Origin of the sequence: Gallibacter sp. Marseille-QA0791 (assembly GCF_965119705.1) — a bacterium.
Classification (GTDB): Bacteria; Bacillota; Clostridia; order Peptostreptococcales; family Anaerovoracaceae; genus Lentihominibacter; species Lentihominibacter excrementipullorum.
On sequence record NZ_CBCPMH010000001.1, the window covers coordinates 748,617 to 806,287 of the forward strand.

General features: G+C 48.9%; 46 protein-coding genes (2 of these 46 cut by a window edge). 6 read left to right on the plus strand and 40 right to left on the minus strand.

The genetic code is table 11. The features are described from left to right. From ACQY69_RS03440 to ACQY69_RS03555, 24 genes are all read right to left on the minus strand, one after another. Window positions 1-262: the 5' portion of a hypothetical protein gene (locus ACQY69_RS03440; protein ID WP_428258631.1), read on the minus strand. Its footprint begins 47 nt before the window's first position; only the first 262 of its 309 coding nucleotides appear in the window; its start codon is at window positions 260-262; the stop codon falls past the left edge of the window. A 27-nt stretch (window positions 263-289) separates the two neighbouring features. Next, window positions 290-808: a hypothetical protein gene (locus tag ACQY69_RS03445; RefSeq protein ID WP_428258633.1), complete on the minus strand. Its 519-nt coding sequence runs from the start codon at window positions 806-808 to the stop codon at window positions 290-292. A 517-nt stretch (window positions 809-1,325) separates the two neighbouring features. Beyond that, window positions 1,326-1,901, minus strand: a complete 576-nt coding sequence (locus ACQY69_RS03450) for a hypothetical protein (RefSeq protein ID WP_428258635.1) — start codon at window positions 1,899-1,901, stop codon at window positions 1,326-1,328. 41 nt (window positions 1,902-1,942) lie between these two features. Further along, the gene (locus ACQY69_RS03455) at window positions 1,943-2,794 is read right to left on the minus strand and encodes a polymorphic toxin-type HINT domain-containing protein (protein WP_428258637.1); all 852 of its coding nucleotides are present in this window, start codon (window positions 2,792-2,794) and stop codon (window positions 1,943-1,945) included. A gap of 224 nt (window positions 2,795-3,018) precedes the next feature. Continuing rightward, complete coding sequence (locus ACQY69_RS03460) at window positions 3,019-3,441, minus strand: hypothetical protein (protein ID WP_428258638.1); 423 nt, start codon at window positions 3,439-3,441, stop codon at window positions 3,019-3,021. Between the two features lie 7 nt (window positions 3,442-3,448). Next, complete coding sequence (locus tag ACQY69_RS03465; protein WP_428258640.1) at window positions 3,449-3,952, minus strand: hypothetical protein; 504 nt, start codon at window positions 3,950-3,952, stop codon at window positions 3,449-3,451. Between the two features lie 148 nt (window positions 3,953-4,100). Next, entirely contained in the window at window positions 4,101-4,718 is a 618-nt protein-coding gene (locus ACQY69_RS03470) for an RHS repeat-associated core domain-containing protein (RefSeq protein WP_428258642.1), read from the minus strand. Between the two features lie 355 nt (window positions 4,719-5,073). Then, a complete protein-coding gene (locus ACQY69_RS03475) occupies window positions 5,074-5,409 on the minus strand; it encodes a DUF2185 domain-containing protein (protein ID WP_428258643.1) in 336 nt (111 codons plus the stop codon). Window positions 5,410-5,449: 40 nt separating this feature from the next. After that, window positions 5,450-5,977: a hypothetical protein gene (locus tag ACQY69_RS03480; protein ID WP_428258645.1), complete on the minus strand. Its 528-nt coding sequence runs from the start codon at window positions 5,975-5,977 to the stop codon at window positions 5,450-5,452. An 11-nt stretch (window positions 5,978-5,988) separates the two neighbouring features. Then, the gene (locus tag ACQY69_RS03485; protein ID WP_428258647.1) at window positions 5,989-6,903 is read right to left on the minus strand and encodes a polymorphic toxin-type HINT domain-containing protein; all 915 of its coding nucleotides are present in this window, start codon (window positions 6,901-6,903) and stop codon (window positions 5,989-5,991) included. A gap of 544 nt (window positions 6,904-7,447) precedes the next feature. Further along, on the minus strand, window positions 7,448-7,705 hold the full coding sequence (locus ACQY69_RS03490) for a hypothetical protein (RefSeq protein WP_428258649.1): 258 nt from the start codon (window positions 7,703-7,705) through the stop codon (window positions 7,448-7,450). A gap of 2 nt (window positions 7,706-7,707) precedes the next feature. Continuing rightward, window positions 7,708-8,607 carry a polymorphic toxin-type HINT domain-containing protein gene (locus ACQY69_RS03495; RefSeq protein WP_428258650.1) on the minus strand — a complete coding sequence of 300 codons (900 nt, stop codon included), beginning with the start codon at window positions 8,605-8,607 and terminating at the stop codon, window positions 7,708-7,710. A gap of 148 nt (window positions 8,608-8,755) precedes the next feature. Then, a complete protein-coding gene (locus ACQY69_RS03500) occupies window positions 8,756-9,373 on the minus strand; it encodes an RHS repeat-associated core domain-containing protein (RefSeq protein WP_428258652.1) in 618 nt (205 codons plus the stop codon). Window positions 9,374-9,698: 325 nt separating this feature from the next. After that, a complete protein-coding gene (locus ACQY69_RS03505) occupies window positions 9,699-10,745 on the minus strand; it encodes an Imm51 family immunity protein (protein WP_428258654.1) in 1,047 nt (348 codons plus the stop codon). Window positions 10,746-10,986: 241 nt separating this feature from the next. Next, window positions 10,987-11,913 (minus strand): polymorphic toxin-type HINT domain-containing protein, encoded by a 927-nt coding sequence (locus ACQY69_RS03510; protein ID WP_428258655.1) that lies wholly within the window; start codon window positions 11,911-11,913, stop codon window positions 10,987-10,989. Between the two features lie 85 nt (window positions 11,914-11,998). Further along, complete coding sequence (locus tag ACQY69_RS03515) at window positions 11,999-12,679, minus strand: RHS repeat-associated core domain-containing protein (protein ID WP_428258657.1); 681 nt, start codon at window positions 12,677-12,679, stop codon at window positions 11,999-12,001. 482 nt (window positions 12,680-13,161) lie between these two features. After that, window positions 13,162-13,626 (minus strand): DUF2247 family protein, encoded by a 465-nt coding sequence (locus ACQY69_RS03520; protein ID WP_428258659.1) that lies wholly within the window; start codon window positions 13,624-13,626, stop codon window positions 13,162-13,164. Between the two features lie 351 nt (window positions 13,627-13,977). Then, window positions 13,978-14,349, minus strand: a complete 372-nt coding sequence (locus tag ACQY69_RS03525; RefSeq protein ID WP_428258661.1) for a hypothetical protein — start codon at window positions 14,347-14,349, stop codon at window positions 13,978-13,980. A gap of 210 nt (window positions 14,350-14,559) precedes the next feature. After that, entirely contained in the window at window positions 14,560-14,922 is a 363-nt protein-coding gene (locus tag ACQY69_RS03530) for a hypothetical protein (protein ID WP_428258663.1), read from the minus strand. A gap of 5 nt (window positions 14,923-14,927) precedes the next feature. Beyond that, window positions 14,928-15,830 (minus strand): polymorphic toxin-type HINT domain-containing protein, encoded by a 903-nt coding sequence (locus ACQY69_RS03535; RefSeq protein ID WP_428258665.1) that lies wholly within the window; start codon window positions 15,828-15,830, stop codon window positions 14,928-14,930. 148 nt (window positions 15,831-15,978) lie between these two features. Beyond that, on the minus strand, window positions 15,979-16,596 hold the full coding sequence (locus ACQY69_RS03540) for an RHS repeat-associated core domain-containing protein (RefSeq protein WP_428258667.1): 618 nt from the start codon (window positions 16,594-16,596) through the stop codon (window positions 15,979-15,981). A 330-nt stretch (window positions 16,597-16,926) separates the two neighbouring features. After that, window positions 16,927-17,505: an Imm51 family immunity protein gene (locus ACQY69_RS03545; RefSeq protein WP_428258668.1), complete on the minus strand. Its 579-nt coding sequence runs from the start codon at window positions 17,503-17,505 to the stop codon at window positions 16,927-16,929. A gap of 435 nt (window positions 17,506-17,940) precedes the next feature. After that, window positions 17,941-18,861: a polymorphic toxin-type HINT domain-containing protein gene (locus ACQY69_RS03550; RefSeq protein ID WP_428258669.1), complete on the minus strand. Its 921-nt coding sequence runs from the start codon at window positions 18,859-18,861 to the stop codon at window positions 17,941-17,943. Between the two features lie 245 nt (window positions 18,862-19,106). After that, complete coding sequence (locus tag ACQY69_RS03555) at window positions 19,107-27,638, minus strand: RHS repeat-associated core domain-containing protein (RefSeq protein WP_428258671.1); 8,532 nt, start codon at window positions 27,636-27,638, stop codon at window positions 19,107-19,109. Window positions 27,639-27,769: 131 nt separating this feature from the next. Here ACQY69_RS03555 and ACQY69_RS03560 point away from each other — a divergent pair, with 131 nt between their 5' ends. Then, window positions 27,770-28,198 carry a hypothetical protein gene (locus ACQY69_RS03560; RefSeq protein WP_428258673.1) on the plus strand — a complete coding sequence of 143 codons (429 nt, stop codon included), beginning with the start codon at window positions 27,770-27,772 and terminating at the stop codon, window positions 28,196-28,198. A 200-nt stretch (window positions 28,199-28,398) separates the two neighbouring features. Here ACQY69_RS03560 and ACQY69_RS03565 read toward each other — a convergent pair whose 3' ends face one another. From ACQY69_RS03565 to ACQY69_RS03590, 6 genes are all read right to left on the minus strand, one after another. Continuing rightward, window positions 28,399-29,148: a hypothetical protein gene (locus ACQY69_RS03565; RefSeq protein WP_428258674.1), complete on the minus strand. Its 750-nt coding sequence runs from the start codon at window positions 29,146-29,148 to the stop codon at window positions 28,399-28,401. Further along, complete coding sequence (locus ACQY69_RS03570) at window positions 29,141-29,722, minus strand: RNA polymerase sigma factor (RefSeq protein ID WP_428258675.1); 582 nt, start codon at window positions 29,720-29,722, stop codon at window positions 29,141-29,143. Before ACQY69_RS03570 ends, ACQY69_RS03565 begins: the two co-directional genes overlap by 8 nt. Window positions 29,723-29,747: 25 nt before the next feature. Then, entirely contained in the window at window positions 29,748-31,154 is a 1,407-nt protein-coding gene (gene mgtE / locus ACQY69_RS03575) for a magnesium transporter (protein ID WP_428258677.1), read from the minus strand. A 70-nt stretch (window positions 31,155-31,224) separates the two neighbouring features. Then, window positions 31,225-32,289 (minus strand): flavodoxin family protein, encoded by a 1,065-nt coding sequence (locus tag ACQY69_RS03580; RefSeq protein ID WP_428258679.1) that lies wholly within the window; start codon window positions 32,287-32,289, stop codon window positions 31,225-31,227. A 47-nt stretch (window positions 32,290-32,336) separates the two neighbouring features. Further along, entirely contained in the window at window positions 32,337-33,338 is a 1,002-nt protein-coding gene (locus ACQY69_RS03585) for a lactate dehydrogenase (RefSeq protein WP_428258680.1), read from the minus strand. Beyond that, on the minus strand, window positions 33,335-38,206 hold the full coding sequence (locus ACQY69_RS03590; RefSeq protein ID WP_428258681.1) for a nicotinate-nicotinamide nucleotide adenylyltransferase: 4,872 nt from the start codon (window positions 38,204-38,206) through the stop codon (window positions 33,335-33,337). Before ACQY69_RS03590 ends, ACQY69_RS03585 begins: the two co-directional genes overlap by 4 nt. Window positions 38,207-38,422: 216 nt before the next feature. Here ACQY69_RS03590 and gdhA point away from each other — a divergent pair, with 216 nt between their 5' ends. Continuing rightward, entirely contained in the window at window positions 38,423-39,769 is a 1,347-nt protein-coding gene (gene gdhA, locus ACQY69_RS03595; protein ID WP_428258682.1) for an NADP-specific glutamate dehydrogenase, read from the plus strand. 151 nt (window positions 39,770-39,920) lie between these two features. Here the strand turns inward: gdhA and ACQY69_RS03600 are convergent, their stop codons facing one another. After that, window positions 39,921-40,238, minus strand: a complete 318-nt coding sequence (locus tag ACQY69_RS03600; RefSeq protein ID WP_428258683.1) for an LPXTG cell wall anchor domain-containing protein — start codon at window positions 40,236-40,238, stop codon at window positions 39,921-39,923. Window positions 40,239-40,612: 374 nt separating this feature from the next. Here ACQY69_RS03600 and ACQY69_RS03605 point away from each other — a divergent pair, with 374 nt between their 5' ends. Continuing rightward, window positions 40,613-41,524, plus strand: coding sequence for an Rpn family recombination-promoting nuclease/putative transposase (locus tag ACQY69_RS03605; protein ID WP_428258685.1), 912 nt, complete (start codon window positions 40,613-40,615; stop codon window positions 41,522-41,524). A gap of 286 nt (window positions 41,525-41,810) precedes the next feature. Here the strand turns inward: ACQY69_RS03605 and mtnN are convergent, their stop codons facing one another. The 4 genes from mtnN to ACQY69_RS03625 all read right to left on the minus strand — a co-directional run bounded on the left by mtnN (window position 41,811) and on the right by ACQY69_RS03625 (window position 47,059). Next, the gene (mtnN, locus tag ACQY69_RS03610) at window positions 41,811-42,425 is read right to left on the minus strand and encodes a 5'-methylthioadenosine/S-adenosylhomocysteine nucleosidase (RefSeq protein ID WP_428258686.1); all 615 of its coding nucleotides are present in this window, start codon (window positions 42,423-42,425) and stop codon (window positions 41,811-41,813) included. A 126-nt stretch (window positions 42,426-42,551) separates the two neighbouring features. Then, window positions 42,552-43,292: an acyl-[acyl-carrier-protein] thioesterase gene (locus ACQY69_RS03615; protein WP_428258688.1), complete on the minus strand. Its 741-nt coding sequence runs from the start codon at window positions 43,290-43,292 to the stop codon at window positions 42,552-42,554. A gap of 53 nt (window positions 43,293-43,345) precedes the next feature. After that, window positions 43,346-46,345, minus strand: coding sequence for an FtsX-like permease family protein (locus tag ACQY69_RS03620; RefSeq protein ID WP_428258689.1), 3,000 nt, complete (start codon window positions 46,343-46,345; stop codon window positions 43,346-43,348). A 12-nt stretch (window positions 46,346-46,357) separates the two neighbouring features. Then, a complete protein-coding gene (locus ACQY69_RS03625) occupies window positions 46,358-47,059 on the minus strand; it encodes an ABC transporter ATP-binding protein (protein WP_428258691.1) in 702 nt (233 codons plus the stop codon). 275 nt (window positions 47,060-47,334) lie between these two features. Here ACQY69_RS03625 and ACQY69_RS03630 point away from each other — a divergent pair, with 275 nt between their 5' ends. The 3 genes from ACQY69_RS03630 to ACQY69_RS03640 all read left to right on the plus strand — a co-directional run bounded on the left by ACQY69_RS03630 (window position 47,335) and on the right by ACQY69_RS03640 (window position 51,113). Then, window positions 47,335-48,642 (plus strand): GntP family permease, encoded by a 1,308-nt coding sequence (locus ACQY69_RS03630; protein ID WP_428258693.1) that lies wholly within the window; start codon window positions 47,335-47,337, stop codon window positions 48,640-48,642. A 61-nt stretch (window positions 48,643-48,703) separates the two neighbouring features. After that, window positions 48,704-49,480: an enoyl-CoA hydratase/isomerase family protein gene (locus ACQY69_RS03635; protein ID WP_428258695.1), complete on the plus strand. Its 777-nt coding sequence runs from the start codon at window positions 48,704-48,706 to the stop codon at window positions 49,478-49,480. Between the two features lie 46 nt (window positions 49,481-49,526). Next, window positions 49,527-51,113, plus strand: a complete 1,587-nt coding sequence (locus tag ACQY69_RS03640; protein WP_428258697.1) for an acyl CoA:acetate/3-ketoacid CoA transferase — start codon at window positions 49,527-49,529, stop codon at window positions 51,111-51,113. A gap of 551 nt (window positions 51,114-51,664) precedes the next feature. Here the strand turns inward: ACQY69_RS03640 and ACQY69_RS03645 are convergent. The 5 genes from ACQY69_RS03645 to hrcA form a co-directional block, all read right to left on the minus strand. Beyond that, entirely contained in the window at window positions 51,665-53,038 is a 1,374-nt protein-coding gene (locus ACQY69_RS03645; protein WP_428258699.1) for an MATE family efflux transporter, read from the minus strand. Between the two features lie 143 nt (window positions 53,039-53,181). After that, a complete protein-coding gene (dnaJ, locus tag ACQY69_RS03650; RefSeq protein WP_428258701.1) occupies window positions 53,182-54,339 on the minus strand; it encodes a molecular chaperone DnaJ in 1,158 nt (385 codons plus the stop codon). Further along, window positions 54,339-56,219 carry a molecular chaperone DnaK gene (dnaK, locus tag ACQY69_RS03655; RefSeq protein WP_428258702.1) on the minus strand — a complete coding sequence of 627 codons (1,881 nt, stop codon included), beginning with the start codon at window positions 56,217-56,219 and terminating at the stop codon, window positions 54,339-54,341. Before dnaK ends, dnaJ begins: the two co-directional genes overlap by 1 nt. A 33-nt stretch (window positions 56,220-56,252) precedes the next feature. Then, on the minus strand, window positions 56,253-56,834 hold the full coding sequence (gene grpE / locus ACQY69_RS03660) for a nucleotide exchange factor GrpE (protein WP_428258703.1): 582 nt from the start codon (window positions 56,832-56,834) through the stop codon (window positions 56,253-56,255). Then, on the minus strand, window positions 56,821-57,671 hold the 3' portion of the coding sequence (hrcA, locus tag ACQY69_RS03665) for a heat-inducible transcriptional repressor HrcA (protein WP_428258704.1). The gene runs 199 nt beyond the window's last position; only the last 851 of its 1,050 coding nucleotides appear in the window; its start codon lies beyond the right edge, outside the window; its stop codon occupies window positions 56,821-56,823. Before hrcA ends, grpE begins: the two co-directional genes overlap by 14 nt.

A 57,671-nucleotide genomic window follows, 5' to 3' on the forward strand; every position in this document is an offset into this window, starting at 1 on the left:
AGATAGTTTTACTATCGTAATAATCCCTCATTGAAATAACTACCAACAGTTCACCACAATCGTAATACATATCATAAAACCCTATCACCCTTTCGTTGTTCTCCATTTGAGGTAATTCTATTTTTTTAATCACCTGCTTTTCTTTGTTTAGCACGATTATCTTTCTCCGAGTCATGTAATATTCATTTGAATTTACTTCAGACTCTAAATGTCTTCCGTTTTTCAAGCATTTGTATATTGATTCTTTATTTGTCAAAGCCATTTTTCACTCCGAATTTATACATTTTTTTCAATTTATCTTGTCCGGCTCCCCTGAAGGAAGTAAATACCTTGCACTTGGCCTAGGTAAAATTTCAACTTGCGTTCCACCGCCTAAATATTCCCTCCCGCCATATTGCTGTGGCCCGGCAATTCCTATTTGTACTCTTGTTCCCTTTTTTACTAAATATTTTTGTACATGACTAATCTCCTTTTTAAATTCTGGTGTAATAGCCAGAACATTCCTTGCATAATCTACATTAGGTATGCTTTTTATTGTCCCCCATGCACCAGGCAGTGTTTGTTTTGGAGCCATTGCCATATTAATATAGAAATCATCAGTAACTTCTATTGATAAAATCTTTGAACCATCTTTCCAAGGATTTTTATTTCCAGGAGCTCCTAATAGAGCTGTTTTATTTTGTGTCGTCTTCGGTTTGCTTACTTCCGCCGAGCTCGTTACCTTCTTCTCCTGCTTCTTCACAGTCTGGGTCGTCATCTTGACGACTTTAGGCTTAGTGGTTACCTTGACGGTCTTCTTGCTGCTCACCGTCGGCTTAGGCTTCGTCGCAACTTTTTTCGCTGTCTTTGCCTTCTTGACTGCGCTTACGGCTTTCTTAGTGTACTTGCTGGCTTTGTACGCTTTGTATCCTGTTTTTGCAACGTTCGCTGCCGCTCACTCCTCCGCAGCTTCGCTGCTACGCTGTCCGTTTTGCCTTGCGAATCGCCTTCGGCTCTTCGGGCAAAAAGGCTGCCTTCACCACCTTGAACGGGTTCACTACTTTCAGCAGCAGGTTTTTATGTAAATCCTCGCGTTTCCATCAGCCCGGGGTTTATGGAACGTCTGGCGAATATTCTCTTCTTTCTCCTTCTTCTCCTTTAATTTCCCAGTCTCCCGATGAAAACACAGGCAGTGGGAATCCCGATCGGCATTGGCCGGGATTCCCGGATGACCTATGCTTTCTTCTTCTCAATCTTTTTAGAGTTTGCAGTTATTAATCTCTACGTTATCTCATTTTTTCATGCATTTTCTTATCCATAAGTATTACAATCTTGCATGTCTCTTTCTATTCAATGTCTTCAAGCCAAATATAATACGAATCGTATAAGTATGCTTCATCTCTTTCTCTTCTTGACCTATACACGCCTGTAAGAATAATTCTTATTGGCTCTAAATCCACGCCCGCTTTAAAGCCTAATATTGTCGGCCTGTTAACTGATATCAGTCTTTTGGGTTTTGTCTTATATCCCCAATATAGCTTTCCCTCGTTATTTCTTACAAAGGCTTCCCCGAAATATACCGCTATGTCCAAGACATATTTCAACGTTTCTATTGACGGCCTGTCTTCAGAAATATGCTCCTGCATCCATTCCGGGAATTTTGCCCTTTCTTTCTTTAACTCTTCCTCACTTCGCTTTTCAAATCTTATTTTCTCCAAAAACCATGTCCATAATGGAACGAGGGATTCCGGCGTATAGTCAAACTCCATTTCTTCCCCTTCGCTTTTTATGTATTCACTTAGTATGTGAACACGCTTTTCACGCTCTCCCATAAACCACTCGAAATATTCCTTGGCCTCCTTTGCAGTAAAATTAGCAAAATCATAACTTCCTATCGGGGATACCATATATTCGTATTCCATAGTAACCTCTCCTTTCTTCATTACATTTTACAACACGCTTTTTATTTATATATCGTATAATCTATACCATGTTCCGCAAGAAAATTTCTCAACGGCTGAGACGGACCTATTTTACCCGTTACGCTGCTTTCAAAGAAATACCAATGCGCGCCATCTATACTCCTCTTTTTTATTAGATATTCATCCTTTAAAACTTGAATCTTTATTCTTCGTGTAAGCGATGTGTATCCAACCTTTGATTCATGTGCTATGCCTTTTGCATATTGGTCTACAAATCTCCCTCCCATCGATGTCGGAAAATATTTTTGTGACTCTCCTCCTACTAATTCGGCCAATTTCGCTTCTCCCTCTTTTCCGGAGGCATATGCGATTTTTGTGGAAGATGGAGCTGGCAGTAATTTAGTGTCGCTGCTATTTTGCTTACTTGTCGAATTCTTCGCCGTCATGGCGCACGTGTTGTGCACCAGCACCTTCTGTTCGGATACATAGTACGTGTGGAAGTCTTCTACCTCGAAATTGTACACCTTCACAGGCTCCGAAAGCTTTATGCTCTCAGTAGCTTCCACTGCTGCTACAGACCCGTCTGCTGTCCGGACTTCGTCGCCCTCTTTAAGGCTCGACGCTTCTGTCCAGCCCCTGCCTTCTACGTAAAATGGGTGTTCTTCTGTAGTCTCTATCTTCTCTCCGTTGATTGAAAGCCTTATTATGCCGTCAGTCTCCCTGACGAATATCTTGTTGACTTTCTTTAAGGCTTTCTCATGTATCTCCGGATTTGCCGACCACACGTAGTCCCCGGCTTTTATATTCTCTATGTCTATAAAGCCTTTATCCGTATGTATCTTCGTCCCCGCAACAAAGCATTGAGGTGTTACCTTCTTCGCCTGCTTCTTCACGGTCTGAGTTGTCTTCTTGACGACTTTAGGCTTAGTATATTCTTATGTAAATCCTCGCGTTTCCATCAGCCCGGGGCTTATGGAACGTCTGACGAATATTCTCGTTTTTCTTCTTCCTTTAACTTCCCGGTCTCCCGATAAAAACACAGGCAGTAGGAATCCCGACCGGCATTGGCCAGGATTCCCGGATGACCTATGCTTTAACTTTTTAATTATGTTAACTCCTATTTTAAAAACTCACCCGATTTTTCTATATACAACTGCATCAAATAATCTCTCAAATTATCAAGACCATACTCTGACCTATAGTTCCTTTTTTCGAATGACTTACCAAAAAGTTCGTGTGATTCAGAAATGATTTTATTGACTTCTATATTTTCATTCGTCATATCATATCCATCAACATCTACGTCCAGTTCAATCTCATTATATTTACGGAAATATCGTTTTCTTATTTCATCCTCTAATGATCTTAACAACTCTTTATCTTCATGCTCTTTTAAATACTGAAGCCAATCCAATGCTTCGCGTTTGTTTTGCTGTAAAAAGTATGACTCTTTCCTCACTCTCATTTTGTCAATAATAACTATAAGTAATTCCAATATCTTTATCAAAATTTCTTTATCTTTCTTCTTTATTTTATCCACAATCTTTCTACCTCCATGTCATTGCCTCTATCTTAATCCATTCTTTAGGTACTTCACGGAAATTAATATATGCTTGATGTGCGCCTCCATATAATCCCATTCCTTGTGAACTTACGCTACCCTCAAATGCCGTTATTGAAGAACCTTCGGGAATTGTTATCGTGTATAGTTTTGACGCATCATTCCCAAATTCCTGCTTAATTGCATAATTTACTCTCCACTGATATTCAGTTGCGGGCGGAGGAGATAAACTCCAATAATTGCCGCCTTTTCCACCGACTCTATAAAGAGTAGTGCCTCCTCTATATGTAACCTGTTCCGCCTTTCCCTTTGAAAAAGAATTAAAAACTTCTCTTCTAGTTTCATTATCTAAAACAGGAGCCTTTACATGCACTGATTCCACAGGCTTCGCCGAACTCGTTACCTTCTTCTCCTGCTTCTTCACGGTCTGAGTTGTCTTCTTGACGACTTTAGGCTTAGTGGTTACCTTGACGGTCTTCTTGCTGCTCACCGTTGCCTTCGGCTTCGTCGCAACTTTTTTCGCTGTCTTTGCCTTCTTAACTGCGCTTACAGCTTTTTTAGTGTACTTGCTGGCTTTATACGCTTTATATCCTGTTTTCGCAACGTTCGCTACCGCTCACTCCTCCGCAGCTTCGCTGCTACGCTGTCCGTTTTGCCTTGCGAATCGCCTTCGGCTCTTCGGGCAAAAAGGCGGCTTTTACTACTTTAAATGGGTTTATTACGCCGAGCGCCGCTCCTCCCAGTATGGCTGCTCCTTTCTTCCAGCCTTTGAGATTTTTCTTTTTCGCATATTTGTAGCCGTCGTAGGCTCCCATGGCTGCGCCTACTACTCCCCAGATGGCGTGTCCGCTCGGATCCGTATATTTTATCGGATTCCCTGCTCCGTAGGTGTACAGGTTCAGCGTCTCCGTCCTCGACCTGCTTCCTCTGTAGGTGTCCTGGGTCAGGAAGCTTCCGTCTGCCGGGTCGTAGTATCTGGCTCGCAGGTTGTAGAGGCCTGTCGTCTCGTCGTATACGCCTGCCGTATAGCATATCTCGTTGTAGAACGGTTTCTCAGGATCCTTCTGGTGGACTGTCGTCTCGCCGTAGTCGTCGTAGCTGTAGGTGACCTGGGATGAGCCGTCTGCTCCCACGATGTTGACTGTGCTCTCCCTGATATCCTTGGTATATGAGTAGAAGTCCGTGCTGCCTTCTGCTCCCGGCCTGGCCGTCAGCAGTATGTTGTCTTCCGCCCCTATCAGGTTGAAGCTGGTCACGTCATCTGCTTCATCTTTTGTATACAGTACCGCCGTTCCGTCGTAGAAGTAATTGGTCTCCTCGGTGCCTTCTTTGAGTTTTTATATATAAGGGACTTTTTTTCATTTTTAAGCAGTAATTTTTTATGTAAATCCTTGCGTTTCCATCAGCCCGGGGCTTATGGAACGTCTGGCGAATATTCTCTTCTTTCTCCTTCTTCTCCTTTAACTTCCCGGTCTCCCGACGAAAACACAGGCAGCGGGAATCCCGACCGGCATTGGCCGGGATTCCCGCATGACCTATGCTTTCTTCTTCTCAATCTTTTTAGAGTTTGCGGTTATTAATCTCTATAGGCGTGCTCTTCAAAATGCCTTTTCAATCCAGTCTTTCCCCTGTATTTGTATCAACAAAATATCTCTCCTTGCCGTCATATACCAATTCCAAATCCGTCCCCACAGGCAGCTCGTAAATCTTCAAAACTGCGGGTTCTATCTCCACCAGCGTATTGAAATCAACCACTATGCTATTTTGCGGGTCGTCCATATATTCCTGCGTATCCGTGTCTCCTATCGCCCTCCACCCATTATCGTTTTTGTTGGAAGGGCTCTCCCTGTATATCCATTTAAGAGAAGATTGCCCTTCGTATATTGATTTTGTTATTACAGTACCGCCTGCATTTTCCATTGCATTCTTCTTTCTCGATTTAAACATATCAAATCACTCCTTGAACGAAAACTCATTAACTTCCTCATCACGTTATCTGACAGCTCTCCTTCAATACCTCCCATTCATTTTCAGAAAATCCTTCGAATAAAAATCCGTTCACTTCCTTTCTCTCATCCAGCAAAAGCGACAAACTCCCCATGACAACTTTTTCATGCACTGTACCGCCTAATAAAACCAGCAGCTTTCTCCCGAAATATTTGAATTTCATTTCTTTTTCTTTCGTCTCGGTAAAAGTGTCTGAATCAGAAAAGCTTTCCAGGCTGATTTCAGGATTCCCCACAAATACACCCGGACTCTGTTGCCAGCTGAAATCATGACCCAGCCGCTCTACATCCCCATTTATCGACACTATCACTGCCCTCGTTATTTTCATTGTTTTGGAATTCACAGCTATTTCTATAAAGGACGAATCCTTCCCCAGGTATCTGTAATACAGCAATTCCGTCATCCCATATCTGTCCTCATTGCCTGGAAATTCAACAGTTACAGGCACATAATAATCTACTGTCATATCACAGCGAACATTTTCTTCTATCACTCGCTCAATTCTCATCGGCAGCCCCCTCACGGTTTATATAGTGCGTGTTTTATTACCGGTAGCGATCCAGTTCTTCCCGGAGCACTAATTATTATTTCCCAATTATCCAATTTTACCATTTTATCATACTCATATCCTTCTTTAATAATTTTATCAACGGCCCCATGTAAACTATTTAACAATTGTTGTTCAATCATTTTTTTCCCGTGCGATAATCGCCTGTCAGCATATTCTAATAAATGTTTAGTGGCATTAGGATGTACCCACACTTTGGCTCCTCCAACTGACATTTCAAATGATTTCGGAATACTTGAGTTTGGCAAATAGGATTGTGTTGCCCTAATGTTATCCCAAACCGTTCCTGACAAATCCGAATCTACGTTTCGATTTGTCCCCTTGCTTTCAACTGTCGAATTCTTCGCTGTCATGGCGCACGTGTTGTGCACCAGCACCTTCTGTTCGGATACATAATACGTGTGGAAGTCTTCGACCTCGAAGTTGTACACCTTCACAGGCTCCGAAAGCTTTATGCTCTCAGTAGCTTCCACTGCTGCTACAGACCCGTCTGCTGTCCGGACTTCGTCGCCCTCTTTAAGGCTCGACGCTTCTGTCCAGCCCCTGCCTTCTACGTAAAATGGGTGTTCTTCTGTAGTCTCTATCTTCTCTCCGTTGATTGAAAGCCTTATTATGCTGTCAGTCTCCCTGACGAATATCTTATTGACTTTTTTTAAGGCTTTCTCATGTATCTCCGGATTTGCCGACCACACGTAGTCCCCGGCTTTTATATTCTCTATGTCTATAAAGCCTTTATCCGTATGTATCTTTGTCCCCGCAACAAAGCATTGAGGTGTTATCTTCTTCGCCTGCTTCTTCACGGTCTGGGTCGTCATCTTGACGACTCTTGGCTTAGTGGTTACCTTGACGGTCTTCTTGCTGCTCACCGTCGCTTTCGGCTTCGTCGCAACTTTTTTCGCTGTCTTTGCCTTCTTGACTGCGCTTACGGCTTTCTTAGTGTATTTGCTGGCTTTGTAGGCTTTGTATCCTGTCTTGGCAACGTTCGCTGCCGCTCACTCCTCCGTAGCTTCGCTGCTACGCTGTCCGTTTTGCCTTGCGAATCGCCTTCGGCTCTTCGGGCAAAAAGGCGGCTTTCACCACCTTGAACGGGTTCATTACTTTCGGCAGCAGATTTTTATGTAAAGCCTCGCGTTTCCATCAGCCCGGGGCTTATGAAACGTCTGGCGAATATTCTCGTTTTTCTCCTTCTTCTTCCTTTGACTTCCCGGTCTCCCGACAAAACACAGGCATTGGGAATCCCGACCGGCATTGGCCGGGATTCCCGGATGACCTATGCTTTCTTCTTCTCAATCTTTTTAGAGTTTTTGTATTGTCAAGAGCAGTATGCTTACTATTTATAGGGGGATCCCTATGCCTTTTTATTCAAATTTTCATGAATAATCTTATGTAATTATTTTTTCTGACGTATTTTTACTTTCCATAATCAATTTTGTAAACAAATTCCATTTCACTTTTCAAAACATTGAGAAAATATATGCACGCATCATTTTCATTATTAAATCGCTTATATCCATTTGTATTTCCTCTTTCATCAAAGTAAAAATATTCCCAGTAATTATGTACTTCATTTAATATGCACGTATCTGATTTTAATCCCCCATTTATAGAATACCAACTCTTAGGGACTCCCATTTCATTTAACTTTTCGATTAAATCTTTCACATTCATTATTATTCCTCCAATTCTTTTATAATTCCGTGCTTCAACAACCATTCCGCTGAAAAAGGTGCCCTGTATTGAATCCCTCCACCTGGCTTTCCAAATGCTGGAGCTATCCGGGATGATTCAACTTCAAAAGGTTTTAACACTTCAAATTTTGTATATAAAGAAGTATCTACATTGTATGGCAGCGCACGCATATCTAAATTAGTTCCTTCAGGTGCAAAAAAATTGCCTTTAAAAGATCCATATCTATCTATTCTCTCGCCTTTCAATAAATACATTTTGTTTTTTGTTGTCAAAACCGCACCATCATTAGGCGGATAATATGAAGTGATTTCTGCCTTACTTTTATTAATAAGAGCATTTTGCTTACTTACCGAATTCTTCGCCGTCATGGCGCACGTATTGTGCACCAGCACCTTCTGTTCGGATACATAATACGTGTGGAAGTCTTCGACCTCGAAGTTGTACACCTTCACAGGCTCCGAAAGCTTTATGCTCTCAGTAGCTTCCACTGCTGCTACAGACCCGTCTGCTGTCCGGACTTCGTCGCCCTCTTTAAGGCTCGACGCTTCTGTCCAGCCCCTGCCTTCTACGTAAAATGGGTGTTCTTCTGTAGTCTCTATCTTCTCTCCGTTGATTGAAAGCCTTATTATGCTGTCAGTCTCCCTGACGAATATCTTGTTGACTTTCTTTAAGGCTTTCTCATGTATCTCCGGATTTGCCGACCACACGTAGTCCCCGGCTTTTATATTCTCTATATCTAAAAAGCCTTTATCCGTATGTATCTTCGTCCCCGCAACAAAGCATTGAGGTGTTACCTTCTTTGCCTGCTTCTTCACAGTCTGGGTCGTCTTCTTGACGACTTTAGGCTTAGTGGTTACCTTGACGGTCTTCTTGCTGCTCACCGTAGGCTTAGGCTTCGTCGCAACTTTTTTCGCTGTCTTTGCCTTCTTAACTGCGCTTACAGCTTTTTTAGTGTACTTGCTGGCTTTATATGCTTTATATCCTGTTTTCGCAACGTTCGCTACCGCTCACTCCTCCGCAGCTTCGCTGCTACGCTGTCCGTTTTGCCTTGCGAATCGCCTTCGGCTCTTCGGGCAAAAAGGCGGCTTTTACTACTTTAAATGGGTTTATTACGCCGAGCGCCGCTCCTCCCAGTATGGCTGCTCCTTTCTTCCAGCCTTTGAGATTTTTCTTTTTCGCATATTTGTAGCCGTCGTAGGCTCCCATGGCTGCGCCTACTACTCCCCAGATGGCGTGTCCGCTCGGATCCGTATACTTTATCGGATTCCCTGCTCCGTAGGTGTACAGGTTCAGCGTCTCCGTCCTCGACCTGCTTCCTCTGTAGGTGTCCTGGGTAAGGAAGCTTCCGTCTGCCGGGTCGTAGTATCTGGCCCGCAGGTTGTAGAGGCCTGTCGTCTCGTCGTATACGCCTGCCGTATAGCATATCTCGTTGTAGAACGGTTTCTCAGGGTCCTTCTGGTGGACTGTCGTCTCGCCGTAGTCGTCGTAGCTGTAGGTCGCCTGGGATGAGCCGTCTGCTCCCACGATGTTGACTGTGCTCTCCCTGATATCCTTGGTATATGCGTAGAAGTCCGTGCTGCCTTCTGCTCCCGGTCTGGCCGTCAGCAGTATGTTGTCTTCCGCCCCTATCAGGTTGAAGCTGGTCACGTCGTCTGCTTCATCTTTTGTATACAGTACCGCCGTTCCGTCGTAGAAGTAATTGGTCTCCTCGGCGCCTTCTTTGAGTTTTTATATAAAGTGATATTTTTTCATTTTTAAGCAGTAATTTTTTATGTAAAGCCTCGCGTTTCCATCAGCCCAGGGCTTATGGAACGTCTGGCGAATATTCTCTTCTACTTCTCCTTTTATTTCCCAGTCTCCCGACGAAAACACAGGCAGTGGGAATCCCGATCGGCATTGGCCGGGACTCCCGGATTACCTATGCTTTCTTCTTCTCGCAATCTCCTTAAACTTTGAGATTTTTTATCATCTCTTATATACTTAAAAAGTCAGCCTCAGATATATATTTCTTTATTTCACCGCTGCGCAGCATTTCAGTCAGCTTTTCCGAAAGTTCCTTCATCAGCGCTTCGTCAGAGCAATACATACAGAACATTTCCGCCTCGGAATCGAAATTTATCAGCTTTTCTTCCTTCGGATACCGCTCCTTCAGGAACGCTCTCACGACTGCCTCCCAGTCGTATCCGTTCCCTTCAGCCTCTCCCTGCATATCCGCAAACAGCTCCTGATACCTTTCAACTTCCCCCAACGTGACGAAACATCGTTCCCGATTTTCCTTTTCGAATACGAACATTTCATTTACTTTGCCGGAGTTTTGGGCTTGTCCTTCAATCAGGCAATCTGAGTCTACAATTTTTTTTAGCTGTTTCGAAAACGCTTTTTTCAAATCATCCCTAAGAGACAATTCGTTGATTATTAATTCATAGTTTATTTCATAAGAAATCCCCGTCATCGTTGTAAGACAAAAATCATCTGCATGTTTGGGAACATCGGCTATTTTTTCACTATATTCATCAACGAAACACCTGCTGGCAATACTATAAAATCCATAATCAACACTTATCTTTTCCGCTATATTTAGTCCTATATTATACAGCATACCATTTGACCAATATGTTTTTGTAATTATTTGCGGTCTCAGCAGAAGGTCACCATTTTCAACATTTTTAAACTCAACTTGCCTATTCATGCCAACGGTATACTTTTTTAAAATACCGATAACATACAAATCCTCTCCCAACGTTCTGTTATCAATTCCTGCATTCAATACTACTCCGTAAAAATAAATGTCTTCGAATGGATTTAATGCAAAGATATCTCCCCTCGATATCTTGGGCCTTCCCTTTTTTATAACATTCAATTGATATGTGCCAGGGTTTGCATTCGAGAGCTTGTCTAACAGGCTTTTCGTCTTATCATTTTGTCTATTATATACTTCCCTTCTTTCTTCTAATATGGGACTGCTAATCATATGTTCCATGCCTTTCATACCTATTCCTTTCGCTTCAACTTTAAACAACAGAATTTTTTCCAAGAACATGATTTTTCATAAAAAACAAATATATCATTGAATTAAACTGTCACTGAGAAAATAATCTGTTTATCATTTCATTAATCAATACCAAATAGAGGTATTTGTTATATTAGGGTATATCATTTTCAGCAACACCTCCACTCATACTTCGTACAGCCAATAAATCGAATATACGCCTCAAAACAATATCCTCCCTTTTTTCTTTTAACTACCCTCAATTGCATTCTCATTGTGTTTCTATATACTGCTTCGCCCATGACATTGCCTGAAAATAAAACCTATTCTTTGGACTTATACTATTTATTTTATTCAATTCATTGGGTCCATTCTCTATATAATATTGCTCCAATGCTCTCGCCTGATTTCGCGTAAGACCACTATGAATTTCCAACAATCTGGTAAATGCTTTTCCTGTTCTTTGGTGTTGTGCCAATCTAACGGCTGACTTTTGCTTTGTAATTCCTGTATATTTTGCCTTTTCTCCAATCATTCCAAAATATACAATATTATTTGCCTCACCTCTGTTAAGCCATTCTTCGAATTCTAAATCTATAGACGCGTCTATGTTTGAAGAAGTTGCACCACTTCCACCTTTTAATTTTCCAGCACTAGCTATACTTGTCGAATTCTTCGCTGTCATGGCGCACGTGTTGTGCACCAGCACCTTCTGTTCGGATACATAATACGTGTGGAAGTCTTCGACCTCGAAGTTGTACACCTTCACAGGCTCCGAAAGCTTTATGCTCTCAGTAGCTTCCACTGCTGCTACAGACCCGTCTGCTGTCCGGACTTCGTCGCCCTCTTTAAGGCTCGACGCTTCTGTCCAGCCCCTGCCTTCTACGTAAAATGGGTGTTCTTCTGTAGTCTCTATCTTCTCTCCGTTGATTGAAAGCCTTATTATGCTGTCAGTCTCCCTGACGAATATCTTGTTGACTTTCTTTAAGGCTTTCTCATGTATCTCCGGATTTGCCGACCACACGTAGTCCCCGGCTTTTATATTCTCTATATCTATAAAGCCTTTATCCGTATGTATCTTTGTCCCCGCAACAAAGCATTGAGGTGTTATCTTCTTTGCCTGCTTCTTCACGGTCTGGGTCGTCATCTTGACGACTCTTGGCTTAGTGGTTACCTTGACGGTCTTCTTGCTGCTCACCGTAGGCTTAGGCTTCGTCGCAACTTTTTTCGCTGTCTTTGCTTTCTTAACCGTGCTTACGGCTTTCTTAGTGTATTTGCTGGCTTTATAGGCTTTGTATCCTGTTTTCGCAACGTTCGCTGCCGCTCTCTCCTCCGCAGCTTCGCTGCTTCGCTGTCCGTTTTGCCTTGCGAATCGCCTTCGGCTCTTCGGGCAAAAAGGCGGCTTTCACCACCTTGAACGGGTTCACTACTCCCAGCACGGCTCCTCCCAGTATGGCTGCTCCTTTCTTCCAGCCTTTCAGGTTTTTCTTTTTCGCGTATTTGTAGCCGTCGTAGGCTCCCATTGCTGCGCCTATTACTCCCCAGATGGCGTGTCCGCTCGGATCCGTATACTTTATCGGATTCCCTGCTCCGTAGGTGTACAGGTTCAGCGTCTCCGTCCTCGACCTGCTTCCTCTGTAGGTGTCCTGGGTAAGGAAGCTTCCGTCTGCCGGGTCGTAGTATCTGGCCCGCAGGTTGTAGAGGCCTGTCGTCTCGTCGTATACGCCTGCCGTATAGCATATCTCGTTGTAAAACGGTTTCTCAGGGTCCTTCTGGTGGACTGTCGTCTCGCCGTAGTCGTCGTAGCTGTAGGTCGCCTGGGATGAGCCGTCTGCTCCCACGATGTTGACTGTGCTCTCCCTGATATCCTTGGTATATGAGTAGAAGTCCGTGCTGCCTTCTGCTCCCGGTCTGGCCGTCAGCAGTATGTTGTCTTCCGCCCCTATCAGGTTGAAGCTGGTCACGTCGTCTGCTTCATCTTTTGTATACAGTACCGCCGTTCCGTCGTAGAAGTAATTGGTCTCCTCGGCGCCTTCTTTGAGTTTTTATATAAAGTGATATTTTTTCATTTTTAAGCAGTAATTTTTTATGTAAAGCCTCGCGTTTCCATAATCCCGGGGCCTATGGAACGTCTGGCGAATGTCCTCTTCTTTCTCCTTCTTCTCCTTTAATTTCCCAGTCTCCCGATGAAAACACAGGCAGCGGGAATCCCGACCGGCATTGGCCGGGATTCCCGCATGACCTATGCTTTCTTCTTCTCAATCTTTTTAGAGTTTGCAGTTATTAATATCTACGTTATTTCATTTCTTCATGAATTTACTTGTCCATAAATATTACAAGCCTTAATACATCTTTGTTCGCAGATTTATTTGAACGTATTCTTTGTCCAACACTAAACTTTATATTTGAAGAAACTTCCGGGCTATTTATCATGCCATTCATTGTATTAACCACACCATTTTTTCTTATTAGCTTCGATATATTTAATCAGCAATTCTTTCCTTTCCTCTGCAGCCTCATTCTTGGGCATATATGATATGAACTGGCTTATTTCTTCCGGATAATTAAACTCCACATATATATCTTCGATTAAAGAGAAGATATCTTTTCTATTTTGATTAAAAAGCACTAATATAATCGCGAAAATCCACTTGCTGCAAATCGTCTCCGGATCGGATTTTTCTTCCCTTTTGAGCAGTTCGGGGAGAATGCTGTCCAAATCCTCGTTTATGATTAATTCCAGAATCAGATCAAGGTCCTTCGTCCCTTCTTCCTCCATCCATCCCGCATACAGCAGCACATCCTCTTTCTTTATTATTGATAATTCACAACCCTTCTGCAATTCACACCATTTCCATTCTCTAATCACATCATATATTTGGCGAAAAGTGATATCATAAAGTTCTAACATTAATATCCTCCTTTAGGGACCTTTATGTAAATCCTCGCGTTTCCATCAGCCCGGGGCTTATGGAACGTCTGGCGAATATTCTCGTTTTTCTTCTACACACAATCATATTGCTGTATTTAAGTGTTTTTTACGAAATTGGATTTCATTTCAACTTTTTGAGCCATGTATAATATAAATCATACATCCATTTTTCATTTTTTATTTTCTTGCTTTTTCCTACCCCAACTAGGATTAATTGAATTGGCTCTAAAGCCATATTAGCTTCAAAACCAAATACCGCCGGCCTGTTAACTGATATCCATCTTTTGCACCTTGTCTTATATCCCCAATATAGCTTTCCCTCGTTATTTCTTACAAAGACTTCCCCCAAATATACCGTACCGCTATGTCCAAGACATATTTCAACGTCTCTATTGACGGCCTGTCTTCAGAAATATGCTTATGCATCCATTCCGGGGAGTTTGCCCTTTCTTCCTTTATCTCTTCCTCACTTCGTTTTTCAAATCTTATTTTCTCCAAAAACCATGTCCATAATGGAACGAGGGATTCCGGCGTATAGTCAAACTCTATTTCTTCCCCTTCGCTCTTTATGTATTCACTTAGTATATGAACCCGCTTTTCGCGCTCTCCCATAAACCACTCGAAGTATTCCTTTGCCTCCTTTGCAGTAAAATTGTCGAAATCATAACTTCCTATCGGCGATATCATATATTCGTATTCCATAGTAACCTCTCCTTTGCTAACTGCATTGTTCTACAAGAAAATTTTCCAATGACCGGGGACAAAATATATTCCCCTAAAAACACAGGCAGTGGGAATCCCGACCGGCATTGGCCAGAATTCCCGGATGACCTATGCTTTCTTCTTCTCAATCTTTTTAGAGTTTGCAGTTATCAATCTCTATAGGCGCACTCCTCAAAATGCCTTTTCAATCTAGCCTTTTTCACACTTTTCTTGTTCTTCAACATACGCTAAAAACGAGTCCTGCAAATCACACACCATGTCCTCACCATTGATTTTTATCTCAGGTTCAAAAAAACCTCCTCCTGCTAAACTGCTCGAGCCGTCCAGTATACCCAGTACATGTGATACAGTATCTATCATTGTCAGTTCAAGAATACCGAAAAAAATCTCTTTTTCATCTTCATTCATTTTTTTATAGAATTCGTCACGAGATTTCCAAAATGATTCATTACAATCAAACGATACTTCCGTTTCATATTCTTTCTTATAATGCTCTATTCCCCATTTTACTACTGTTTCATATACTTTCTTTCCAAAAATATCGAACATCATATTATTCACCTCATTTCTTCATACATTTTTTTATTCATAGTTATCAGTTCTCTCAATGCCGAATTAGGTATATCAGGATACACTCGTCTCAATTCGCGTATATCTCTAGCTAATAATTGTCTTACACTTGTTATTCCCTTTGTGTTTTTTGAAATAGTTCCCTTTTCTCCCAGTCGAATCGTGTGGCCTTCTTTAAACACGCTTATGGTAGGAGCTGTTTTGTAATCATAATTATCAACTAACTTTTTCATCACCGCACCCTGCCCAACATGGTGTGCATCCATTCCTTCAATATTCAACATCTTTTCAACAGCCTTAACATCCTTATATGCCCCGACAATATATTTTGTATCTCCGCTTTTCCCTACATGCACAGATACATTCTTCGCTGTCATGGCGCACGTATTGTGTACCAGCACCTTCTGTTCGGATACATAGTACGTGTGGAAGTCTTCTACCTCGAAGTTGTACATCTTCACAGGCTCCGAAAGCTTTATGCTCTCAGAAGCTTCTACTGCTGCCGCAGACCCGTCTGCTGTCCGTACTTCGTCGCCCTCTTTAAGGCTCGCCGCTTCTGTCCAGCCCCTGCCTTCTACGTAAAATGGGTGTTCTTCTGTAGTCTCTATCTTCTCTCCGTTGATTGAAAGCCTTATTATGCTGTCAGTCTCCCTGACGAATATCTTGTTGACTTTCTTTAAGGCCTTCTCATGTATCTCCGGATTTGCCGACCACACGTAGTCCCCGGCTTTTATATTCTCTATGTCTATAAAGCCTTTGTCAGTATGTATCTTCGTCCCCGCAACAAAGCATCGAGGTGTTACCGTCTTCGCCTGCTTCTTCACAGTCTGGTTCGTCATCTTGACGACTCTTGGCTTAGTGGTTACCTTGACGGTCTTCTTGCTGCTCACCGTCGGCTTCGGCTTCGTCGCAACTTTTTTCGCTGTCTTTGCCTTCTTGACTGCGCTTACGGCTTTCTTAGTGTACTTGCTTGCTTTGTACGCTTTATATCCTGTTTTCGCAACGTTCGCTACCGCTCACTCCTCCGCAGCTTCGCTGCTACGCTGTCCGTTTTGCCTCGCGAATCGCCTTCGGCTCTTCGGGCAAAAAGGCGGCTTTTACTACTTTAAATGGATTTATTACGCCGAGCGCCGCTCCTCCCAGTATGGCTGCTCCTTTCTTCCAGCCTTTGAGGTTTTTCTTTTTCGCGTATTTGTAGCCGTCGTAGGCTCCCATGGCTGCGCCTATTACTCCCCAGATGGCGTGTCCGCTCGGATCCGTATATTTTATCGGATTCCCTGCTCCGTAGGTGTACAGGTTCAGCGTCTCCGTCCTCGACCTGCTTCCTCTGTAGGTGTCCTGGGTAAGGAAGCTTCCGTCTGCCGGGTCGTAGTATCTGGCCCGCAGGTTGTAGAGGCCTGTCGTCTCGTCGTATACGCCTGCCGTATAGCATATCTCGTTGTAGAACGGTTTCTCAGGGTCCTTCTGGTGGACTGTCGTCTCGCCGTAGTCGTCGTAGCTGTAGGTCGCCTGGGATGAGCCGTCTGCTCCCACGATGTTGACTGTGCTCTCCCTGATATCCTTGGTATATGCGTAGAAGTCCGTGCTGCCTTCTGCTCCCGGTCTGGCCGTCAGCAGTATGTTGTCTTCCGCCCCTATCAGGTTGAAGCTGGTCACGTCATCTGCTTCATCTTTTGTATACAGTACCGCCGTTCCGTCGTAGAAGTAATTGGTCTCCTCGGCGCCTTCTTTGAGTTTTTATATAAAGTGATATTTTTTCATTTTTAAGCAGTAATTTTTTATGTAAATCCTTGCGTTTCCATCAGCCCGGGGCTTATGGAACGTCTGGCGGATATTCTCTTCTTTCTCCTTCTTCTCCTTTGACTTCCCGGTCTCCCGACGAAAACACAGGCAGTGGGAATCCCGGCCGGCATTGGCCGGGACTCCCGGATTACCTATGCTTTCTTCTTCTCAATCTCCTTAAACTTTGAGATTTTTTACCATCTCTTATATACTTAAAAAGTCAGCCTCAGATATATATTTCTTTATTTCACCGCTGCGCAGCATTTCAGTCAGCTTTTCCGAAAGTTCCTTCATCAGCGCTTCATCAGAGCAATACATACAGAACATTTCCGCCTCGGAATCGAAATTTATCCGCTTTTCTTCCTTCGGATACAGCTCCTTCAGGAACGCTCTCACGACTGCCTCCCAGTCGTATCCGTTCCCTTCGACCTCGCCCTGCATGCCCGCAAACAGCTCCTGGTACCTTTCAATTTCCCCCAACGTGACGAAACACTGTTTCCGATTTTCCTTTTCGAATACAAAAGCGCCATCTTTGCTTTTCTCTGGGAAGCTGTCCTTTCCCGAATCTAAAGCCGCTTTTATGTACTCGTTGAACTCCTTTCTTTCCTCCGGAGTCAAAAAAGAGTTGTCCATAGTAAGCGCATACCGCATTTCAGAGGCGATTCCTGTTATAGTTTCAATAGCAAGCGTTGATACTACCCTTGGTTCTTCGGCCTTTTTCTCTCCGTATTCGTTTATATAGCTTTTTGACTGCGATGAATAAAAGCCGTAATCTAAATCCATGTCCTCCGCTATGTTGATTCCTATGTTATAGAAGAATCCTCCTGTCCAATATTCCCTTGTGACAATGCGCGGATTTAACAAAATCTGTTCTTCAACAAAATCATAGTTTTTACCAGTATCATTTACAGATTTAGTACGGTGTTTAAAAATGCACACTATTACGAGATTATCGCCATATACAGGAATATCTACCGACCCATTAAGTACAACACCGTAAAAACACATGTCTCCGAAAAGATTAGCTAAAAACAAATCTCCGGTTTTGATTTTGGGCCGTGTTTTCTTTATGATTTTTAAGCGGTTTTCCCATTGGTCAATTTCCCTGAGTTTGTCTAAAGCGTTTTTGACTTTTTCGCTTTGTTTGTTGTATTTTTCCAGTGCCTTCAATCTTACAGGATTGTTGTCAACCCATGTCATATCGAATCACTCTCCTTTTTATTGATTCTCAATATAATTTTTCACCCAAGTTACAGCCTGATTATAAAATCTGTTACGTGGACTTATACTATTTATATGGTTAAATTCATTAGGGCCGTTTTCTATATAATATTGCTCTATCGCTCTTGCCTGATTTCGCGTAAGGTTACTATATTGTTGTTCCAGCTGTTGAAACAATTTACCGCTGCGCCTATGTTGATATAGCCTCTTTTTCAAACTTTGTTTAGTTATTCCTGTATATACTGCTTTCGAGTCTATCATTCCAAAATATACAATATTATTTGCCTCACCTCTGTTAAGCCATTCTTCGAATTCTAAATCTATAGACGCGTCTGTGTTTGAAGAAGTTGCACCACTTCCACCTTTTAATTTTCCAGCACTAGCTATACTTGTCGAATTCTTCGCCGTCATGGCGCACGTGTTGTGCACCAGCACCTTCTGTTCGGATACATAGTACGTGTGGAAGTCTTCTACCTCGAAATTGTACACCTTCACAGGCTCCGAAAGCTTTATGCTCTCAGTAGCTTCCACTGCTGCTACAGACCCGTCTGCTGTCCGGACTTCGTCGCCCTCTTTAAGGCTCGACGCTTCTGTCCAGCCCCTGCCTTCTACGTAAAATGGGTGTTCTTCTGTAGTCTCTATCTTCTCTCCGTTGATTGAAAGCCTTATTATGCCGTCAGTCTCCCTGACGAATATCTTGTTGACTTTCTTTAAGGCTTTCTCATGTATCTCCGGATTTGCCGACCACACGTAGTCCCCGGCTTTTATATTCTCTATGTCTATAAAGCCTTTATCCGTATGTATCTTCGTCCCCGCAACAAAGCATTGAGGTGTTACCTTCTTCGCCTGCTTCTTCACGGTCTGAGTTGTCTTCTTGACGACTTTAGGCTTGCTGGTGGTCTTAACTGTCTTCTTCATTACCACCGTCTTCTTCGGCTTCGTCGCGACTTTTTTTACCGTCTTCGCTTTCTTAACCGTGCTTACGGCTTTCTTAGTGTACTTGCTGGCTTTATACGCTTTGTATCCTGTTTTTGCAACGTTCGCTGCCGCTCACTCCTCCGCAGCTTCGCTGCTACGCTGTCCGTTTTGCCTTGCGAATCGCCTTCGGCTCTTCGGGCAAAAAGGCAACGTTCGCTACCGCTCACTCCTCCGCAGCTTCGCTGCTACGCTGTCCGTTTTGCCTTGCGAATCGCCTTCGGCTCTTCGGGCAAAAAGGCGGCTTTCACCACCTTGAACGGATTCACTACTCCCAGGACGGCTCCTCCTACTATGGCCGCTCCTTTCTTCCAACCTTTGAGATTTTTCTTTTTCGCGTATTTGTAGCCGTCGTAGGCTCCCATTGCTGCGCCTACTACTCCCCAGATGGCGTGTCCGCTCGGATCCGTATATTTTATCGGATTCCCTGCTCCGTAGGTGTACAGGTTCAGCGTCTCCGTCCTCGACCTGCTTCCTCTGTAGGTGTCCTGGGTAAGGAAGCTTCCGTCTGCCGGGTCGTAGTATCTGGCCCGCAGGTTGTAGAGGCCTGTCGTCTCGTCGTATACGCCTGCCGTATAGCATATCTCGTTGTAGAACGGTTTCTCAGGGTCCTTCTGGTGGACTTTCGTCTCGCCGTAGTCGTCGTAGCTGTAGGTGACCTGGGATGAGCCGTCTGCTCCCACGATGTTGACTGTGCTCTCCCTGATATCCTTGGTATATGAGTAGAAGTCCGTGCTGCCTTCTGCTCCCGGCCTGGCCGTCAGCAGTATGTTGTCTTCCGCCCCTATTAGGTTGAAGCTGGTCACGTCATCTGCTTCATCTTTTGTATACAGTACAGCCGTTCCGTCGTAGAAGTAATTGGTCTCCTCGGCGCCTTCTTTTTTCTGAATTCTCTGTCCAAAACCATTGTACTGGTTTTCCTGGGTATAATCAACCGCTGTCCCTGTCTTGCCTGTCGCTTTCTTCAGCCTGTTGTCGGCGTCGTATTCGTATATCGTCTCCTTTCCGCCGGTATCGGTCTCCTTTATCTGGTTCCCGTTGCTGTCGTAGGTATACGTGCGGTTGGTATACGTGCCTTCGTACATGTCCTCGCCTACGACGGATACCAACTGGTTGAACTCGTTGTAGGTGTAGGCGCTTTCGGCCTTCTGGTCGGGCCTCTGCCGCTCTGTCTCCTCGCTTATCTTATTGCCTGCCGCATCGTATTGATAATAATGGGTCTCTCCCTGAGAGAATTCGTTTTCGCCGGTCCTCTTCAATACCGAATCCTGTATCAGACGGTCGTTGACATCGTAGGAATACTGTCTGCGCTCTCCGTAGTATGAGCTGTTGGCGACGCCGTAGTTGTCTATCGTATCTTCGCCCGTTATATTGCTGTTCCTGTCGTACGTGTAATAGTGTCCTTCCTTGATATCGCTGCTGCTTCCCGTCATGTTGTCGGTATACTCTATGGCCGTCGTTCTGCCCAGCTTGTCATACGTATACGTCCGCTTCAGCCACTTGCCGGTCCCTGTCAGTCCCGAGTCAAAGTCGGTATAGTCGGTCATGGACTCCACTTTGCCATCGTCGGTGTAGGCGTATTCTCTGATGGTGCGGTCACCGCCGCTCTCCCGGGCCGCCTTGACCTCCGTCAGCCAGCCGTAGACGTTGTAAGTGAATCTCAGTCCCGTCACACCCAGCGCGCTGTCAGGATAGTCTATGGCTGTCAGTCTGTCCTTGCCGTCGTACTGATACGATATCTTATTGGCTTCGATGACTGCTTCCGTCGGAACCGAACTGGTGTCACACTCCGATACCCAGGTGAGTCTGTTGAATCCGTCGTAGCCGTATCCCGTATACCTGTATATCACGTCCTGTCCGTCTACAGTCTTCTTGTCCGTCATCGACGTCAGGTTGTCGGCGTCGTCGTACGTGAACTCCGTCCTCATGGTCTTCACTGCCGCCGTCTCTGCCGGTTCGTAGTAGTCTATGGCCGTCAGCCTGTCTCTCACATCATACGTGTACGCTCTGTAGTTGCCCTTCTTGTCGGTGGCCTTTACCAGGTTGTCCCTGACATCGTATTCATACGATGTGCTGATGGATGTGCCGTCTGTCTCGCTTACTCCCAGGTCCTCCACCTTTATGGTCCTGTCTGTATTGTCCTTGGTCACGACGCTCTTGGCTGTGGTGGTCGTCACCGTATCCCCCTGCTTTATCTGCCTCGGCTCCGTCACCACATCTTTGGTGGTATTACCGCCGCCCTCAACATCGTACTGATATTCGTATTTGACGTTGTCAGGTGCAGTCACCGACAGCAGGTCTCCATTGGTGCCGTACGTGTATTTCGTCGTATTCCCCAGCGGATCCGTGGATTCGGTGATGTTGCCGTCGGAATCGTACTTGCTTTCAGTGACGATGCTGCCCTGTGTCTCGTTGCCGTCTTCGTCTGTTGAATCAGGCCGCACGTAATATCCTGTCGTCTCCGTCCCTGTAACGTAATCAGGATCTGTCACCGTAGCCGTCAGATTCCCCTTGTCGTCATAGATATACAGCTCCAGAAGTCCGTCTGTGGCTGACAATGTCTTTCCCATCAGCCACTTGGTGACCATATCCCCCTGGCTGTTGTAAGTCATGTCGGTGTAGAGGCCGTTTTCATAAACCCTCACCACATTGCCCTTGTGATCCTTGTATGTCTCAGACAGTATGGTGCCGTCACCGTACGTTTCCTTCACCACGTAGGCATTATTGACGCTGACGGTATCGCTTCCTTTGCCCCGGTAGATATCCACGTCCTCATACCGGTAAGTGGTGGTGATGGTCTCTTCCAGGTCTTCGCCTTTCTTCACCTTTGTCGATGTCACCTGACCCATGTTGTCGTATGTATACCATTTCTCGATACCGTCCTCCAGCTTCTCATACGTCACCATGCCGTTCTTGTCGTAAGACCTGGAAGTGCTGCTCTTTAGCTGGTCGCTGTCTGTGTATTTGTAGGTGGTTCCCGTAACTCTGCCGAAACCGTCATAAGTATGTACTGTCTGATATCCCCTGCTGTCCGTCTCCTTTATGAGCCGCCCCATGACGTCATACGTGCGGCTCGTGGTGATGGTCTCATTGGTCCCGTCAGGCTTCGGTATGGTCTGGGTGCATGTCTCAGTCTTCTCTCTCTTGCCGTCCGCAGTGCTGTACTGGTATGCAAACTGGGATGTGCTCCTGAGGGTTTCTGCCGTTACGGTATAGTCGCCTGATACCGTCAGCGTCTTCTCCGTCATGGAGCTCAGTTCTCCCTTGAAGGCTCCGTCCGCGTAATACGTGTTGTTCACCTTCGTCCCGGCCACATAGTCTATGGTCTCGGTAACGTTCCCTGCCGCGTCATACGAATACTTCTGATATGCTGTAACCTTGCCGTCCCCGTTGGTCTCCTTCACGGTCTTCACCAGGTCGTCCAGGTTGGCGCCGTCCTCCTCCGTGTAATAAGTGTATTCGCTTATGGTCCCGTCGTCCTCGGTCTCCTTCACAGGGTTGTCGCCGGAATACTGCGCCTTGTTCTCCTTTACTCCCGACTTTTCCACCACGTATCCGCTGCTGTTTATCTCCAGATACTGAGCTGTCGACGTGGATGACGTCAGTTGGTTGTCTTTATATTCGTAAGTGGTGACATCAAGGCCCTGATCGCTGCTTCCCTCCAGCCTGCTGATATCGTCGACGCCTCTTATGCTCTTCTCGCACTTACCGTACACTCTGTCGAAGAAATCCTTTTCGCCCATGACTGCCTGGCCTGCCGAATACTTCTTCGTAATGGTATACGTATTGTCGTCGGCGTAGTCAAAGGTGAATTTCTCCCCGTTAGGATACTGAGCTTCCTCCACCCTGTCATTCTCAAAGTCGTACTCTATGGTGTACTGGCTCTTGTTCTGAGGCTCCTTTATGACAGTCAGGTTCCTCGGCTGAGAACTGAGGAGTGGCTTGTCGTACTGGTATTCGTACTCTATGGTCTCATCGCCCGACACCTCCGTCACCTTCGTCAGCAGTCTCTCCGACGAGAGCAGCGGCTTCGTATACTCGTACTGTACCTTGCTGCCGTCCGGCATCTCTATCTCCTTCACCGTCAGCGGGTCGCTGCCATTCTTGCCGTCGTAGTAGGTGAAATTCACGGCGATGTCGTTATTGGTGCGCATTGCGGTGAGAAGGCCCTTTTTCGCATCATGTTCGAAGATGACAAACTTGCCGTTGCCTTCCTCCATCAGCATCAGCTGGCCTCCGCTGTTGAAGTAGTATTTCATCCCATCCTTGGTGTACAGCAGGAACTGATACTTTATGGTCACGGTGCTGTCATCGCCGTCCGATGATACCGTCACCGTCTTGGTCTTTTCCGTCTGCTCCGCAGTCAGGTTCACGTAACGCCCGAAAGAAGATATGAAGTATTCGTCTTCCGAACCTCTGGTGAAATGGTATATGGTGCCGTTGCCGTCCTTTAATATCACATGGGTGAAATCCAGCGAGTTGTCGTCCGACAGGTTTATCAGCTCTATGTCGTAATCGTGGCTCCATCCCGAACCGAATGTCCCTCTCGTACTGCTCTGACTGTTGTACGTGCGCGTCAGCGTCACATCGAAGTCCTCGTTAGGCAGCTCCGCGTCCTTCTGCTGGTACACGAAATTACCGCTGCTTTTCTCGATATATCCGTTGCCTCCCGGCGTGTTGAATTCGGTAAACTCCCAGAATTCCTTGATACCCAGCCGCTTCACCGACTCGTTGAGGTCTGCGGCCCTTCCCGCCATCACCTCTGTGAAGGAGCTTCTGCTCTCCCTGTTTATACCCAGGGCGTCCTTAAACTTCTTGACAGCGCAGACTTTATAGTAGAAGTCCTTGCCATGCCACGCGTTGATCTCAGTGAAATAGCCGGCCTTTACATCCGACGCCACCAGCGTAGTCTCGTCCGGGATGAAGTCTTCGCTGGTTCCTCTGTATACTTCATATGATATCTCCGCCGGCAGCGTATCAGGTATATCCCACTTGAGATAAGTCTTGTAGTTTATCTTATCTTCCACGCTGAGACGCTTCGGCGCGTAATCCTCCACGTCGGAATATATGAATGACTCATTGACGGATGTGTCCCCGTAAAAGACAGGATCGCAGTCTCCGATCGCATGGCCTTCCGCTGCCGTCACCTTTATATCAAAGCTGTTGGCAAAGGCCGATTCTTCCGTTATATCCGTCACGTAGTAGGTAGTGTTCGGCTGCACCGTCACGTACTGGCTCTGCCCCGCCCCGTTGGCCTTTATCTGGTAGGTGGCCGTTCCCGGCTCCGCCTTTATGCGGAAGCTGACCACCGGGTCGATGGTGCTGAATGTCTTCGTTGCTGTGGCGCCCGATATCTCGCTGTCTGCAAATGTGATGGCGTTCTTGTATCCGTTCTCCACTATAGCCGTGGTGTACTTCCTGGACCCGTCGCTCTCCTTTTTTATGGCCATCACATCTATCCACATCAAATCGTCATACAGCGGATTGCCGTCGGCATCCTTGAGTGCAGGCGACGATTCCCTGTTGGCTATATACCATACGGCGCCCTGTACATCGCCTGTGAGGCTGAGTACGTCTTTGTCCGAGCCTACGATGAACGTTCCCTTATTCGGCAGATTCGACTCGCCCTTGTCTATCGTAAGCTGAGGCTCGATAAGCCTCGCTCTGGTATTATCTGACGGCACCGCGATATCGACGGTCTGCTGCTTCGTATTGCCCGCCTTATCCTCTGCCACCAGCTTCAGGGTGTATTCCTTTCCCGCCTCAAAAGGCTCCTTACCCGTATCTATGTAAGCTATCAGATAATTGAAAACCTCGGAGCTCCCTCGGCTCACAGGCTCTTCGCCGTAGCTGTCCGCGTTCTTCTCCTTTACATATATTCTCCACTCCTTCAGGTTGTCGTCCTGTACAGACCCCTGCAGATAGCACTGATTGAACTGGAGGCCGCTTATCTCCGGCTGGGTCTTGTCCACGACGCACTTGACCGTGATCTCCTCTCCCGTGTGTCCGCTCTTGGCCTTGCCTCTTACTGTAACGTCCCACTCTCCTTCAACGTTGGGCACCGTTATCTCAGCGCTGCCGTCGAATGGCAACGTACCTTCCGACCCTGCCGGTACCAGTGTCTTGAAGGAGTTTTCATTGGAAAATTTGCCCTCGATCGAAGCCAGCTTTATCTTCTGCTGAGGCGTATAGGTGAATCCCCACGTCATGGTGGCTGTGCCGCCTGTTGAATGGGCTATCTGCACCTTGTCGGGAGCCGGCAAAGTATACGTCACCTCGAAGTCCTTCGTGACTTCCTTGGTCCTGCCTGCCGAATCCTTGAGATTCAGCACCAGCCTGTACTTGCCGTAGCTGTCGCATATATCGAGGGTGTCCATCTCGATGTTCTCGCTGATGGTTATGTTCTTGGTCAGGGTTTTCTCCGTAGACTGGTCCACCCCTGTCACCTGACCCTGGCTGTTGGTCACCGCCTTGTAAAGCTTGAGGGAGCTTTCTGCTATCTCGCTTCCCGTACCGCTGACGCCTACCTCTATGTTTACAGGCTTATATATCTGGCTCACTTCGTTTCCCGTGACCAGATCCGTCAGTATTATGCTCCCTATCGGGTCTTCAGTGTCCTTCCTGTATGACAGCCTCTTAACCTTCTGGTTGCCGGCTTTGTCTGTCGCCCTTACATGGATGGTGTAATCCCCCGATGTGAGGGCTCTGTCCGCGGCCGCCAGTCTGAAGGTACCGCTGTAGGGCTTGCTGCCGCTTATGGAAAGCTCCGCGGCCGACTTGAAGTCGGATGCCGACGGGTCGGTGCCCTTAGGCACGATGGCATATGAGAGACACGTCGCGTCTATGTGACTGTCGGTCACTCCCGAAAATCCTATGAGCGGGTTGGTCTCTCCTGTCCACTTGCCGTCTATGGAAGCTCCGTCGCTTCCTTTCAACGTGACCTCTCCCACATCCGGCGCAGAACTGTCTACATGCAGCACCCCTGCCGAAGCAGCCGGTCCCGCCGTTCCGGAACCGCTGACGCCCCGCACATATACCTTATAGCAGCCCGGCTCGAGCTGAGGCAGCGAGCCGCCGGAGGTTATGGCCGTATCTTCGCCGAAATCCTTTATCACGGCTCCTTCCGTCTGAGCAGTGTCGTCGTATCCCGTTATCTTATATTCAGCCCTGGCTGCATCCGATGGCAGTCCTGAAAAAGTCAGCTTCGCCGCCGTGCTGTTTTTTACATAGGCCGGTGATACGGCGGCTCCTGTCGGTGCTGTCGGTTCATTGGAATATACCACGGTAAGCTTAGGCAGATAAGCTGTGGACGATGATCTGCTGCCGAAAAAAACCGCGTAGCTCGGCGACGCCGTCGTATTCTTCAGGGCTATGCCGTAATCGGCAGCCGACCCTGCTATTCCCTTGACGTACGACAGCACGTTAAACTTATGCTCCACAGCTGTCGGCTGCGTGGTTATAGTCGCCATGGCGCTGGACGCGCACGCCGGTCTGTTGCTGTACTTCAGCGTGGAGGGGGTCCAGCTTCCGTTGACCTTAAACGCGCTTACCTTCTGTCCGTTAGCCCCGCCACTCATCTCATATGCGGAGAAGGTGGCGCTGGTGACGTTTTTCCCCGCGACGGTATTCTTCAGGTTCACAAACTGCACGTATGTTTCATGTATCCCCGTGCTGTTTTTACCCGCCGGCATCACCACCGTACCGCTGTCGTAGAAATTCGTATTGGCATAGGTACCGCTTATGACATAGACATCCCGTATCTGACTGGAGCCTTTCCATGTGGCCGTCGGGTCCACCGTAACCGGATATTTTCGCTCTTTGTCGCTCAGGTAGTCCTCGTCTATGGTCATAGTCAGGACATATTCCCCCGGCTCTGACCCTTCCTGACTCAGCTGGTACGTTATCTCCTCGCTGTAGGCTTCACCGGTAGCGTCGTTCATCCACGGCGGCGCTATGGCTGCCACGATTTCCTCCGACTCCTCATCGTATATGGTGATTCCCTCGTTGGTGGCGTTCTTCTTGGCCCTGAGTTCTCCCGTGTTCAGCTTATACCGGAACACATTGCTCTGCGGCTTCTCATTGAGAGTCATGGTCTCCTTGATACCGTTCTCTCCCGATGTATACGTTATGAAGACCGGCGCCTTTTCATCGCCGTATACAGCGTTTATCGGCACCTCTGCCTCCTCCTCGTATATGGCCGGTACGGTCTCCTTCTGTACCTCTACCGTCTCTTCCGCCAGCTCCATCTCTTCCAGGCTCTCTGCCGCGTGAGCTATCTCTATCCTGTGAGAGTCCTTCTCCAGAAGTATTGGGGTATCCTCCGACAGTGTTTCCGGCATATACTGTTTCTTATCTCCCTGTCTGTTCTGATAAGCGTAGTCTTCCAGGGATTCGTTCTGTATCGTCTTTTCCCCGCTGTCGATGGCTACCAGGGACGAGTCGTAATCCACCAGCTTGCCCGAATCGTCTCTGTATCGTACGCTGCCGCCGTGAAAGACGGCCATTTTTTCTCCGCCGCCCAGATCGTACGTCGTAGTCGTCTCCGTCTTCTCGATGACGTCCTCCTCCGTTACGTCTTCCTCTCTGACGGCTTCCTGTTTCTTTGGCGCCTCCTTCGCCTTGTCCGCTTCCTCTGCATGTCCCATGTTCGGTATCAGCGTTACCGAAAGACATATCGTCAGGAACCATGCTACTATCCTGTTTCTCAATTTCATTTCCATGTCTTCTTCCTCCCTGTATAATAAAAGACGACGCAAATCGCAAAATGTGACAGAAATTTTTAAAAAATTTTAAAAATTTCTGTCACATTTTCGTCATTTATCGCTCTCTTATAGTAAAGGAGGTTTTTACCATGAAAAGAATCATTATTATCGCTATTGTACTCGCATCGCTCCTGTCGCTGAGCTGCACATCCTTTGCTGCGGAGACCATCGCCAAAGAGACTCTTCCGCAGGCCGCGTCGGATGAGACTCCGTCCATACAGCCGCTGTCCACCACCTGCACACTTTCCTTTAAGAAAACATCTTCCACAAAGGCCAGGGCCTTCGCCGCCGCTTCCAGGAGCAAGGCATCGTCCATCACGTCGACCATCTATCTGCAGAAGAAATCGGGCAGCTCCTATTCCACCGTCACAAAAAGTACGAGGACCGTGAAGAAGACGTACATAGAACACTCTCATACCTTTACGGTCTCCTCTTCCGCCAGCTACAGGATAAAGGTGATCATCAAGTATACGAGAGAAGGCATCACTCGCTCCAACACTTATTACAAATCACTGTAAGGCAGGCGCATTCCGGCCAATGCTGCCTTTCAGACATCAGTTTTTTCGCCGGTCATCCTCAGCATGACCGGCGGAGCTGATATATTCCAAAAAATACAAAACCGCCCTCAACAGGCGGTTCAATATTGGATTTTGTCAAAATTGAAAAAATCAAAAATAATATCAAAAGAGCAACCCGGACAGCCCGAAAAGAGCAGCCCTCAGCTTTCGCTCCGCTTTTTCATCCCGTCGGCCATCAGTATGCCCGTCTCCTCATCTCCGGCGTTGGATATGGTTATGAGGCAATCCTCCAGATATACCGTCACGTCCACCTCGCCGAAGACCTGGTCTTCCGCAACGTATATCTTCCTGTCCTCCCTCTCGATAAACCGTCCGTCTCCCGGCGATGCGTATTCCACATCGCCTTCCGCATATTCCAGGCCGATGGTTATCTCCCGATCCTCACCGCCTGTCAGCACGTATTCGACGAAAAAGCTGCCCGAAAAGTACTCGTCTATGGTGAGGCTCTCGAAGGAGTATCCGGCAGGCACATATCCCGGAAGGTACAGCTCCGGCAGGAATTCCAGAGCCACATCCAGATCTGCCTCTTCCGATATGGAGAGAGTCTCCTTCACGTCGTTTTCGGCCACCTCCTCTTCATCGGTGAAGATGCCGTATATCCCCTGCTGTATCCTGTGAAGTATCCCCTTGTCCCCGTAGGAATCGGCTTCGTCATTGACCAATATGAAAAGATTGGCCCCCAGCAGTACGATGACCAGACCGGCGGCGACTGCTGCCACCCTGACGAATCTGCGGGGTCTCCTTTCGCCCTTCGTCTCTTCCGTCAGGAAGGAAAAATCCACATCCACATCGTTACAGTCGTGATGAGCCGCCTCTTTGAAGGCCTCCTGCATATGCTCCGCCAGCCGGCGATGTACATCGCTTTCCCACTGCTTTTTTCTGTCACTCACCGGCTTCCCCTCCTTCCTCCAACTCCAGGTATATCCTCTTCAGCTTCTTCAGGCTCCTGGAATATATCGCCCGCGTGCAGTCGTAGCCTGTACAGATAATTTCCGAGACCTCCTTCAATGTCAGTTCCCCTACGAGATGAAGCCTTATGATCTGCTGTTCCCGCTCATCCAGCAGCGATACTGCCTTTACCAGAATCCGCTTTTCATCCTGTCGCACCAGTATTTCCAGCACATCCTCCTCCGCCCGGGCTATGCTCTCCGCAGGCTCCCCTTCCCCTGCGGCATATTCATCAGCCCATTCAGCCGAAGCAAGGTACCGTTGCTCCAATCCTTTGCCTCTGAAATATCCCTTGATTTCGTTTCTGATGATACCCTTTATCCACTGCCAGCATTTATCCCTGTCCCGCAGCGAATCCAGCGACCGCCAGGATTTCTCCATCACCTCCTGAGTCAGCTCCTCCGCCGCATGATGGTTTCCCGTGGAATCCAGTATTATTCTGTACACATCTGTCTTCCTATCCGCTATATTCCGCAGATAGAAGCCCAGTCTGCCGTTCTTTTTCCGATACTGCAATGGTACTTCCTCTCATACACTTCGTTTACAAAGCTATCCCCAGGAACATGGCCGCTATCAGCATATATACGACAGTGGAAAACATGTCTGTCAGCGACGATATCATAGGGTTGGCCATCAACGCCGGGTCGATCCCCAGCTTTTTGGCTGCCATGGGCAAGAGGCTTCCCAGCAGTTTGGCGAATATGACTATTATCACCATGGAAATAGCCACCGTCAACGCTATGGCCATGCTCTCCCTGTCTATTATCAGCACCTTGGCCATGTTTATCAGGCTAAGGGAAACTCCCAGTATTATGCTGACCCTGAATTCTTTCCACGTGACCTTGAGTACGTCTTTCAAGTCTATCTCATCAGTAGCCATACCACGGATTATCAGCGTCGAAGCCTGAGACCCGCTGTTACCGCCGGTACTCATAAGCAGCGGCAGATAGGATACCAGCACGATGACCTGCGCCAGCACAGCTTCGAACCTGACGAGGATAGCTCCGGTTATCATGGCTGAGATATTCATGAATATCAGCCACGGCAGTCTGTTACCGACATGACGGAACACACCCTGATCCAGATACTCGGTATCGGAATCGTCTATTACACCGGCCATCCTCTCCATGTCCTCACTGGCCTCTTCCTCGATTACCGGCAGGATATCATCTACAGTGATGATCCCCACCAGCCGGTGTTCATTATCAACTACAGGAATGGCGAGAAAGCCGTATTTCTTGAAGCTCTCCGCTACCTCCTCCTGGTCATCGTAGACGTTGACATACACATAGTCGGTGTTCATCAGGTCACAGATCTTCGTATCATCATCGGCTATCACAAGGGAACGAAGGGATACGATACCCTCCAGCTTCCTGCCGCCCCGCTTGACATAGCAAGTATAGACGGTCTCACTGTCCATGCCCTCGCTCTTTATGTGAGCCAGCGCCTCAGCCACCGTCATGGTCTCCTGAAGACTGATGTAGTCGGGAGTCATCAGGCTTCCTGCGCAGGTGTCGGGATAGTTGAGAAAGGTGTTTATCAGCTTCCGCTCTTCCTTCGGCGTGCTCTCCAGTATCTTATCCACGATGTTTGCCGGCAGCTCTTCCAGCACGTCTATCTTATCGTCGAAGTCCAGCTCGTCTATGATGTAGGTTATTTCCCTGTCGGTTATGCCATGGACGATGGCCACCTGGTCGTCGGAGGGAAGATGTGAAAAGACCTCCACCGATACGTCCTTCGGCAGCATCCTGAATATTATTATGGTTTTCTCGACTCCCAGCTCCTCCAGCACTTCTTCCAGTATCTCGCTGATATCCACCGCGTTGTATTTCAATATGGCATCTCTGGCCTTGAAGTAGGATTTCTCATCCAGCAGCTCGACTATCTTTTCCACGTCTTCATCGAACTGCTGGTTCTTAGCATCGTTGTCCATCGATATATCAGCCATGATATCCCTCCTTCCCGCTTCTATCCGTTTATATCCATGCTCTGATCGCCTTCGGACGCTCCGCCGGCAGTCAGACCATCAGTTTCTCTCTCATGTTGGCGGCAAAGGCAGCCGCCCTTTCCTCTATACCTTCCGAGGCCGCGATAGACCCCGGGTCATTGGCCGTTTCCAGTATAGCAAATTTACCGGGCAAAGCAAAGGTTTTATTCATGTTAAGTCCGCTTATCAGCTGCTCTGCCACGATATCTCCTCCGCTGTATCCCGATACGATGACACCGAAGAGGCTCTTGTCATAAAACCTGTTGATGGTGAACAAGGCTGTCATCCTGTTGACGAAGGCCGTCAGGTTCCCACCCAGAGCGTCATTGTAATTGGGACATACCATGACGAGGGCGTCGCACTCCAGTATGGCAGGATAGACTTTCTCCGTTATGGTTCCTCCATAGAAGCAGCTTCCCTCCTCTCCAAAGTGGCGGCACGTCTCATAGGAGCATCCCCTGCAGTCCATAACCTGACCGTTTCGCAGCGAGATCTCGTTGACGCGGCACTCAGGAAGATGTTCCTTTATCATGTGCCACAGCGCCAGACTGTTGGAGGTAGCGCCATTTCCCGCGTGGAGCACCAGTATGTCAGGATGCTCCACATGTTTTTGTGAATATCCTAAGATGTTCTCCACCAGCTGTCTTCCCGCCGCCATATATGCTCCCATGTTGTCCGTATTGAGGTTCCTGGCCTGGATGTTGTAGTTCTTCAGCGTCCTGGTCCCTTCCACCAGCGGTCTTCCCGGGAATGTACATCCTGCTCTGTTGGCGGTGAATACCAGGCTCCTGCCCGTGGATTTTGTGAAAATCTCGCTGTTCCCGTCCAGTATCACACCTCCCACCGAACCTTCCAGAGCATCCCTGTTGAGCCTCAGGTATTTCATTATGGCGTACCAGCTCAGATTTATCCCCGACTGTCCCAGGGACACGGTAAACAGTATCCGCCTGTTCCTCAGGTCTGCCTTTTCCACCTCTTCAGCTGTAGTGAGCATCTCAAAGGAGTGCTCGCCTACGCTGTGGCGGATTATCTTCTCCAGCCTCTCCTTCTTACTCTCCTCAGGGCAATAAGGGTTTATCAGTATCATATCTTTCATGACCTATCCTCCCCTCTGACAGCCGGCCTTCCCCCTTGTCCGGCTCTTTACACCAGTTTCTTCAGATTCTCATATGCTCTCTCTATACGCCGGAAGAGCCTGTCATCCAGCGGCAGATCCTCCATCTCTATGCCGTCCCGGCACCTTCTGTTGCGGCAGCCCAGGAATGCTCCGCCCAGATACACTGACGAGTAGTTCCAGCCGCCTCCAAGGGTCTCCACCAGAGATATGGCTCCCGACGAAAGAGCCGGAGCGATATATGGTTTGAAGCCTCCCGCCCTCACCTCCATGTTGGCTCTGACCGTCAGCTCCGTCAGCTCCCTGGATATCTCATCGTCATAGTCCGTCACACTGTCGGCTATCACCAGGTCCTCGCCATGGGGCCCGAAGGCCCTTCCCTCCGAAAGATACCTGGCGAACCGCTCATGGCGGCGGGCATGATAAGAGGCTCTGCCATTCATGACGCCAAGGCCGTAGCCCTGTATCTGTTCCGGCTCCAGCCCGGCCTTCAGCGCTATGGCACACAGCGGGTCCACCGGATCCGACACCACGGCGAATATACCGCTAAATCCCCGCTTCACCGCTTCGGACGCATACATGGACACCAGCTCTCCGTTGGCTTCAAGCTGGATCATCCTGACGTCCATGTGACCTGCTCCGCCCGCCGCCGTCGCCGATGCCGCCGGCGCCACCGGCGGTACTCCTTTCGTGGCACAAAACACCAGCATGTCACAGTCGTACAGACTTTCGCTGCCCGGCTCCAGCGCCGTCACCTCAGGCAGCGACCTGCCGTCGGGAAAGCATATCTGATTTATTTCCATCTCATACCGCTTCACGACGTTTTCGTTCAGATCACATATGCCGATACTGCTTATGACGTCTCCCCCCAGGAGCCTGAGGCCCATCAGTACTGTGCCCCCCACGTCTCCCAGGGCTATCAGATTGACCCTGTTTTCCTTCCGTATCCTGTCTCTTCCCGGCAGCACCACGCTGCCCTCCCTCTTCTCAACGGCTTTCTTCTCGTCTATCAGTTCGCTTATATATCTCATATCAGTGAATCCTTCAGTCTTATCAATCGTTCAATATAATCTTCCATATATACCGACGGCGCCAGATTGGAATCGACGCTGACTCTGTTGGAGCCGTTAGGCATCCTCGGCGACTTCACCGCATCCGAAAGACGCTTTATGGTCAGCTTCCTCTCGAACAGCACCTGATATTCCTCCTCCAGTACCTGGAATATCTTAGCCGCGTTCCTCAGGCACACCATCGACAGCCCATACACAGACTCCCGGCTGCAATCCTTGAGGAATGACGGCGCGGCAAAAGGCAATATCAGGTTGATGGAAGGTATCAGACTGGCTTCCGTCTGTTCCATGCTCCTCACCCCATCTCCTCCTATGAACGGACAAAGGGTCGATTCCACGAACCATGCCTTCAGGTTGGGGATGAAATAGGCGCTCTCTACATCCCGCCCCTGTATAGTCATCAGATCCTCCCCGTGGCCTGACAACACGCCCGTTATCATTTTCCTTATGACAACGTCGTTTTCCTTGAAAATAGGATCCAGCGCCTGTATCCTGTAGCCCTTGTGGAGCAGGTCATCCACCAGTATCACCGGCCTTCCGAATGACTTTATGGTCCTTATCTGATTCGGTATCGTCGCGTACATCGGATATTCTTCGATCGTGAAATCGTCCAGCGTCGGGGTGAACATCTTTTCCGTATGGAGGGTCTTTGTCACCGTGTTGGGCACCACCATCCCCCTCAGTATCTTGCCAAAAGGCACGCACATACACTCGCCCAGCTTTCGCTTCAGCCCCGTGTAATTAGGTACGTGATTGGCCTTGGTCACCATGTCGACGATCTTCTGATGCATTATCCCCGCATTGAAGGAGAGCACCAGATTGCCCGGGTTCAGCTTCGTCAGCGCCCGCTGCATGTCCGCATGAGTCTCCTCCAGCACGTCCAATATCCTGTGATTCGTATTGAATGGCTCCTTTAGCGCCGTATCCATGTTCTCTATGACGACGATAGGCTCCTTCATGTTTACTTCGTATACACCCTGCTTCTTTCCCTTTATGGAGATCTCTGTGAATCCCTGACGCTCCAGCACGTCCAGCACATCGGCATCTGCCTTTCCCTCCAGCGGGTGATATATGCCATAGGTTATATCATCGGCCACAGCCTCGGCGATGACCTCCGTCGTTATTATCTGCAGCAGATTTCTCATGTCTGTGTGAGGCGCGCAGTATATCCCCCTTATTATCAGCATGCGTCCTGTGGCCTTCTCCCTCAGATACGACGCGATATCCAGATCCTTGAACTCATCATACAGCTCTCCCGTCTCTATCTCGTTGACAGCCGCTATGGCGCAGACCTTTCTGAACTCGTTCCTTATGACGGCCGTACGCACCTCCGGTCCGCCGATATATTCTCTTATCCGCTCCGTATCGCCTCCCGCCGCAGCTATGGCTCCTTCCATGTCGTCGATGATGGAGCCCTCCCGCGCCTTGAGGGGATCAAAAGATATGTTCTTCGCCTCGAAAACATTCTTATACTGAGGCTCCCTCAGGTACAGGCTGTTGTCGTAGATGAAATTCTGCACTACCGGATCTATCAGATTGGAGATGTCCCTGCCGTAATCTATGTTTTCCCTTATCCTGGTGGAGCTTATATCCTCCAGGTATACCGGCAGCTTCAGCTCCCTGATATTGCCGCTCATCTTTCTGTAGATGTTCTTCAGCGCTATCCTGTCCTCGCCTTTTCCCTCAAGAGTCTCCCGCTGGAACACGATGTGATTCATGGAATGTATGGAATCTTCCTCCGGCTCAGCCTTATAGGACGACGCGTTTATTATCACATCGCTGCCCGCCACCATATATATCTCCTTGCCCGGGAACAGCTCCTTGAGTCGCTTCAGATCCTTGGGATTGGCTATGTTTACAGGAAAATCATCGGCAAACAGGAATACATCCGGCTCGTCCGCTACCGACATGGAAATGATCTGTCTCCTTATCATCCTTGCCTGCGTCTTCTTGGACCAGGAGAATTCATCTATGGCCAGATACACCTCGAATCCTTCGTTCCTTATTGCCTGTACGATGCCCTTATGGCTCAGAGAGAAGGGGTCGAAGGTCCCCGGGAAAAAGGCCACGTGGCTGTTTTCCGGAAGCTCCATCTTCCCGAAGTTGAACTTGTACTCCGAGATGAACCTGTATATGTGATTGAGTGCCGCCGCGTTAGTAAAGAAATTCATGTCGTATTCATCGATATCAGCTATGAGCGTCAGCAGCTTCTTGTATATCTGTCTGAAAGCGTCGTACTTCTCCTCCATGGAAAGCTCTTCCGAACCGAAGATATACTGGCCTGTCACCATGATAGCCTCCTGGCTCACCACCTCGTGGTAGTTGGCCAGTCCTTTCAGCAGCATCCCCAGCATCCTTGTCTTCCTGTCCTCGTAATCAGATCTTGCCTCACTGCTCCTGTATTTGTATGAGGAATATTTCCTTATGACCTCCCCCACTGTGTCCAGAGCCACCGAGCCCACCTTGTCGTTGCTGCTTTCCATCAGCTCTCCCAGATTGTCGATGAACTCGTCCAGCTCAGTAGGATACAGGTACAGGACCAGCTCTCCCAGATATTCGGGGATGTACTTTGAGAACTGATATTCTCCGATTTCCAGTCCCTTTGTTAATTCTATAACCAGCTCGTTTATCTGCTCTATAGGCAGGGCCCTGGCTATCTCTATCAGGCTCCTGCCTGCCTGGTGCCTCACCGTCACTCTTTCGCTGACCTTTATCAGGTTGGAAAAGTGGGTGGCCAGATAGAAAGTCTGCTCTTTCAGCCGTCCCTTGAGAGTGTATTCCAGCAGGAATTCCATGTTGACTATCTTCACTACCCACGGGGTCCCCACCTTGAGGTTTTCCCTGAATATACCGGATATCTCATCGCTGAGAGTGCCCATCCTCTGAAGCTTCTCTATTTTCCCGCGAAATTCCTCTGCGGCTTCGTCCTCTCCGATATTTTTCAGCGTCTTGCTTATCAGGTGGGCGACGCTTATGCTGTCAGCCAGCTGACCGACATTGTCTATCACCGCCAGCACCGCTTTCTTCACATGACCGCAGCCTGTCTTCCCTGAGATATACTCCGCGGCTCTGAGAGCTCCTATCTTTATCTCCACCTGTTCTCTGATCGATACTCTTTTGACGAAATCCAGCACCGAGACCATGTCCTCATCGGAGAACATTTCCATCGGGACGCTTATGACTGAGTCCAGCAGCACGAACACCGCGCTGTCTTTCACCTTGCTGAACCCGAAAAGCCTGAAATACCGCTCCATGAACATCCTGCTCATCCGCCTGTCAGCCTTTTCAAGAAGTCCGAATATCACCACCTTGAGAGTATAGCCGATCCAGCTCCGGTGCTGATCCGTCACCCGATAATCCGGGAACACGATCTTGTGGAGATAAGTATCCCACAGCTCCGCCGCCTCATCTCTGTTGATATCGTCCTTCACCGCTCCCTCGGGGATCTCCTTCCTGTACACGTCATCATATCCGGATATCACGTTGCCCATCAGCCTTCCTGCCTGCCGCCTTATGTCGCCTTCCCTGTGGGATAAGAGCTCATAAAGAAAATTCACCGTCAGCAGCTTCTCCGGCTTCGTCATATATGTGGAGTATTCCGACAGGATATTGAGATAGGCCCGCTGGCTCTTCCACTGCTTTTCGCTCCTGGCGGCCTCTATCAGGCTTCCGAAGGCGTTTTCATTGTTGAATATATTCATTATCTGGATATTGTGCTCTATGGCCGTATACTTTATGTGTTCCACCACCTGATCGCCCATCATCAGCGCTACGTCGTTGTCCTTCAGCCCCACGTCCTCAGACGGCGCCTTCCACACGTCGGTCTGGACTCCGATATCTACCAGATAATCCTCGAAATCCTTCAGTTTGGCGTAGACTTTCTCGTATCTGTGGCGTTTGGCCATATCCACATTGTCCAGCTTGCCCAGTATCACATCGAAAGCCTCTTCCAGCGTATAGAAGTGGACTATCTCCTCGCCTTCTTCCCGACTGCTCTTGACCCTGAAATCAGCGTAGATAAGGATCAGAGACTCCACCGACAGATTCTCCAGCTCCAGATCCCAGGTGGAATGGTTGCTGGCTATATGGGATATCATCGGCATCCCTTTTCTCTTGAGGAGCTCATCAGTGTAATAATAGTGCAGGTACGGTGTCCTTGCAGCCTCAGCCGGGCTGCATCCGAACTTTCCCAGGTCATGGCCTGCGGCAGCCCCCGACAACAGCGCCATATCTATCGGCACATCTGTCCCTCTCAGCTGGTTCCCTATGAAAACCGCCACGTAATGTACCCCGGCGATATGTCCTATGGTATTGAAAGGAGTGATCTCCCTGTTTATCCTCATGAATTCAAAGATATACTCCTGTTTCCAGAAGGCACGGAGCTTCTCGTACTCCTTAAAGGTGATGCACTCCTTCACCTCCCTGGCCGGTAGAAAGTCTATGTGAGATACAGGCGATGTCCCGCCGGTCTTCCTCTCGTATTTCAGCATGGCTCTGTAGTTTTCCATGAAGAAAAACCGGGCCTTCCCGCGGCCTTCCGTGGATCTGGAGGTAAAGTTCTCCGGATACATGGCCGATTTTACCTCGTTGCATATGAACTCCAGCCAGCCTTCTTCCGGTTCCTCCGCCCACCGTTCCATCAGCGGTTTCAGCGATTCCACCAGACTTCCTGCCGAAAAATCACCTTTCTCAGCCAGCCCGGAGATCCTCTCCTTCCACCGAAAATCGTTCAGCAGCCCCGTCATCCCTTTTTTCGTCTCTCCCAACTTCATCAGAAAGCCTTTGTCCGTAAGCCTTCGTTGTGTCTCTTTTATAAAATCTCGGATCAAACCATTCCCTCCGTTTTGCGACTGCAGCTTATGTATCAATTATATCATGCTGCCGGTGATTCAACAAACCAACTTCCCCCGATTTTTCATTATCAGAAAATTTCAATTTTCAGCGAATCCGTTGAAAATCCATTGACTGCAATTTAACAAAGTGATATATTTAAGGTAATAAGGCATTACCAACTTTGCAAATTTTTTTAAAGAGGAGAAATGAAAATGTCAAATTATGTTGAAAGATGTATTGAGCTTTGTAAGCAGAAGAATCCTGGCGAAGTGGAATTTCACCAGACAGTAGAAGAAGTACTTACTTCACTGAAGCCTGTTATCGACAAGCATCCAGAATACGAAGAAGCTGCTCTTCTCGAAAGACTGACTGAGCCTGAGAGAGGAATCACTTTCAGAGTAGTTTGGGTTGACGATGCTGGTAAAGTACAGGTTAACAAGGGCTACAGATACGAATTTAACAGCGCTATCGGACCTTACAAAGGCGGTCTGAGATTTGCTCCGAACGTATACCCTGGAATCATCAAGTTCCTCGGATTCGAACAGATCTTCAAGAACAGCCTGACAGGCCTGCCTATCGGCGGTGGTAAGGGTGGTTCGGACTTCGATCCTAACGGCAAGTCTGACGCTGAGGTTATGAGATTCTGCCAGGCATTCATGACAGAACTTTACAGACACATTGGTCCTTCAACAGACGTTCCTGCCGGAGATATCGGTGTAGGCGGCAGAGAGATCGGATATCTGTTCGGACAGTACAAGAGAATCGTCAACAAGTTTGAAGGCGTTCTCACAGGAAAAGGCCTCACTTACGGTGGACTCCTCGGAAGAACTGAAGCTACAGGCTTCGGTATCGTATGGTTTGCAGAAGAAATGCTCAAGGCCAACGGCGAAGATATCAAAGGAAAGACAGTTGCTATCTCCGGATTCGGAAACGTATCATGGGGTACTGCCACTAAGCTGACAGAGTTAGGCGCCAAGCTGGTTACTATTTCCGGACCTGACGGATACATCTACGATCCTGACGGCATCAACACTGAAGAAAAGATCGCAACTCTCCTCGAACTCAGAGCTTCCGGAAAGAACGTCTGCGCTCCTTACGCTGAAAAATTCCCTAACGCTAAGTTCGTTGCTGGCAAGAAGCCTTGGGAAGTTGAAGCTGACCTCTACATCCCTTGCGCTACTCAGAACGAGATCCAGCCTGAAGACGCTCAGAGCTTCGTAGACAGAGGCGTTAAGTTCGTTTGCGAAGGATCCAACATGTCTTCAACTAACGAAGCCATCAAGATCATGCAGGAAGGCGGAATCATCGTTGGACCTTCCAAGGCTGCTAACGCAGGCGGCGTAGCATGCTCCTGCATCGAGATGGGCCAGAACGCCGGAAAGACTGTATTCACTGCTGAGCAGGTTTACGAGCAGCTCCACGGCATCATGGTTGGTATACATAAGGCTTGCGCCGATGCTTCTCAGGAATACTATGGAAAGTATGACCTGGTTGCCGGAGCTAACATCGCTGGCTTCCTGAAGGTTGCTGACGCTATGATGAACCAGGGTCTCGTATAAAAACGGGCATTTGGATCAATAGATCAATAAGCGTGCGCTCGCCGGGCGCAACGCGTTATACATCAAGAGGCTGGCCTCATCGAAAGTTTACGATGAGGCCAGCCTCTTTCTATTACTCGGTTGCTCATTCCACATGACGCATTATTACGGATCACTTGCCGAAGCTTTTCTTTCTGCCGTAAAGGACCGTGCCGGTAAGGGCTGCGCCCGCAGCCAGCATGACGACGATCCAAAGACTGATATTGCTGTCGTCACCTGTCTGTGCAGCGTTCGTATCAGCTGCCTGTTTGCCGCCGACCGTTACCCCTGTTGCCGGGATAACTCCGTATTCATCAAGGTTGGCAATCTCCACGGTTCCTGCCGCATCCTCAAAATATCTCCCACAGTTTTCGCATGTATAGTATGCTTCCTTACCGGCTGTGGTGCTGGTGGCTTCCACTCTTTCCGTAAGAGTCAGCTCATGGGCCATCAGATCTCCATATCTTTCACCGCAGACAGCACAAACAGCCCGCTCTGTACAGGTAGCCGTTCCACCTGCATGGCTGTTGCATCATTTTCTGTTTTCTCTCATTACAAAGAGTTGCACAATAGTCGAAGGCATTATACCTGATCGGGGTATGGCGAGCATCAGATGAGTGGGAGAAAATAATCAAAGAAGCGTATACAAGTGACCTTCCCTTAAAAAGATGGTGCCTGGAACACCTGCCGCTTTACCAACGATATTTTTCTATATTTTTCCATGTAAATTATTGACATATTATCGCCGGTGTGTTATTGTCATGGTAATATATTCCATATTGCAGCAGCAAAGGTACCAGTATATAATGAAAGGGGAAATGGGAATTGGAAAAGAAGGAATTAAAGGACCTCGACCTGCTGGACAGATTCCTGTTTGCGGAGGCCATCGAGGATCCTGAAACGATGGAATTGATTTTGGAAATCATCCTGGGCAGAGAAATTATATTAAAACATCTGCCTCAAGCGGAGAAGGAGCAGCGGAGCTTCCTGTGGAGCAAGCAGGTAAAGCTGGATGTCTGGGCCAAGGACATAGATGATGTCATCTACGATACCGAAGTCCAGAAGCGGAACACCAAAGACCTGCCAAAGAGGAGCAGGCTCTACAACAGTCTGATAGACAGCAATCTGTTGCCTCCGGGGACGACCAGCTACAAACCTCTCAACGATGTGTACGTGATCATGATAATGCCCTTCGACCTGTTTGACAAGGGACTGTACAGATACACCTTCAACATGAAATGTCAGGAGGTACCGGACCTCCGGCTTGAAGACGGGGCGACAAGGATATTCCTCAACACGAGGGGAACCGATCCTGAGGGAGTAAGCGACGAGCTGATCGACCTGCTGAAATACTTCGAGCACTCCACCGACGAGACGGCAGAGAGAGCGAGAAGTGAGAGGATATCAAGGCTCCATGAAAAGATTTCCGATATCAAGGCCAGTGAAGAGATCGGGGTGAAATTCATGAACGCATGGGAAGAAAAGCTTTTGGACAGACAGGACGGATATGAAGAAGGACTGGCTGAGGGTGAAAAGAAAGGCAGACAAGCCGGATTGAAGGAAGGCGAAAGGAAAGGCCTTCGGGTCGGAGAAAAGAAAGGGCGCAAAATCGGACGGCAAGAAGGCCAAATCGAAAGATCCAAAGAGATTGCCGCAAGGATGAAGGCTCGGGGTATAAGCCCGGAAGAAATCGCGGAGCTGACAGGGTTGGAAGTTTCCGAGGTCGATACGCTATAGGGCACTGTGAAAAATAGTGACAACGATAGGGGATGAGCCGCTTTAAAATCTTGAGTGGGGGTGCGCGGACAAAAAGTTGGTTCCCCCTAAGGGCTCCGAAAAGAGCTGAATTAAAATGTATTCTCAAGACAAAATCGATGTTGCCTTAAAAGTATTTCACCAGTGCGGATCGGTAACCACCACCATTCGAGTCCTTGGTTATCCGACCAGAAGAGCACTTTACATTCACAATATAATTTAATCAAAAATTTCAGTTTTTTTAACGTTCTTTTTCACGCCGCTGTTTTTATGATTTACGTGATTCGCAGCACTTTTTTAATACAGCTACCGTAATATCCTTTGCAATCATCGAGGCTTCAACACAATTTTCTTCAAAATTCTCAATGCCACTGTGTTCGGCCGTATCAGTGATGCAGCGAATCGACAGAAACGGGATCTTGTTTACATAGCATACGTGAGCGATACCTGCCGTCTCCATATCTACTGCCAGTGGCGCGAATCTATCGTTGATCTTTTCACGGCCTTCATCAGTAATGAAGGCTTCCCCCGTAACGATCCGGCCCCAGAAGACTTTTCCTTTCGTCTCCATTTCTTTTACAGCCATTTTGGATATTCTTATCAACTCCCGGTCCGCTTCAAAAAATACGGATCCCATCCATGGGTGGAATTCTGTCAGGATATCTGGTGCAACATCGTGATAGCATGCTTCCGTAGATATGACTGTGTCGAATATTTTCAGCTTCGGACTCATTCCTCCCGCTGTCCCTGAGTTGATAACAGTATCCACGCCAAAACTATCGATCAGTATTTGAGCCGCTATGGCAGCGTTCACCTTGCATGCTCCGGAAAACAAAGCGACAACCTGTACACCACAGATTTGTCCCTCATAGAATTTCAGCATCGCCTTCTCAGTGATCCCGCGATCATCCATCACGGATAAAAAAGGGCAAGCTCATCGTCACTGGCGCACACTATCCCTATTTTCATAATTGTTTCTCCTTGACAATTTTCACTGCTTTCCTTGCCTTCATCCCACAAAGGCCTGGAATACCGTACTCCCGTCCTCCAGCTTTCCCATCACTGCGGTGCCGCCTTCCTGCTCTTCTTTGAACAGAAATATCTCGTCTCCCAGTCTGGCCTCCTTCGAAAAGTTCATGATTAACCGGCTGTACGGGCTGCCTGACAGCACCTCCGACACCATATCGGCATATCTGCAGTTGTTGACGTGACGGTTCACGTCCAAGTCGTCCTCCGTCACCAGATGACTGCCTGTATCCTGCGGTGCGGAGCATCGTATCTTCTCTATTCCTTCCTTGAAAGGCGCCTGCTCGATACACTGACCCTGGAAATCGATGTCGTTTCGCTCCAGCTTCCTGGTCAGGAAATTTATGATACACCACTGGCTCATGCCTGCGGCGAGCACAGCCGTATCGCTGGCCATCGCGGCCCTCAGATAATAATCTCTTGGGAATATCAATCCCTTCTTCGGTCTCGGACAGGTCGTCAGCACATAATCCTTATCAGCTTCTATAGCCCCGTATACTTTGAGCTTCACCTTGGAAAGCACCCATATCCAGTCCCTTTCCATCAGGTGCTCCCGTCCTACGCCCAGGATGTCAGCGTGCTCCGCCGCGATATCCTGAAAGCTGTGGAGCAGGCTTGAAGCCCTGATATTTCCATCCTCGTCAACGTCATTTTCGTTGAATCGTATCCTTTTCTCAAGCTTGAGCATCATTCCTCCCAAAACATATCCTGATATATTTCTCATGCCGCCACTCACGCTCCTGCGGCCGCAGGAGCGGTGCGCCCCACGAAACATCTTTATTCCACGGATTTCAACGCCTCTGCCATATTTATCCGTCTCAGCTTGCGCCTCAGGATCACGTCTACTATGACGGCGAACCCCAGCACCACCAGCACTGTGAAGAGGTAGCTGACAGGCTCCACCACATTGTTGAAGGACACGGCGTCCACCACTATCCTGCTCATGATGAACCTGTGGAGGGCGAATCCGGCAGGCAGGCCCGCGATGATGCCCAGCAGCACCAGGATGAAGTTTTCCCTGAACACGTATGAGCCCATCTCTCTCGGATAGAAGCCCAGCACCTCTATGGTAGCTATCTCCCGTTCACGCTCCGTTATATTGATGTTGCCCAGATTGAACAGCACTATGAAGGCCAGCGCTCCGGCACAGCCTATCACCAGTATTATGATGTAGTTGAGGCTCACCATCATATCGTCCACATAAGCCTTCATATCTTCATTTACCGTTATGCTGATGACTCCGTCGAAGCCGTTTATCCGCTCCGCCATGTCATGCACGTCAACGCCGTCATCAAAGCTGACAAACATCACATAAGGCTCATAGGTCTTTCCCATTTCCTCCTCGTAAGTCTCCTCATTGATATATATATAATTGGAGACGTAATTCCTGTATATCCCCGAAACTGTCAGAGTGACGGTCTTCGTGTCATCGTATGTCACCTGTATCTCGTCTCCCGTCTTCACGCCTATCATATCCGCCAGCTTGTTGTTGATCATTGCTTCTCCCCGCCCCGGGTATTCCAGTCGGTTCCCGTCATCATCGGCGAAGTTGACGGCTTTCGTGATGTTATTATCGTCCGACACCATCAGACTGCAGGATTTTGTCACATCATCGCTGCCTTTCACATTGACGGAGCTCTGCTGCAGCTGAGCCACATTGGACAGCTCCTCCTGATATTCCGTCTCAAAAGACGTCTTCCTGCTATCATCGAAACCGTCGAAGGCAACTGCCATCTGATATTTCTCTATCTGCGAATACTGATGCTCCGCGATGCCCGCCACCGAATCGTTTATCCCAAACCCGGCCAGGACCAGGGAGGTACATCCTCCGATACCTACTATCATCATTATCATTCGCTTCTTGTATCTGAAGATATTTCTCGCCGACACCTTATGAAGGAACTTGAGCCGTTTCCACAAAAAACCTATCCTTTCCAGGAATATGCGCTTTCCTGCCTTCGGCGCTTTAGGCCGCAGGATCTCAGCCGGCATATGCTTCATCATGCCGCGGCACGCCAGATATGTGGTCCCCGTAGAGCACAGCAGCGATACCACCAGCGAGATGGCCGCCAGCTGCCAGTCGAAGTAATACTCCAGATCCGCGAAGCCGAACATCATGCCATATGCTATCCAGATGGCATACGGGAAATACTTTGAGCCTGCCAGGAACCCTGCTACACATCCTATGAACGCCGCCGAACCGGAATATATCATGTACTTGAACATTATTTTACCGGAAGTGTAGCCCAGCGCGCTGAACGCCCCTACCTGCGGCCTTTCCTCATCTATCATCCTTGACATAGTTGTTGAACATACCAGTGCGGCTATGAGAAAGAAAAATACCGGGAACACCTGAGCTATGCTGTCAACGATATCCGCGTTACTTTCAAAAGAGCCGAACCCCAGATTGTCCTCCCTGTCGTATACATATATCTCAGGCTCCGCCAGATCCGAAAGCTCGCTTCTTGCCTGTTCCAGCTCCGCTTCACCCTCCTCCAGCTGTGTCTCGGCCTCCGCGAAGCTGCTGTCAGCCTGTGCCATACCGACTCTGTATTGGCTGTATCCCTGCTGTACCTGGCGCTGTGATACGGCCAACGTATTTTCCTGCGCTGATATCTCCTCCAGCCCACTGTCTATCTGCGCCAGACTGGCCTGCAGCTGAGCCAGCTGTGCCCTCAGCTGCGCTTCCAGCTCCGAGCCCTGATCTTCCCCGGCTCCTCCGCTGTCGCTGCCGGAGTCACCTGTATCACCGGACTGGCCCTGCTGCTCCAGCGCGGCAAGCTGGGCCTCTATCTGAGCTATGGCCGCTGCCACCTGGGCTCGCTGTGAAGTCAGAGAAGCTTTCTGACTCTCCAGCTGCTGCCTGCCGCTGCTTATCTGAGCGCTGCTCTCATCAAGTGTGGCTTTGGCGTCAGCCAGCCGGGCATAAGTCGACTGACGCTCCTGCTCCAATGTCGCCCTGCCGTCGTCCAGCTCCTGCTGGCCACTCTCTATCTCCTCCTGAGCTTCGCTGACGATATCGTCATATCTGCTTTCGGCGCTCTTTTCCGCTGCGTCCGTCACATCTCTTTCAGTCCTGGCCGTATTATCATAGTACTCATCGCTGAAAACGAATCCCTGTTCCTTCGAAGTCACCAACAGCTCTGTGAAATATTCGGAAGTGAACGCCCCCTGTGGAGCATAAATAAACGCGTCTACGGTGCCGTCACCGATAGACGTGGTGCCCCGCTCGGTCTTCATCATATAATACGGCGACTGGGCTATGCCCACTATCTTATATTCACGGTACGACAAGGCGTCCTTCGTCGTATCGTCATTCTCATCGGTCACCACTATCGTGCTTCCGATATCGTCCTTCGTGTAAAAGTGGGCGTCGACGACACATTCGTCATCGGCCTTGGGCATCCTTCCTGCCGTCAGATCCACCTTGTTGATATTTTCTGTTATGGAGTGGGCTCTGATGATCATGGAATCCCCATCTCTGTCCTCCGAGAAAAAATCGGCCGTTATGGCCCCTTCTGCGTCAGCCACGCTCTCTTCGGCAGCTACGGCAGCCACGTCATCGTCGTTGAATCCGTAAGTGGACACCAGTCTGAAATCGTAGAGGGCAAACTCGTTGACATATTCGTCGCAGGTGAGCATCATGGACCCTTTGGTGTTCTTTACTCCGGCGAAAAATCCCACTCCCAGCGCGATTATGGCCAGTATGGCTATGTATCTGCCCATACTGCCCCATATGGTCCTTCTTATGTTTTTGGCATACATATTACCTGACATATCACACAGCCTCTACCATTCTATATCTTCCACAGGAACGGTAGTCTCGTTGAGCTTTACCGATTCCACTGTCCCGTTCTTTATCCTCACCACTCTGTCGGCCATAGCCGTAAGAGCCGAATTATGTGTTATTATCACCACGGTCATACCCCCTGCCCGGCAGGCGTCCTGAAGCAGCTTCAGTATAGCCTTCCCTGTCTCGTAATCCAGCGCTCCTGTCGGTTCATCGCACAGCAGCAGCTTCGGATTCTTCGCCAGCGCCCTGGCTATGGCTACTCTCTGCTGCTCCCCGCCTGATAGCTGTGCCGGAAAATTGTTCTTTCTGTCCGCCAGTCCTACCGCGGCTATCACCTTTTCACTGTCCAGCGGTGCTTTGGAAAGCTGGGACGCTATCTCCACGTTCTCCAAAGCTGTCAGGTTAGGTATCAGATTATAGAACTGAAAGACGAAGCCTATGTCCAGCCTCCTGTACGTCGCCATCTGCTTCGTGGAGAGAGAAGATATATCCTTTCCGTCCAATGTCACGCGACCTTCCGTCAGCGTATCCATACCTCCCAGGATATTGAGCAGCGTTGTCTTCCCGGCGCCCGACTGTCCCACCACCACGCATATTTCTCCTTTACCTATCTCGAAATTTACATCGTGGAGCGCCCGTACTTCGACGTCGCCGGTCTTATACACCTTTCCGACATTTTCAAATTTAACAAAAGACATATGGTCAACCTGCGGCCGTCCGGCCAGCCGCTCTCTCCTTTCATGTTCCGTCTGAGCATTTTCCGTCAGCCGCGCATTCGCCTCACTTCCGCAGGCCCGCGCGAACCCAGTCGTTTCCTCTATTTTACTCTTATTTGATAATTATGACAACTGAATTTGACGCTCCTGTTCCGTCAATATGTATATTTTGTGAACATCTTCGCCCTCACGCCTTGTTCGCCCATCTGGGCCTATGGTATAATCACAATACTGGGATTTTTAGAAAGGACGATAATATGGATACTGAAGTACTGATTTCCGGGCTTGGCCTTCTCGTCACATTTGTCGGGATGGCTGTTCTTATCTTCAAGAGAGTTTCACCGATAATCATCGGCCCTCTGGCAGCCGTCTTCGTGTGCATCACCAGCGGACTTCCCGTATTTGACGGCGTGACTGACACCTACATGATAGGAACGACCGGGTTCTTCCTGTCATACTTCTTCATCTTCCTTCTGGGGAATATCTTCGGGAACTTATACCAAAATTCCGGGGCCGCTGCGAAGATCGGCTCCATAATATCAAAGAAATTGGGAGCGAAGCACTGTATGGCTGCCTGTATGTTCTCGGCTGCCATCCTCAGCTATGGTGGCATCAACAGCTTCGTCATCATCTTCGCCGTCTATCCTATAGCGCTGAAGCTGTTCGAGGACGCTGACCTGCCTACCTATCTGCTGCCCGGCATCGTCTGCGGCGGCATGTGGACATTTGCCATGACCGGCCCCTTCACGCCGCAGATACCTAACGTGGTGTCGATGCAGTACCTGGGAACGCCGTCCTACGCCGGCCTCATCCCCGGTCTTGTATGCGCCGTTGCCACAGCTATAGGCATAATAGTATACATGAACTATCAGGGAAAGAAAGCCCGCCTCAACGGAGAGCATTTTCAGTGGCCCGAAGGCGTGAAGCGCGTAGAAGAGGAAGAGGATTCTCCTAACGGTATCATTTCCATCATACCGCTGGCTCTGGTGCTGGTGATATTCAACGTGACCAAGCTGGACATCATCATATGCCTCCTCATCGGAATACTGGTGGCTCTGATACTTTTCTACAAGCACCTGCCTAGATCCGAGATGCTGAACATGTTCAACAATGCCGCCACATCCTCGATATCGGTAATAATCAATACAGCCGTCATAGTGGGATTCGGTTCGGTGGCCAAGGCAACGCCCTTCTACGCCTACGCTACGGATCTGCTGCTGGGTTCAAACGCCAATCCGTATGTAGTGGCGGTGGTAGGAGCCAATGTCTTCGCCGGCATACTGGGCTCAGCCTCCGGCGGTGTATCCCTCATGTACGAAACACTGGGCGACACCTTCCTCGAATACGCCAACCAGGGCTATAACCTGGGCTTCATACACAGGCTCTGCTCCGACGGCTGTGGAGGCATAGATTCGCTGCCGTGGAACGGCTCCATAGTTTCGGTCTTCGCCATATGCCATACCACCCACAAGCTGTCGTACAAATACAACTTCATGACAAACCTGGCGATACCGGTAGCTGCCATCTTCCTGCTGGAGCTGCCTATATGTATGATACTGGGCTGACGACGATATCGGACCGATGGCGGCGCCGTCCCGCCGACGCCCATTGCAAAGGAGGTATATCATGTCCGACGTGCTGTTGGAAAGGAAAAATCATACGGCTGTAATCACCATCGACAAGCCTGAAACCCTCAATGCCCTCTGTCAGGATCTTATCGGGCAGATAAACAGGGCCCTCGACGAAGCCGAAGCAGACTCTCAGGTATACACCATTATCATCACCGGTTCCGGCAGAGCTTTCATCGCCGGAGCGGACATCGGGGAAATGTATGAAAAGGACAGAGAAACCATAAGAAAATGGGCCGTCCTTGGCTGCGACCTCAATCTTAGGCTGGAGACCATGGCTCTGCCCGTCATCGCAGCTATAAACGGGTACGCGCTGGGAGGCGGCCTGGAACTGGCCATGGCCTGCGATATACGCATCGCCTCCGAAAAGGCCAGGATGGGTCTTCCGGAAACCGGTCTGGGCGTCATATGCGGCGCCGGCGGCACCCAAAGGCTTCCTCGCATCGTAGGCGAATCCAGGGCCAAGGAAATGATCTTCACAGCTGAAAGGATGGACGCCCGGACGGCCCTCAGCATCGGACTCGTCGACCGCGTCACCTCTCCCGAATCGCTTCTGGACGAAACTCTGGCTCTATGCAGCGCTATCGAGAAGAACGGCCAACTGGCGGTCAGAGCTGCCAAGAGAGCCATCAATGCGGCGCGCGATACTGATATACGGGATGGCTGTCGCTTCGAGCGGGAGATCTTCAGCTCCCTTTTTGACACGGAAGATCAGAAGACTGGCATGGGCGGCTTCCTGGCCGGAAAAAAAGATATCGTATTCAAGAACAGATAGAGCTTAACAGACAGCTATTGAGCAAATATATTCGAAAGGGTACCTTATGACTGTAAAATTCATAGACGCCAAAGAGGCTTCAAAGATAATAGAGGACGGCTCCACTGTCGCCATCGACGCATTCATCAGTTTCTGTCTCGCCGACGACATCATGGGCGAGATAGAGAGCAGGTTCGTCAGGGAAGGCCACCCTCGCGACCTCAACGTCATCAACGTGGCCGGCATAGGAGGAGACGGCAAAGATCGCGGTATAAACCACTTTGCCCACAAAGGGCTCATGAGGAGATTCCTGTGCAGCAACCTTAGCCTGGCCAACAAGGTTTATCCTCTCATCATGGATAACGCCTTTCCCTGCTTCATGATACCTCAGGGAGTACTCTCCCATATGATGCGTGCCATCGCTTCCGGAAAGCCCGGCGTGTTCACCGAGGTGGGAATGAAGACCTTTGTTGACCCCCGCGTCGACGGCGGACGCATCAATGACGCTGCAAAGGAATGCGACGACATCCCTGTACAGCTGATAAACCTCAACGGCTCCGAGTGCCTCTTCTACCCCGCCTTTCCCATCGACGTGGCCATCATAAAGGGGACCAAGGCCGACAGAAAGGGAAATATTTCCCTGGAAAAGGAAGCTATGCATCTGGAACAGCTGGAAATGGCTACAGCTGCCAGAAATTCCGGCGGCATCGTCATAGTCCAGGTGGATGAGATCGTCGACAGCGGCGCCCTCCATCCTCAGAAGGTCACCGTTCCTTCCACCCTGGTAGATTACGTGGTTCTTGGCTCCCCCGGAAATACAGGACAGCATTTTATCGAGGGGCTGCCGGATCCGGTCGATTCCTGGTGTGGTGATGAAAAGATACAACTGGAAGAAATCAAGAGCCTGCCCCTCACTATCGAAAAGGTCATTTGCAGGCGAGGGATCTTCGAATTCCAGGAGGATTCCTTCATAAACCTGGGGATCGGGCTTCCTATGAACGTGTCCAATGTCCTCAACGAAGAAGGTCTCATCGACGACGTATCGGCCAGTATCGAATCCGGTGTTATGGGAGGTGTCCCTGCTCCCGGCATCGCTACCGGCGCAGCCTATAATCCTGACGCGATACTTAAACAGCCTGATATGTTCGACTTCTACGACGGCGGCGGTATCGACTTTGCCTGCCTCGGTTCAGCCGAGATAGATATGCACGGCAATGTCAACGTATCCAGGTTTGCCGGTAAAGTTCCCGGCCCGGGAGGCTTCATCAATATAACCCAGGGAGCCAAAAACATATGCTTCATGGGAACCTTCACCGCCGGCAGAGAAAACGACATCCGTATCGAGGACGGCAAGCTTCGCATCGTAAGAAACGGCCGCAGCATAAAATTCGTACGGAACGTGGATCACATAACCTTCTCCGGTGAGAATTCCCTGGACAAAGGCCGGCAGAACGTGTTCTACATCACCGAACGGGCAGTCTTCAAACTGATGCCCGGCGGCCCTACGCTCATCGAGATCGCGCCCGGCGTTGACCTGGAAAAAGACATTCTGGCACTGATGGAATTCGAGCCTCAGATATCCGACGACCTGAAGCTGATGGATCCTCGCCTCTTCAGACCTGAACCAATGGGCGTGAGCCTGAAAAAGAAATAGCATCGTATATCAGCATCCCCTGAGACCCTTTTGGCGGACATTTCTTTCGCAAAAGCTCCGGGGATGCTTCTCTTTACAGGCATTCGTGCCGGATCCTGAAGAAAAGAGCGATTCCCGGCAGCGCCAACAAAACTTCGTGCCGGATTTTCGATATAAAGAAAAAATCCGGCAGCCAAATCCGGAAAAAATCGCATCTTCATGAAAAGCGTCCTTTTTATTTGGAATACATTTACAATTTTGTGCCGGATAATCGTACTATGCAAAAAATCCGGCAACCAGCCGTGTCCGGCTTGCCGGATATCATCAAATCAAAGAGGATTCGGCAAGAGCCTGTGTCAGCCCTGCCGGATTTTACACCATATCAAAAAATTCGGCAAACAGCAATGGCAACGCTGCCGGAAAATGAGTTGCAAACAAAAATCCGGCAAACGCGCCGCAGCGACGCCGTATGATACCGCATTGCAAATCGCGGCACTGCCGCACCACGGATCACGACTCGCTATGGATCACGACACGCTACGGATCGCGACTCATCGCGAATCGCTTTCTGCTTATACCACGGCCTCTCTTTTCCATCTACTCCCGCGGTATCTGAGGCAGAAGCAGACGGATCGGACAGCCCAGTCGACTACCATGGCTATCCATACGCCCAGGACGCCGATGCCGATAAACTCTCCCAGGAATACACCGAAAAATATCCTGAATATCCACATGGAAGCTACGCCTACCACCATGGTATACATTACATCCCCGGCTGCTCTCAACACGTTAGGCACTGTGAAAGACAGAGGCCAGATGAATACGGCCGGAGCGCAGTTGACGAATATCAGCTGTCCGGCGATATCCGCAGTCTCCTGAGAAAGGCCGTACATGTCCAGGATCAGCGGTATCGCCAGGATCATCGCTATATTGGTGATGATCATGATACCATATACCCATTTGATCAGCTTTCTGGCATAAAATCGTACCTGCTGATAATCTCCGGCTCCTACGCAAATGCTTATGACCGACACTACGCCGTATCCCATGGCCATGCCTGGAAGCACCGCTATCAGTGACGCTGTATTGGCGACGGCGTTGGCTGTGATAGAGGCTGTGCCAAAGCCGGATATCATGCTGAGAAGGATCAGCTTTCCCAGCTGGAACATGCTGTTCTCTATGCCGTTGGGAACACCTATCCTCAATATTTTCTTTATGAGACTCCAATCAGGTATGAGGACGAATTTCCTGCTGAGATGGACCTTTCGCTCCTGATTCTTGAGAAGGAACAACATTATCCCCGCGGCTACTATCCTACAGGCCAGCGTAGGTATCGCCACTCCTGCTATACCCATGCCGAATCCGTACAACAACAGCGCATTGCCTCCTATATTCACCACGTTCATGACGATGGAAGCTCTCATGGAAATATTGGAATTGCCCACGCTCCTGAAAAGCGCAGAGCCGGCGTTGGATATGGCTATGAACGGGATGGATGCCACCACTATCATATAATATGTATTACAGTTATCCATCACCTCGTCTTCTATCTCACCAAAGATGAGATGCATCAGACCTGTCCTGAACACATACATGACGGCTATGACCAGGAACGAGAACAACACGACGAACAATATCAACTGGTCTGCCGCCCTGTTTGCCTCCTTCGCCTTTTGCTGACCCAGATACTGTCCCACTACGACCGCGCCGCCCGTAGACAATGCTATGAATATGGTTATTACCAATACCATCACCGAGTCCACCAGAGATACAGCCGATACGGCCTCTTCTCCGACGCTGGCCACCATGACGGAATCCGCCAGTCCCACCGCGTAGACCAAAAGCTGCTCTACGAACAACGGCCAAAGCAACTTCAGAAGGTACCTGTTGGTAAACAGAAGCTTACCGCCTTTACCTTCCACCGCCAACTCATTTTTGTCACTCATACATGATCACCGCTTTTCAAAACAAATCCTCCTTAATAATATGATACTTTTAAATCCTACTGCACAATCCTGCTGTCACATAACCACAAATAGAGTGCAGACTATATACAGGTCTGCACTCTATATTATACACCTTGGATCCTCTAAGAGAAAAATTCTTTGATGGAATCCAGGAAACTGCTCTTTTTATGATAACAGTCACTGGTAACACTCTTGGCCATGGTCGCAATGGCCTTCTTCTGTTTAGCGTTGAGCTTGGTAGGTATCTCCAGCGTAACTTTGACGTACAAGTCACCTTTTTTACTGCTTCTGACGCTCTTGATACCTTTGCCTTTGAGCCTGAACACAGTTCCCGGCTGAGTCCCGGCAGGGACTTTGTATGAAACCTTTTCCTCTAAAGTCGGTACGACTATATCGTCGCCGAGAGCAGCCTGATCGAAAGTGATAGGTATCTCCAGCCACAGATCCTGTCCACGGCGTTCAAAGAGCTTATGAGGCTTGACGTTTATCACGATGTAAAGGTCTCCGTCAGGTCCTCCGTTGATACCCGGCTCTCCCTGCCCCTTGATAGGTATGACCGATTCATTGTCCACGCCTGCCGGTATAGTCACTGATATAGTAACGTTGTCCTTGACGCGTCCGCTGCCTCCGCAGTCTTTGCAAGGAGTCTCATTTATCTCTCCCGTCCCGTTACAGTCAGGACATGGCGACACGCTCTGGAACGTCCCCAGCGGAGTTCGCTGAGACGTCCTTATCTCCCCAGTGCCGCCGCACTTAGGACATGTCTTCTTGGATGTCCCCGGTGCCGCGCCGCTGCCTCCGCAGGTCTTACACTTGACCAGCTTGCTGATGCGTATCTGTTTCTTACACCCGAAGGCCGCTTCTTCAAATTCTATGGTTATAGCTTTCTGAAGATCGCTGCCCTTTCTCGGGCCATTCCTCCTGGAATTGTTCCTGCCACCTCCGCCAAAACCGCCGAAAGCGCCGCCGAACATATCGAAGATATCCTCGAAGCCACCGAAGCCTCCAAAGCCTCCAAAGCCGCCTCCCGCACCGCCGAAGCCCGAATTGGGATCGACTCCCGCGTGCCCGAACCTGTCGTATTTTTCTTTCTTCTCAGGATCGGAAAGTACGGCATAGGCCTCGTTGATCTCCTTGAATTTCTCCTCGGCATTTTTATCACCCGGATTTTTATCCGGGTGATATTTCATTGCCATTTTTCTGAATGCTTTCTTTATCTCATCATCACTGGCCCCCTTCTTCAATCCAAGGACCTCGTAATAATCTCTCTTATCTGCCATTATTTATCCTTATCCTCATCAACAACCTCGTAATCGGCATCGACAACATTGTCGTCCTGAGCACCGCCGGCATTGGTCCCGCCTGCCGCTCCTGCCGCTCCTGCGCCTGCTCCCATGTTAGGATCCGCGCCCTGCTGTGCCTGAGCCTGCTGCTGATACATCTTGGCCGATATGGTGTGGAATTTCTCTGTCAGCTTCTCTGTCTTAGCCTTGATATCTTCGATGTTGTTGGCTTCCAGAGCCTTGGAAAGCTCATCCTTAGCCGCGTTGATATCGTTTTTCTCTTCTTCGGAGAGAGAGTTTTCCAGCTCCTTGACGTTCTTCTCGGTCTCGTATACCAGCGTCTCGGCTCTGTTCCTGATCTCTATCTCTTCTTTTCTCTTCTTGTCCTGCTCAGCATACTGCTCGGCTTCCTTTACCTTGGCGTTTATCTCGTCCTCCGACAGCTTCGTCGATGAAGTGATGGTGATGCTCTGCTCCTTACCGGTTCCCATATCCTTGGCGCTTACGTTTACGATGCCGTTGGCGTCGATATCGAAAGTTACCTCGATCTGAGGGACACCACGTGGGGCCGGTGGAATGCCTGTCAGCTGGAACCTTCCCAGAGTAGTGTTGTCGGCAGCCATTTCTCTCTCGCCCTGCATTACGTGGATATCTACAGCAGTCTGGTTATCGGCGGCCGTCGAGAAGATCTGGCTCTTCTTCGTAGGTATCGTCGTATTTCTCTCGATGAGCTTGGTAGCTACGCCGCCCAGCGTCTCGATGGACAATGACAGCGGAGTTACGTCCAGCAGCAATACGTCGTTTACCTCTCCCGTAAGCACGCCTGCCTGGATAGCTGCTCCGATGGCTACGCACTCGTCAGGATTTATACCCTTGAACGGCTCCTTGCCTGTCACCTTCTTTACGGCTTCCTGTACAGCCGGTATCCTGGTGGAACCGCCTACCAGTATTACCTTGGAAATGTCGCTGTTGCTTACTCCGGCATCGGCCATGGCCTTGTTCATAGGGCCGATGGTCCTGTTTACCAGTCCCTCTGTCAGCTGCTCGAATTTAGCTCTGGTTATATCCATATTCATGTGGAGAGGTCCGTTTTCGTTTACCGTGATGAACGGCAGGTTGACGTTTGTCGTCTGTGCGCTGGAAAGCTCTTTCTTGGCCTTTTCAGCGGCTTCCTTGAGTCTCTGGAGCGCCATCTTGTCGTTTCTCAGATCCACTCCGTTTTCCTTGGCGAAGCTGTCAGCCATGAAGTTCAGCAACGCTTCATCGAAGTCATCGCCGCCCAGCTTGTTGTCGCCGTTGGTGGCCAGTACTTCGAATACGCCGTCTCCCAGTTCCAGGATGGATACGTCGAAGGTACCGCCGCCCAGGTCATATACCAGTATCTTATGCTGAGCCTCGTCTTTATCGAGACCGTAAGCCAGTGACGCCGCCGTAGGCTCGTTGATGATCCTCTTTACATCCAGGCCCGCGATCTTTCCCGCGTCCTTGGTAGCCTGCTTCTGGCTGTCGGTAAAATACGCCGGTACCGTGATCACGGCTTCCGTTACTTTCTCGCCGAGATAGCTTTCAGCGTCAGCTCTCAGCTTGCTCAGGATCATTGCCGATATATCCTGTGGTGTATATTTTTTGCCGTCTATCTCTACCGTGTAATCCGTTCCCATATGTCTCTTGATGGAAGAGATCGTTCTCTCCGGATTGGTGATGGCCTGTCTTTTGGCTGTCTCGCCTACCAGTCTTTCACCGTTTTTGGCAAATCCCACTACCGATGGCGTGGTCCTGTTTCCCTCCGCGTTAGCTATTACTACAGGTTCTCCCCCTTCAAGAACCGCTACGCACGAGTTTGTAGTTCCTAAGTCGATTCCTATTACTTTTCCCATTTTGTTTTCCTCCTCAATATATGATTTCGAAAGCTAGTCTGCGACCTTTACCATGGACGGTCTGATCACCTTCCCGTTCAGGGTATAGCCTTTTTGCATAACGCCGGAAACCTTGCCGCTTTCGTATTCTTCAGTTTCCTCCTTCATCACCGCGTTGTGGAAGTTCGGATCGAACTCCTCTCCCAGCGCTGCGATCTCAGCCAGGCCGGACTTTTCAAGTACGTTCCTGAGCTGCTTGAATATCATTTCCATACCCTCTTTGAAGCCGTCTCCCGCTTCATCCTGTCCCAGCGCTCTCTCAAAATTGTCCAGCACCTCCAGCATTTCGGTTATCAGCTTCTCATTGGCGTATGAATAAAGATCTGTCTTTTCTTTTTCCACCCGCTTCTTATAGTTCTGAAAATCAGCCATAAGCCGCAGGTATCTGGTATCGCTGTCTTCATCAGCGTCTTTTTTATCGGGAGAGGCTTCTGCTTCTTCAGCTTTCTCACCGGTCGTGCCTTCAGACTGCCCTTTTCGGGCGTCTTCATCCTTCACATCCTGGGAAGCGTTTTCCTGAGCCCCGGCCTCTTCCGTCTTTTCTTTCTTTATATCTTCCGCGTCAATCTTTGTCATCCTCGTCTCCTTCCGTGATCATAAATGCCCTGCTTATGTTATCCGTAAGGTACTCAACGACTGAGGTAACCTCACCGTACCGCATCCTCGTAGGTCCTACCACTCCTATCTTGCCCACCATCTTGCCGTCTACGTGATAGGTTGCCGTGATGAGGCTGCAATCCTGCATCAGCTCATTCTGGTTCTCGTTCCCTATGGTTATTATCACTCCGTTTTCCCTGTTTATCAGGGTCCTGGTGAAATCCTCCTTCCTGCTGACCATTTCCAGGAAAACCTTCGCCTTATCAAGGTCGTTATACTCAGGGATGGAGAATATGTTGGTAAGTCCATCCATATACAGATTGACATTGAGCATGTCTTCCAACGTCTTGATAAAATTAGGAACGATCTCGTTTTCAAACATCGCCATCGATTCAGCATCCGCCTTGAATGACTTTATGATATCAAAAGTCAACGCTTCACTCAGCGTCTTGCCTCGATAATTATATGTCATCATCTTGGCCAGTATCCTCAGTGTCTCCTCAGAAGCAGGCCTGTTCATGTGTACCGACGTATTGGATACCCGGCCGCTTTCCGAGACGATCATCAGCACTACCGTGTGCTCGTCCACAGGAAGCAGGTTCACATATTTGAGTGTGTCCTGATCCTGTTTAGGCGTCATGGCGAAGGCCGTCAGATTGGTTATCTCAGACAATATATGGGCTGCCCTCTGGACTATCTTCTCCAGTTCGGACACATTGCTGTGAAGCTGTGCCGCTATGGCATCCTTTTCTTCCTCCGTCAGCTCACGCTTTTTCATCATCTCGTTAACATAAAGCCTGTATGCCTTCTCGGAAG

Excerpts from the sequence above, each read along its gene's own strand:
- ACQY69_RS03475 (WP_428258643.1), bottom strand. The coding sequence starts at position 5,409 with ATGTTTAAATCGAGAAAGAAGAATGCAATGGAAAATGCAGGCGGTACT.
- ACQY69_RS03545 (WP_428258668.1), bottom strand. The coding sequence starts at position 17,505 with ATGGATTTAGATTACGGCTTTTATTCATCGCAGTCAAAAAGCTATATA.
- ACQY69_RS03555 (WP_428258671.1), bottom strand. The coding sequence starts at position 27,638 with ATGGAAATGAAATTGAGAAACAGGATAGTAGCATGGTTCCTGACGATA.
- ACQY69_RS03615 (WP_428258688.1), bottom strand. The coding sequence starts at position 43,292 with ATGAGAAATATATCAGGATATGTTTTGGGAGGAATGATGCTCAAGCTT.
- dnaJ (WP_428258701.1), bottom strand. The coding sequence starts at position 54,339 with ATGGCAGATAAGAGAGATTATTACGAGGTCCTTGGATTGAAGAAGGGG.
- ACQY69_RS03640 (WP_428258697.1), top strand. The coding sequence starts at position 49,527 with ATGACTGTAAAATTCATAGACGCCAAAGAGGCTTCAAAGATAATAGAG.
- ACQY69_RS03520 (WP_428258659.1), bottom strand. The coding sequence starts at position 13,626 with ATGTTAGAACTTTATGATATCACTTTTCGCCAAATATATGATGTGATT.
- ACQY69_RS03645 (WP_428258699.1), bottom strand. The coding sequence starts at position 53,038 with ATGAGTGACAAAAATGAGTTGGCGGTGGAAGGTAAAGGCGGTAAGCTT.
- ACQY69_RS03585 (WP_428258680.1), bottom strand. The coding sequence starts at position 33,338 with ATGAGATATATAAGCGAACTGATAGACGAGAAGAAAGCCGTTGAGAAG.
- ACQY69_RS03525 (WP_428258661.1), bottom strand. The coding sequence starts at position 14,349 with ATGGAATACGAATATATGATATCGCCGATAGGAAGTTATGATTTCGAC.
- mtnN (WP_428258686.1), bottom strand. The coding sequence starts at position 42,425 with ATGCTGAAATTCTATGAGGGACAAATCTGTGGTGTACAGGTTGTCGCT.
- ACQY69_RS03580 (WP_428258679.1), bottom strand. The coding sequence starts at position 32,289 with ATGAAAGATATGATACTGATAAACCCTTATTGCCCTGAGGAGAGTAAG.
- ACQY69_RS03635 (WP_428258695.1), top strand. The coding sequence starts at position 48,704 with ATGTCCGACGTGCTGTTGGAAAGGAAAAATCATACGGCTGTAATCACC.
- ACQY69_RS03490 (WP_428258649.1), bottom strand. The coding sequence starts at position 7,705 with ATGAATGTGAAAGATTTAATCGAAAAGTTAAATGAAATGGGAGTCCCT.
- dnaK (WP_428258702.1), bottom strand. The coding sequence starts at position 56,219 with ATGGGAAAAGTAATAGGAATCGACTTAGGAACTACAAACTCGTGCGTA.
- mgtE (WP_428258677.1), bottom strand. The coding sequence starts at position 31,154 with ATGGCTGATATATCGATGGACAACGATGCTAAGAACCAGCAGTTCGAT.
- ACQY69_RS03625 (WP_428258691.1), bottom strand. The coding sequence starts at position 47,059 with ATGTCTTTTGTTAAATTTGAAAATGTCGGAAAGGTGTATAAGACCGGC.
- grpE (WP_428258703.1), bottom strand. The coding sequence starts at position 56,834 with ATGACAAAGATTGACGCGGAAGATATAAAGAAAGAAAAGACGGAAGAG.
- ACQY69_RS03600 (WP_428258683.1), bottom strand. The coding sequence starts at position 40,238 with ATGGCCCATGAGCTGACTCTTACGGAAAGAGTGGAAGCCACCAGCACC.
- ACQY69_RS03620 (WP_428258689.1), bottom strand. The coding sequence starts at position 46,345 with ATGTCAGGTAATATGTATGCCAAAAACATAAGAAGGACCATATGGGGC.
- ACQY69_RS03560 (WP_428258673.1), top strand. The coding sequence starts at position 27,770 with ATGAAAAGAATCATTATTATCGCTATTGTACTCGCATCGCTCCTGTCG.
- ACQY69_RS03630 (WP_428258693.1), top strand. The coding sequence starts at position 47,335 with ATGGATACTGAAGTACTGATTTCCGGGCTTGGCCTTCTCGTCACATTT.
- gdhA (WP_428258682.1), top strand. The coding sequence starts at position 38,423 with ATGTCAAATTATGTTGAAAGATGTATTGAGCTTTGTAAGCAGAAGAAT.
- ACQY69_RS03530 (WP_428258663.1), bottom strand. The coding sequence starts at position 14,922 with ATGATGTTCGATATTTTTGGAAAGAAAGTATATGAAACAGTAGTAAAA.
- ACQY69_RS03550 (WP_428258669.1), bottom strand. The coding sequence starts at position 18,861 with ATGAAGAAGACAGTTAAGACCACCAGCAAGCCTAAAGTCGTCAAGAAG.
- ACQY69_RS03450 (WP_428258635.1), bottom strand. The coding sequence starts at position 1,901 with ATGGAATACGAATATATGGTATCCCCGATAGGAAGTTATGATTTTGCT.
- ACQY69_RS03480 (WP_428258645.1), bottom strand. The coding sequence starts at position 5,977 with ATGAGAATTGAGCGAGTGATAGAAGAAAATGTTCGCTGTGATATGACA.